Annotated in this window: 51 protein-coding genes, 2 tRNA genes and 1 pseudogene (2 of these 54 only partly in view); 37 read left to right on the forward strand and 17 right to left on the reverse strand. The window is 63.4% G+C overall.

Going from position 1 to position 57,307, the window contains the following annotated elements:
• Positions 1-1,361, reverse strand: the 5' portion of a protein-coding gene (locus EKO19_RS15185; protein WP_129777215.1) for a leucyl aminopeptidase. It extends 127 nt beyond the left edge of the window; 1,361 of the gene's 1,488 nt are visible here — the first part of the coding sequence; its start codon is at positions 1,359-1,361; its stop codon lies off the left edge, out of view.
• Positions 1,362-1,467: 106 nt separating this feature from the next.
• On the opposite strand from EKO19_RS15185, the gene lptF reads away from it, so the two are divergent.
• From lptF to EKO19_RS15200, 3 genes are read left to right on the forward strand one after another with little or no spacing between them, the layout of a single operon-like run.
• Positions 1,468-2,565: an LPS export ABC transporter permease LptF gene (gene lptF / locus EKO19_RS15190; RefSeq protein ID WP_129777216.1), complete on the forward strand. Its 1,098-nt coding sequence runs from the start codon at positions 1,468-1,470 to the stop codon at positions 2,563-2,565.
• Entirely contained in the window at positions 2,562-3,632 is a 1,071-nt protein-coding gene (gene lptG, locus EKO19_RS15195) for an LPS export ABC transporter permease LptG (protein ID WP_129777217.1), read from the forward strand. The genes lptF and lptG overlap by 4 nt, the downstream gene beginning before the upstream one ends.
• A gap of 3 nt (positions 3,633-3,635) precedes the next feature.
• Positions 3,636-4,097, forward strand: coding sequence for an RDD family protein (locus EKO19_RS15200; RefSeq protein WP_129777218.1), 462 nt, complete (start codon positions 3,636-3,638; stop codon positions 4,095-4,097).
• Positions 4,098-4,196: 99 nt separating this feature from the next.
• On the opposite strand, the gene EKO19_RS15205 is transcribed toward EKO19_RS15200, so the two are convergent.
• From EKO19_RS15205 to EKO19_RS15230, 6 genes and pseudogenes are all read right to left on the reverse strand, one after another.
• On the reverse strand, positions 4,197-5,324 hold the full coding sequence (locus EKO19_RS15205) for a DUF4340 domain-containing protein (protein WP_129777219.1): 1,128 nt from the start codon (positions 5,322-5,324) through the stop codon (positions 4,197-4,199).
• A gap of 17 nt (positions 5,325-5,341) precedes the next feature.
• Positions 5,342-7,234 (reverse strand): GldG family protein, encoded by a 1,893-nt coding sequence (locus EKO19_RS15210; RefSeq protein WP_129777220.1) that lies wholly within the window; start codon positions 7,232-7,234, stop codon positions 5,342-5,344.
• A gap of 1 nt (position 7,235) precedes the next feature.
• Complete coding sequence (locus EKO19_RS15215; protein ID WP_129777221.1) at positions 7,236-7,970, reverse strand: ABC transporter permease subunit; 735 nt, start codon at positions 7,968-7,970, stop codon at positions 7,236-7,238.
• A 71-nt stretch (positions 7,971-8,041) separates the two neighbouring features.
• Positions 8,042-8,707, reverse strand: a pseudogene (locus EKO19_RS15220) (ABC transporter ATP-binding protein); the annotation flags it as partial.
• 546 nt (positions 8,708-9,253) lie between these two features.
• Positions 9,254-10,087: a hypothetical protein gene (locus tag EKO19_RS15225; RefSeq protein ID WP_129777223.1), complete on the reverse strand. Its 834-nt coding sequence runs from the start codon at positions 10,085-10,087 to the stop codon at positions 9,254-9,256.
• Positions 10,088-10,208: 121 nt separating this feature from the next.
• Positions 10,209-10,284: transfer RNA gene (locus EKO19_RS15230), tRNA-Glu, on the reverse strand.
• A gap of 101 nt (positions 10,285-10,385) precedes the next feature.
• On the opposite strand from EKO19_RS15230, the gene pcnB reads away from it, so the two are divergent.
• From pcnB to panC, 5 genes are all read left to right on the forward strand, one after another.
• Positions 10,386-11,753, forward strand: coding sequence for a polynucleotide adenylyltransferase PcnB (gene pcnB, locus EKO19_RS15235; RefSeq protein WP_129777224.1), 1,368 nt, complete (start codon positions 10,386-10,388; stop codon positions 11,751-11,753).
• Between the two features lie 26 nt (positions 11,754-11,779).
• Positions 11,780-12,274: a 2-amino-4-hydroxy-6-hydroxymethyldihydropteridine diphosphokinase gene (gene folK, locus EKO19_RS15240; protein WP_129777225.1), complete on the forward strand. Its 495-nt coding sequence runs from the start codon at positions 11,780-11,782 to the stop codon at positions 12,272-12,274.
• A 17-nt stretch (positions 12,275-12,291) separates the two neighbouring features.
• Positions 12,292-12,957 carry a deoxynucleoside kinase gene (locus EKO19_RS15245; RefSeq protein WP_129777226.1) on the forward strand — a complete coding sequence of 222 codons (666 nt, stop codon included), beginning with the start codon at positions 12,292-12,294 and terminating at the stop codon, positions 12,955-12,957.
• Between the two features lie 95 nt (positions 12,958-13,052).
• Entirely contained in the window at positions 13,053-13,880 is an 828-nt protein-coding gene (panB, locus tag EKO19_RS15250; RefSeq protein WP_129777227.1) for a 3-methyl-2-oxobutanoate hydroxymethyltransferase, read from the forward strand.
• A 165-nt stretch (positions 13,881-14,045) separates the two neighbouring features.
• Positions 14,046-14,909, forward strand: a complete 864-nt coding sequence (gene panC, locus EKO19_RS15255; protein ID WP_129777228.1) for a pantoate--beta-alanine ligase — start codon at positions 14,046-14,048, stop codon at positions 14,907-14,909.
• Positions 14,910-14,953: 44 nt separating this feature from the next.
• On the opposite strand, the gene queG is transcribed toward panC, so the two are convergent.
• Positions 14,954-16,018 carry a tRNA epoxyqueuosine(34) reductase QueG gene (gene queG, locus EKO19_RS15260; RefSeq protein WP_129777229.1) on the reverse strand — a complete coding sequence of 355 codons (1,065 nt, stop codon included), beginning with the start codon at positions 16,016-16,018 and terminating at the stop codon, positions 14,954-14,956.
• Between the two features lie 66 nt (positions 16,019-16,084).
• Between queG and EKO19_RS15265 the strand changes: the two genes are divergently transcribed.
• From EKO19_RS15265 to EKO19_RS15325, 13 genes are all read left to right on the forward strand, one after another.
• Positions 16,085-17,575 (forward strand): NAD(P)H-hydrate dehydratase, encoded by a 1,491-nt coding sequence (locus tag EKO19_RS15265; protein WP_129777230.1) that lies wholly within the window; start codon positions 16,085-16,087, stop codon positions 17,573-17,575.
• A gap of 20 nt (positions 17,576-17,595) precedes the next feature.
• Positions 17,596-18,066: a tRNA (adenosine(37)-N6)-threonylcarbamoyltransferase complex ATPase subunit type 1 TsaE gene (gene tsaE / locus EKO19_RS15270; protein WP_129777429.1), complete on the forward strand. Its 471-nt coding sequence runs from the start codon at positions 17,596-17,598 to the stop codon at positions 18,064-18,066.
• Between the two features lie 44 nt (positions 18,067-18,110).
• Positions 18,111-19,376, forward strand: a complete 1,266-nt coding sequence (locus tag EKO19_RS15275; protein ID WP_129777231.1) for an N-acetylmuramoyl-L-alanine amidase — start codon at positions 18,111-18,113, stop codon at positions 19,374-19,376.
• Between the two features lie 106 nt (positions 19,377-19,482).
• The gene (gene mutL, locus EKO19_RS15280; RefSeq protein WP_129777232.1) at positions 19,483-21,321 is read left to right on the forward strand and encodes a DNA mismatch repair endonuclease MutL; all 1,839 of its coding nucleotides are present in this window, start codon (positions 19,483-19,485) and stop codon (positions 21,319-21,321) included.
• A complete protein-coding gene (gene miaA / locus EKO19_RS15285; RefSeq protein WP_129777233.1) occupies positions 21,318-22,268 on the forward strand; it encodes a tRNA (adenosine(37)-N6)-dimethylallyltransferase MiaA in 951 nt (316 codons plus the stop codon). The genes mutL and miaA overlap by 4 nt, the downstream gene beginning before the upstream one ends.
• 207 nt (positions 22,269-22,475) lie before the next feature.
• Positions 22,476-22,733, forward strand: a complete 258-nt coding sequence (gene hfq / locus EKO19_RS15290; protein ID WP_129777234.1) for an RNA chaperone Hfq — start codon at positions 22,476-22,478, stop codon at positions 22,731-22,733.
• A gap of 21 nt (positions 22,734-22,754) precedes the next feature.
• A complete protein-coding gene (gene hflX, locus EKO19_RS15295) occupies positions 22,755-24,035 on the forward strand; it encodes a ribosome rescue GTPase HflX (protein WP_129777235.1) in 1,281 nt (426 codons plus the stop codon).
• Positions 24,036-24,157: 122 nt separating this feature from the next.
• The gene (hflK, locus tag EKO19_RS15300; protein ID WP_129777236.1) at positions 24,158-25,318 is read left to right on the forward strand and encodes an FtsH protease activity modulator HflK; all 1,161 of its coding nucleotides are present in this window, start codon (positions 24,158-24,160) and stop codon (positions 25,316-25,318) included.
• Entirely contained in the window at positions 25,318-26,190 is an 873-nt protein-coding gene (gene hflC / locus EKO19_RS15305; protein WP_129777237.1) for a protease modulator HflC, read from the forward strand. The genes hflK and hflC overlap by 1 nt, the downstream gene beginning before the upstream one ends.
• Positions 26,191-26,197: 7 nt before the next feature.
• Entirely contained in the window at positions 26,198-26,389 is a 192-nt protein-coding gene (locus tag EKO19_RS15310; protein ID WP_129777238.1) for a DUF2065 domain-containing protein, read from the forward strand.
• A 26-nt stretch (positions 26,390-26,415) separates the two neighbouring features.
• Positions 26,416-27,714: an adenylosuccinate synthase gene (locus EKO19_RS15315; protein WP_129777239.1), complete on the forward strand. Its 1,299-nt coding sequence runs from the start codon at positions 26,416-26,418 to the stop codon at positions 27,712-27,714.
• Positions 27,715-27,862: 148 nt separating this feature from the next.
• Positions 27,863-29,005 (forward strand): BON domain-containing protein, encoded by a 1,143-nt coding sequence (locus EKO19_RS15320; RefSeq protein ID WP_157995271.1) that lies wholly within the window; start codon positions 27,863-27,865, stop codon positions 29,003-29,005.
• Between the two features lie 53 nt (positions 29,006-29,058).
• Positions 29,059-29,418 carry a four-helix bundle copper-binding protein gene (locus tag EKO19_RS15325; RefSeq protein ID WP_129777241.1) on the forward strand — a complete coding sequence of 120 codons (360 nt, stop codon included), beginning with the start codon at positions 29,059-29,061 and terminating at the stop codon, positions 29,416-29,418.
• A 48-nt stretch (positions 29,419-29,466) separates the two neighbouring features.
• Here EKO19_RS15325 and EKO19_RS15330 read toward each other — a convergent pair whose 3' ends face one another.
• The 3 genes from EKO19_RS15330 to EKO19_RS15340 form a co-directional block, all read right to left on the reverse strand.
• Positions 29,467-31,500 (reverse strand): amylo-alpha-1,6-glucosidase, encoded by a 2,034-nt coding sequence (locus EKO19_RS15330; RefSeq protein ID WP_129777242.1) that lies wholly within the window; start codon positions 31,498-31,500, stop codon positions 29,467-29,469.
• Positions 31,493-33,367, reverse strand: a complete 1,875-nt coding sequence (treZ, locus tag EKO19_RS15335) for a malto-oligosyltrehalose trehalohydrolase (RefSeq protein ID WP_129777243.1) — start codon at positions 33,365-33,367, stop codon at positions 31,493-31,495. The genes EKO19_RS15330 and treZ overlap by 8 nt, the downstream gene beginning before the upstream one ends.
• 161 nt (positions 33,368-33,528) lie before the next feature.
• Positions 33,529-33,613 (reverse strand) — tRNA-Leu (locus EKO19_RS15340).
• Positions 33,614-33,715: 102 nt separating this feature from the next.
• Between EKO19_RS15340 and rnr the strand changes: the two genes are divergently transcribed.
• Positions 33,716-35,974, forward strand: coding sequence for a ribonuclease R (gene rnr / locus EKO19_RS15345; RefSeq protein WP_129777244.1), 2,259 nt, complete (start codon positions 33,716-33,718; stop codon positions 35,972-35,974).
• Between the two features lie 110 nt (positions 35,975-36,084).
• A complete protein-coding gene (gene rlmB, locus EKO19_RS15350) occupies positions 36,085-36,825 on the forward strand; it encodes a 23S rRNA (guanosine(2251)-2'-O)-methyltransferase RlmB (RefSeq protein WP_129777245.1) in 741 nt (246 codons plus the stop codon).
• Positions 36,826-36,828: 3 nt separating this feature from the next.
• Here the strand turns inward: rlmB and EKO19_RS15355 are convergent, their stop codons facing one another.
• Positions 36,829-38,970, reverse strand: coding sequence for a bifunctional diguanylate cyclase/phosphodiesterase (locus tag EKO19_RS15355; RefSeq protein ID WP_129777430.1), 2,142 nt, complete (start codon positions 38,968-38,970; stop codon positions 36,829-36,831).
• A 278-nt stretch (positions 38,971-39,248) separates the two neighbouring features.
• Here EKO19_RS15355 and rpsF point away from each other — a divergent pair, with 278 nt between their 5' ends.
• The 6 genes from rpsF to alr all read left to right on the forward strand — a co-directional run bounded on the left by rpsF (position 39,249) and on the right by alr (position 43,883).
• Positions 39,249-39,629 (forward strand): 30S ribosomal protein S6, encoded by a 381-nt coding sequence (gene rpsF / locus EKO19_RS15360; protein WP_129777246.1) that lies wholly within the window; start codon positions 39,249-39,251, stop codon positions 39,627-39,629.
• A gap of 39 nt (positions 39,630-39,668) precedes the next feature.
• Complete coding sequence (rpsR, locus tag EKO19_RS15365) at positions 39,669-39,893, forward strand: 30S ribosomal protein S18 (protein WP_129777247.1); 225 nt, start codon at positions 39,669-39,671, stop codon at positions 39,891-39,893.
• A 115-nt stretch (positions 39,894-40,008) separates the two neighbouring features.
• The gene (locus EKO19_RS15370) at positions 40,009-40,845 is read left to right on the forward strand and encodes a hypothetical protein (RefSeq protein WP_129777248.1); all 837 of its coding nucleotides are present in this window, start codon (positions 40,009-40,011) and stop codon (positions 40,843-40,845) included.
• Between the two features lie 29 nt (positions 40,846-40,874).
• Positions 40,875-41,324 carry a 50S ribosomal protein L9 gene (rplI, locus tag EKO19_RS15375; protein WP_129777249.1) on the forward strand — a complete coding sequence of 150 codons (450 nt, stop codon included), beginning with the start codon at positions 40,875-40,877 and terminating at the stop codon, positions 41,322-41,324.
• 69 nt (positions 41,325-41,393) lie between these two features.
• On the forward strand, positions 41,394-42,770 hold the full coding sequence (gene dnaB, locus EKO19_RS15380) for a replicative DNA helicase (RefSeq protein WP_129777431.1): 1,377 nt from the start codon (positions 41,394-41,396) through the stop codon (positions 42,768-42,770).
• Positions 42,771-42,809: 39 nt separating this feature from the next.
• The gene (gene alr / locus EKO19_RS15385) at positions 42,810-43,883 is read left to right on the forward strand and encodes an alanine racemase (RefSeq protein WP_157995272.1); all 1,074 of its coding nucleotides are present in this window, start codon (positions 42,810-42,812) and stop codon (positions 43,881-43,883) included.
• 180 nt (positions 43,884-44,063) lie between these two features.
• Here the strand turns inward: alr and EKO19_RS15390 are convergent, their stop codons facing one another.
• The 3 genes from EKO19_RS15390 to EKO19_RS39505 form a co-directional block, all read right to left on the reverse strand.
• Positions 44,064-44,852, reverse strand: coding sequence for an FHA domain-containing protein (locus tag EKO19_RS15390; RefSeq protein WP_129777251.1), 789 nt, complete (start codon positions 44,850-44,852; stop codon positions 44,064-44,066).
• 41 nt (positions 44,853-44,893) lie between these two features.
• The gene (locus tag EKO19_RS15395) at positions 44,894-45,685 is read right to left on the reverse strand and encodes a Stp1/IreP family PP2C-type Ser/Thr phosphatase (RefSeq protein ID WP_129777252.1); all 792 of its coding nucleotides are present in this window, start codon (positions 45,683-45,685) and stop codon (positions 44,894-44,896) included.
• 113 nt (positions 45,686-45,798) lie between these two features.
• Positions 45,799-48,468 (reverse strand): CHASE2 domain-containing serine/threonine-protein kinase, encoded by a 2,670-nt coding sequence (locus tag EKO19_RS39505; protein WP_157995273.1) that lies wholly within the window; start codon positions 48,466-48,468, stop codon positions 45,799-45,801.
• A gap of 282 nt (positions 48,469-48,750) precedes the next feature.
• Here EKO19_RS39505 and radA point away from each other — a divergent pair, with 282 nt between their 5' ends.
• Entirely contained in the window at positions 48,751-50,112 is a 1,362-nt protein-coding gene (gene radA, locus EKO19_RS15415; protein WP_129777253.1) for a DNA repair protein RadA, read from the forward strand.
• On the opposite strand, the gene EKO19_RS15420 is transcribed toward radA, so the two are convergent.
• The gene (locus tag EKO19_RS15420; protein WP_157995274.1) at positions 50,095-50,973 is read right to left on the reverse strand and encodes a transporter associated domain-containing protein; all 879 of its coding nucleotides are present in this window, start codon (positions 50,971-50,973) and stop codon (positions 50,095-50,097) included. The genes radA and EKO19_RS15420 overlap by 18 nt on opposite strands.
• 9 nt (positions 50,974-50,982) lie before the next feature.
• Positions 50,983-51,792, reverse strand: a complete 810-nt coding sequence (locus EKO19_RS15425; RefSeq protein ID WP_129777255.1) for a cytochrome C assembly family protein — start codon at positions 51,790-51,792, stop codon at positions 50,983-50,985.
• Between the two features lie 136 nt (positions 51,793-51,928).
• Between EKO19_RS15425 and ffh the strand changes: the two genes are divergently transcribed.
• The 7 genes from ffh to sppA form a co-directional block, all read left to right on the forward strand.
• Complete coding sequence (gene ffh / locus EKO19_RS15430; RefSeq protein ID WP_129777256.1) at positions 51,929-53,287, forward strand: signal recognition particle protein; 1,359 nt, start codon at positions 51,929-51,931, stop codon at positions 53,285-53,287.
• Positions 53,288-53,515: 228 nt separating this feature from the next.
• A complete protein-coding gene (gene rpsP, locus EKO19_RS15435) occupies positions 53,516-53,773 on the forward strand; it encodes a 30S ribosomal protein S16 (RefSeq protein ID WP_129642843.1) in 258 nt (85 codons plus the stop codon).
• 35 nt (positions 53,774-53,808) lie between these two features.
• Positions 53,809-54,333, forward strand: a complete 525-nt coding sequence (gene rimM, locus EKO19_RS15440; protein ID WP_129777257.1) for a ribosome maturation factor RimM — start codon at positions 53,809-53,811, stop codon at positions 54,331-54,333.
• Between the two features lie 10 nt (positions 54,334-54,343).
• Complete coding sequence (trmD, locus tag EKO19_RS15445; protein WP_129777258.1) at positions 54,344-55,111, forward strand: tRNA (guanosine(37)-N1)-methyltransferase TrmD; 768 nt, start codon at positions 54,344-54,346, stop codon at positions 55,109-55,111.
• Between the two features lie 19 nt (positions 55,112-55,130).
• Positions 55,131-55,472, forward strand: a complete 342-nt coding sequence (gene rplS / locus EKO19_RS15450; protein WP_129777259.1) for a 50S ribosomal protein L19 — start codon at positions 55,131-55,133, stop codon at positions 55,470-55,472.
• Between the two features lie 142 nt (positions 55,473-55,614).
• Positions 55,615-56,727: a PQQ-dependent sugar dehydrogenase gene (locus EKO19_RS15455; RefSeq protein WP_129777260.1), complete on the forward strand. Its 1,113-nt coding sequence runs from the start codon at positions 55,615-55,617 to the stop codon at positions 56,725-56,727.
• A gap of 10 nt (positions 56,728-56,737) precedes the next feature.
• Positions 56,738-57,307, forward strand: the 5' portion of a protein-coding gene (gene sppA, locus EKO19_RS15460) for a signal peptide peptidase SppA (RefSeq protein WP_129777261.1). 1,266 nt of this gene lie beyond the right edge of the window; only the first 570 of its 1,836 coding nucleotides appear in the window; its start codon is at positions 56,738-56,740; its stop codon lies beyond the right edge, outside the window.

The raw sequence follows: 57,307 nt of genomic DNA on the forward strand, positions 1-57,307 counted from the left end.
TTCGCGAGGAAGCAGGCCGCCGTGATGGCGCCGCCCTCGCGGCCGGCCACGTTGGCCATGTCCGCGAAGTTGCTCTTCAGCTGCTCGCCGTATTCCTCGCCGATCGGCATGTGCCAGGCGCGGTCGTCGGCGCGCTCGCCGGCCGCCTTCAGATCGGCCGCCAGCTCATCGTCGTTACTGAACAGACCCGACAGATGATTGCCCAGCGCGATCACGCAGGCGCCGGTGAGGGTCGCCAGATCGATGACCACTTCGGGCTTGAAGCGGCGCGAATAGGTGATGGCGTCGCACAGGATCAGACGGCCTTCGGCGTCGGTGTTCAGTACTTCGATGGTCTGGCCCGACATGCTCTTCACGATGTCGCCCGGCTTGGTGGCGCGACCGCTCGGCATGTTTTCGCACGCCGGCACGACGCCGACGACGTTGATCGGCAATTCCAGCTCGGCCACGGCTTTCATGGTGCCGAATACGCTGGCGCCGCCGCTCATGTCGAACTTCATTTCATCCATCGCGGCGGGCGGCTTCAGCGAAATGCCGCCGGTGTCGAAGGTGACCGCCTTGCCGACCAGCACCACCGGCGCCTGGCTGCGCTCGGCGCCGTGGTATTCGAACACGATGAACGTAGCCGGCTCTTCCGAGCCGTGGGTGACGGACAGGAAGGAACCCATGCCGAGGCGTTTGCATTCGGCTTCATTCAACACGCGCACGCTGAGCTTCTTGTAATCGTTGGCCAGGGCTTTGGCCTGGCGCGCCAGAAAGCTCGGGGTGCAAACATTGGCCGGCTGATTCGCCAGATCGCGCATGAACGCCATGCCGCTGACGATGCCCTGGCCATGGGCGAGACCGCGCTCGGCCTGGCCCTTGTCACCGCGACTGGCGACAGCGACGCCGAACTTGGTCAGCGACGGCTTGGGACGCTTGTTGCCGGTCTTGTAATCGGGAGTGCGGTACTGCGAGGCCGCGACGACCTCGACGGCGACGCGAGCCTGCGCGTACGCATCGGCGTCGGCGATTTCGTCCAGGCCCAGATAGCTGATCGCATCGCTGGCGCCGGTCTTGGCGACCATGGCGAGCGCGCCGGCCAGCGCCTTGCGATATTGCTTGCGCTTGAAGGTGCTGCGATTGCCCAGGCCGATCACGATGACCCGTTCGACGGGCGCGCCGCTCAGGTCGGCGAGCAGAACCGCGTCGCCGGTCTTGCCACGCAGGTCGCCACGCTTCACCAGCTTGGCGATGCGGCCGCCGATGCGGGCATCGAGATCTTCCGCGGCTGCCGACAGAACGCCCTTGTCGTAGACACCGACGATGGCGCAGTCAGTGCGCTGACGGGAGGCAGAGGCAGTACTGACAAAAAATTCCATGAACCTTCCTCGCAAAGGGCGCGAAAAAGACGCTAGTCTACTCCATTCCGCGCGCCCCACCGCCGCGGAAACATCCTCACGCTGCGGGTAAAAAGCGGAACGAGCATTGCGAACCCTGGATCGATACCTCCTTAAGGAGGTTGCGGAAACCTGGCTGGCGGTCACCGGCGTACTGCTGGTCATCCTGCTGTCAAATCAGCTGGCGCGCGTGCTGTCGCAGGCGGCGGCCAACGACTTTCCGCGCGACGTGGTGTTCTCGCTGCTCGGCCTGACCTCGGCCGGCTATCTCACCGTGATCGCTCCCATCGGCTTTTTCCTCGCCATCATGCTGGGCCTGGGCCGCATGTATCACGAGAGCGAGATGGCGGCGATCCAGTCCTGCGGCGTCGGGCCCGCCGGCTTGTATCGGCCGATCGGCTATCTCGGCATATTCATTACCGCCTTGCTGATCTGGCTGTCGTTCTGGGCCATTCCCGCGGCGTCCGCGCGAGCCCAGCAGATCCGTACCGAAGCTTTGCAGAACGCGCAGTTCGGTCTGCTCGAGCCGGGCCGGTTCCGTACTTTCGGCGGCGGTAACGTGGTGTTTTACGCCGAGCGCGTCGATGACAACGGCATCCTGCACAACGTGAATGTGTTCGTGGACCGGACCCAGGATCCGGAGAGCGACGGCACGCTGGAGGTCTGGGTGGCGACGCGGGCTGAACAGCGCGGCGCCGGTCAGGCCGATCAAATGTTCGTGCTGTACGACGGCGAGCATTACAAAGGTGTACCGGGCAAGGGCGACTGGCAGATCACGCATTTCGCCGAGGGCGGGTATCCGATCCGGCTCGGTGAGATCGGCGGCCGCGCGGGCAAGGCGGGCATGAAATCCACCGGTGAATTGTTACAGTCCAGCGATCCGCGCGATCGCGCCGAGTTGCAGTGGCGTATTTCGACGCCGTTGATGGCGCTCATTCTGATGCTGATCGCCGTGCCGCTCGCCCGGCTGCGGCCTCGGCAAGGCCGGTTCGGCCGTATCGGCATCGCCATCCTGGTGTATTTCATTTATTGGCAGTTGCTGGCCGCCGCGCGCACCTGGGTCGAAGGGGGCAGCGTGCCTGAATGGGTGGGGTTGTGGTGGGTGCACGGTGTCGCGCTGGTGCTCGGATTGTGGCTGCTGTCGCGTGAGGCGCCGCTCGCCAAACCCCGGATGGTGACCGCATGACCTCCATCCTTTCCAGATATGTGATCAAAGCGGTGTTGGGTAACACCGCGCTGGTGATGCTCGTGCTGCTCGCGCTGAGCGGGTTGTATCTGTTCATCACGCAGCAGGATGAGATCGGCATCGGTCAGTATTCGGTCGAGAATGCGTTGATGTACGTCGGCCTGAACCTGCCGAAATACGCGTTCGACATGTTGCCGATCGCGGCGCTGATCGGTGCCTTGCTGGCGCTGGGCAATCTGGCGCGCACGCTGGAGTTGATCGTGGTGCGAGCGGCGGGCGTGTCCACGTTGCGTATCGCCATGTGGACGGCCGGTGCCGGTGTGATCCTGATGATCTTCACCGCGCTGCTCGGCGAGGTGATCTCGCCGCCGATGGAGCAATACGCCCGGCAGATGAAGACCTTCGCCAAGTTCAACGACTACAGCATGGCGGGCAACAAGAGTGCCTGGGCCAAGGACGGCGACATGATGATCTCGGTTCGCCAGCAGGCGGCGGACAACCGGTATGGCGGCGTTTATGTGTTCAAGTTCGATGGGCAGCGCCGGCTGCGCAGCGTGGGGCATGCGAATAACGCCAGCATCGACAAGAACAATCTGTGGCAGCTCGAGAACTACGTCGAGTCGAGCATCGGCAATGAGCGCGTGGCGACGAGCAAGGCGGCGGAGACGCAATTGCAGACGCGACTGTCACCGGAGTTTCTTGGCCTGGCGGTGCTGGATGCGGACTCGCTGCCGGGGCGAGGGTTGCTCAGCTACATTCAACATCTGAAGGCGAATGGCCTCGATGCGCGGACGTATGAGGTCGCTTTCTGGGCGCGCATCGCGCGCACGGTCGCGGTCGCGATCATCGTGGTGCTTGCGGTACCGTTCGCGTTCGGGCCGATGCGATCGACCGGCACTGGTGCGCGCACCGTGGTCGGCATCATGATCGGCGTGGTGTTCTTCCTGATGGCGAAGATGTTGGAAAGCGGCGGCGAAGTGTTCAACATGCCGCCGCTCGTGGTCGCCTGGCTGCCGACCGCGATACTGACTGTCATTACTACCATCGCTATCTCGCGCGTTCGCTAAATCATGAGTGAGTCCGTTTCGTCCGAACGCGCTGGCCTACCGAGCGCTGGCGTGCTGCGCCGGCTGGGCGCGATGTTCTATGACCTGCTGCTGGTGCTCGCCGTGATGATGGTCGCGACGGCGGCGTTCTTGCCCCTTACCGGTGGCGAGGCGATCACGAGTGACCGTTACGGCGCGTGGGAGTACGCGTATCGGGTGCTGTTGTTGGTGATCGTGATCTTGTTCTTCGGCCTGTTCTGGACGCGTCGCGGTCAGACGCTCGGCATGGCGGCGTGGCGGCTGCGTCTCGAGCGTGAAGACGGCGCTGCGCTGACCTGGGCCGATGTGATCAAACGCCTGGCGGCCGCGACGGTCTCGCTGGTGTTGGCGTTGGCCGGCTACTGGTGGATCTGGATCGATCGCGACAAGCTCGCCTGGCACGATCGCTGGACGCGGACTCGCGTCGTGGTGCTGCCGAAGAAGTAAGAGGGGGCGGCGCTTTGCAAGTGCCCCCGTTCGCCGCAACGTTCGGCGGTAACTTCGGGCTGTCAGCGGCCCCGGCGCGGAGCCGCCGACGTTTGATGGTTACTTCTTGATCAGCTCGTCGAGCGGCTTGAAGATCGCGTCGTACTTGTACGCCGGGACCTCGTACACCCAACCATTGAGCTGAGCATTCGCTTTCGCCGATTCCTCTTCGACGTTACGCGCCGCGGGCTTCGCTTCGGCCGGTTTGTCCGCTGCGGGCGGGGCGCCTTCGCCCTCTTTCTTGGCAGCATCGGCAGGCGCATCCTTCTTCTCGGTGTCCGCGGTCGCGACTTTGAATTTGTCGGCGAGCGCGGCGTCGTAGGACGTCTTCAGCGCGACGAAGTGTTTGTCGTCCTTCTTCCAGCCGGTGACTTCCGTCACCAGGCCATCGAACGTCCTGATCGTCGCCCGCGCACTGGGCGGATCGGTCACTTCGCTCGCGGCCTTCACGTCGCTCAACGTCAAACCAGCAAGGGCCGTGGCGAAGTTATCCGCCGCGGAAGGTGAGCTCAGCTCTTTACCCTTCGGCAGCCCCTCAACCGCGAAGTCCGCATCGGCGCGGGTCTTCTTCGAAACAGAGTAGGGCTTGCTCTTCTCGACGGTGACTTCGGCCGACTGCACACGGTCCGCAGAAACATCGATCACGTCTTTGCGCAGCCACTGATCGGCCGACGATGACGTGTCGATGCTCTTGTTCACCAGCCAGCTCTTCGGCTCGCCGGCGCGGCGCACGTATTGTGACTGCGCGCCTTGAGCCTGCTTGCCGACGATCACCTTGATCGGCTGCTTCGGTCCATCGAGCTCGAGTTGCACACCGCCGGCCGCCGCATTGCTGATGTCTTCGACACCGAGCGCCTTGTAGCTCTCCGGATTGGAGGTTTTCTCCTCGAGCACCTTGGCCTCGGTGAGGCTGGTGATGAGTTTGCGCAGCTTGGCTTCGTCGGCCGGATAGTTGTGACGGTCGACCACGACCCAGCCGTTGTCGCCTTTCTTCACTTCGAGCGCCGGCGTGCCGCCGGCTTTCACGATGCGCAGGTCCGTGATCGAGCCCAGCTCCTTTTTCAGATCGGGATACAGCGTCGCGGCTTCGCTCGATGCCGGCGAGGTCTGCCGGCCGCCGAGCCACAGTCCGGCGACGACGGCGAGCAACGCGACGACTGCCAGGATGGAAAGTTTTTTTGAAGTCATGAGCTAACCTCAGTCCATCAACCGGTGTGAGCGGCGGCGCGGCCGGCACGGAGCCGGCGACGACGCGTGATTTCGAGGAAGATCGCGCCGAGCGCGAGCAGCAGCGGCACCAACGCGATGTTGATGACCTTCAGCCGCGTGCCCAGCTTCTCGATTTCGATGTCGAGGCTGCGACGGGTTTCGCGCAGTTCCTTGCGAATGCGCACGCGCTCGTGCTGGAAGCGCTCGAGCTCGGCTTCCTGCTCGGGCGACAGCGACAAGCCCGCCTGATGACCGCCGCGGCCGCCTTCCAGCGCCGTCAGTTTCTGCTCGGTGTCTTTCAGCTCCTGATCCAGCTCCTTCTCCTTGGCGCGCAGCTGATCGCCGGCCTGGCGACGCAGCTCATCGACCTTGGTGAACGGACGGAAGAAGCTCTGACGGCCACGCACGCTGATCAGATCGGCGCTGCCGGCGAGGTTGTCGACGGAGTTGGAGATGAAGTCGCCGTTGTTTGCCCAGGCGACCGAGAAGCGCTGACCGAACACGTTCTGCGTGCGAACCCACAGCGGGTCCGAGAGAATGTCGGTGTCCGCGATCAAAATGATGTTGGCATCTTCCTTCGACTCGGTGAGATGCGCGCCAGCGGCGCCTTCAGCACCCGGCTTGCCGTTCGGGAACGCCGACTTCACTTTGCCGTGAATGCGGGCGGCGATGGTGTAACGCTCGCCGGTGGGCTTGAAGCCATCGAGCAAGGCATCGCTGTCGGGCAGGAACATCAACTTCGCGGCTGGCAGCAGCGCGGCGTTGGTGCTCGACTGAATCAGCGGTTCAAACTCGATGGTGGCGCCTTCTTTCTTCGACAGCGCACCGGCGGTCATCACGTTGATCGAATCGAGCGCCGAGACGGTCACGTCCTTCGGATTCATGCTGGCGCGATTCAAACCGAGAATGGCGATGTGCTGTGACGGCGGCTTGCCCTGTTGCAACGACACCGTCAGACCGAGCTCGCGATCGCCGACGATCTCATTCGTATCGAACTTCACGCCCCACGCATCGAGCAGCGGGCCGAGCGTCGAGGAGCGACCGCCCATCGGTGGCATGCCCATCTGCGCGCCGGCATTGTCATTCTCCGACTGCGGATCCATGAAGCTGATCAGCTTGCCGCCGCGCATGACGAACTGGTCGATCGCGTACTGCGTCTGCGGGCTCAGATCTTTCGGATGCACGACCATCAGCACGCCGATGTCGGCCGGAATGTCGTTGCCGTCGGCCTGCAATGTGCGCACATCGAGCGTCTCGCGCAGTTGCTGGATGCTGGCCCAGCCCGGTGCCATCTGACCGCTCATTTGATCGAAACGCGGCTCGACCGGCAGGCTCGAGATCAGGCCGACGGCGGCGCGCTTGGCGTTGCTCAACCGATAGATGAGGCTGGCGACGTCGTACTCCAGGAATTCTTCCTTGTCCGGCTGGAACAGGCCGATGATCTCGCGACCGTCGGTGGAGTTGGTGCCGGCGAGGCCGAAGTACACCGGCTCACCGCCCGGCGTCACCGACACCGGCGACAGACCGAACTCGGTGGCGCGGTCTTCGTCTTCCGAGAACGGCTGCGGATCGATGACGTTGAGATGCAGCTTGCCCTTGGAACGCTGAGCCATTTCTTCGAGCAGCTCGCGGACCCGCTGCGCATACGCGCGCAGCTGCGGCGATTGCGAGCTGCCTTCCTGCGAGAAGAAGAAATAAAGATTCACCGGCTCGGTGAGAGTGCTGACGATCTTCTGGGTGCCGGGGGCGAGCGAATACAGCTTGCTCTCGGTCAGATCGAGACGCGCGCCGCGCAACACGAACGTGATCAGAATCGTGACGCCGATGAATAACACGGCGAGTGCCACCAGCGCGGTGGCCCCATAAGTCTTGCGTGTTTTTGTAGTCATGTCAGTCGGCCTTTTTCATGTCGAGGACGATGGTGTTGGCGGCGAGCCAGACGCCGATCACGGTCCCGAAGTACAACAGGTCGCGCAGGTCGATCACGCCTTTGGAGATCGCCTGGAAGTGGGTGTAGAACGACAGCGACGCGAGCGCGTCCACCAGCGGTCGTGGCGCCCAGCCGGACACCATGTCGAGCACGATCGGGAAGCCCGAGAACAGGAAGCCGAAGCACAGCACCACCGTGAAGATGAACGCGATCACTTGATTGCGCGTCGCCGACGACAGGCACGCACCGATCGCGAGGAAACCGCCGGCCATCAGCCAGCTGCCGATGTAACCGGCGAGAATCGCGCCGTTGTCCGGATTGCCGAGATAGTTGACGGTGATCCACATTGGAAACGTCAGCGCCAGGGCGACGCCGGCGAAGGCCCAGGCCGCGAGATATTTGCCGATGACGGCCTGCCAGGTCGTGACCGGCAAGGTCATCAGCAGCTCGATGCTGCCCGACTTGCGCTCCTCGGCCCACAGCCGCATCGAGATCGCGGGAATCAGGAACAGATACAGCCAGGGATGAAATGAAAAGAACGGCGCCAGATCCGCCTGGCCGCGTTCGAAGAAATTGCCGAACTGGAACGCGAACGCCGCGGCCAGCACCAGGAAGAACACGATGAACACCAGCGCCAGCGGGGTGGCGAAGTAACTGGCGAACTCGCGGCGGAAGATGGTTTTGATGTTATGCATTGTTCACCTCACGCTGCGCTTTTCTGGCCGGTCGTGATCTCGCGGAACACGTCGTCGAGCCGGCCGCTCGGTGCGCGTTTCGCCAGTTCGACGGGCGTGGCGTCGGCGAGCAGCTTGCCGCCGGCGATGATGATGGCGCGGTTACACACCGCATCCACTTCTTCGAGGATGTGCGTGGAGATCACGATGATCTTGTCCTTCGCCATGTCGTTGATGAGCTCGCGCACGTGGTGCTTCTGATTGGGATCCAGACCGTCAGTGGGCTCGTCGAGGATCAGCACCTGCGGATCGTGCAGCAGCGCCTGCGCCAGACCGACGCGACGCTTGAAGCCCTTGGAGAGCGTTTCGATCATCTGCTCCAGCACGCTGTTCAGCTGCAGACGGCCGATCACGTCGTCCAGCCGCGCGCGCCGACGCTCGCCGGTCAGGCCCCGCACATCGGCGATGAACTCGAGAAAACCGCGCACCGTCATTTCGCCATAGCTCGGCGCGCCTTCGGGCAGGTAGCCCATGCAGGCCTTCGCGGCGAGCGGATTGCTCTCCACGTCATGCCCGCACACCGAAACGCTTCCTGACGTCGGTGTCAGAAAACCCGTGATCATTTTCATGGTGGTCGACTTGCCGGCGCCGTTCGGGCCGAGGAAGCCGAGCACTTGTCCCGGGCTGACAGTGAAGGAGATGTCGTTGACGGCAGTGAGCGCGCCGTATCGTTTGGTCAGGTTTCTGATCTCAATCATGCGAGGGCCCTGTTTGTGATGATCACAGTGGTCGTCTTCAGAGAGGTCGGATGGTCCATGCTCGACACTCGGCCTGCTAAAAAAATCGTCCCTTCAGACTGCGCTACGCGCCGCGGGTTCCTGAATGTGGTTATGGCGACGCAAAGAGGGCGGGGATTTTTTCCGGGTGGGCCGGCATTTTCAAGTCGGGTCTGGAGGAGAGGCGATGACGATCTCGTAATGAACGCATTAATGAACTTATCGCCGTGCCGCGGTCCAACTTGCCCTGCGGGACGAATCGGCAGGTTGATTGGGTGGATCTCGCGGCGGTTGGTGGAATTTTTTGCAATGCAAAGCTTGCGTTGCAAGGCGAACCGGGGTATCTTTGGCACTGCAAAATAAATGCGATAAATGATCCAGCGCAGGGCGCGGATGACCTCAGATCGCATGACGATTGCAACGAATTTGTAGGCTGCGCCAGCGACAATGGCGAGTCGGAATCGAATCCCCCTGTTGGCCGGATCACTGTCAAAAGTATCCGGCCTCTTTTTTTGTCCGGAGGATTCGTCAGGCCTGAGCGGCCTTCTCGATCTCGGCCTTGTGGGTGCGCAGCACCTTGCGGATCTCCGCGGCCGAGGGGCGTTCGGCGATTCGGGCAATCAGCTCCGCCAGCTCATGCCACGGCTTGCCCCACTTCAGCAGGCGCACCGCGTCGGCGATGATTTTTCCCTTTAAGTCCAATGGTGCCGCGGGCTTAGGTGCCTCCGGCGCGGGCGCGGGCGGGGGCGCAGGCGCGGGCTTGGCCGCGGACTTGGCGGCTTGCATGGCCGCCGGATTGATCTTCGGTGCGGGGCGGGTCGAGGGAATCGAGCGGGCGGGAACCGCAGCGGGTACCAGCAAATCCGACGCAGTCAGCCCGCCGGTGGGCTCGGCGTCGAGCAGCGGGAAGTCCTGTTTGACCTTCACCGCCTTGAGTTGCGGCATCTCGCGCGTCGGTTCTTCCGCGGGCGCACGGTTTCGCTGGGTGGGGGCGCGAATCACGGTGGGCGCTTCCACGGTCTGGCTGGTGCCAGCGGCCTGATCGGCCTTGGCGGGGTCGGCCAGGGGGATGAAGCGCTGAATGTGCTGAATGCCAACCAGGTTGGCCAGGAACGCCATCAGCTCCAGCGACTCGGAGAATTTGCTGTCGCCCATGGCCTGGCGCGTCTCGCAGTGCTGCTTCAGTTCCAGTACTTTCTGGCGCGCAACTTCGAGCACCCAGCGGGTCGGGCGGTCATGTTTCTGCCAGGGCTGAACGCGCGCATAAGCGGCGTCACTCAGCTCGACATACTGCAAATGCAGGTCGATGCTGGTGAGCCACTTGTCGATCAGCTCCGTGATGCGGCGATCCGCTGGCGTCATGACCACTCCGGTTGAGTGGGCACATTATGCACATGGAGCCTGCGGGAACGGCTCGAAAGGCCGCCGTTACTGCGCGTTTCTGTGCGCTGTGTGGCAAAAAGGCCCACGACCGCGGCGGAGGTGGCGCTCCCACGGGGATTCGAACCCCGGTTTAGGCCTTGAGAGGGCCCCGTCCTAGGCCTCTAGACGATGGGAGCGTATTGAGAGGCTGGCACTGACGTGCCGAGCAGACGCGGTATTATACGGGCCGTTTTTTGCGGCTCAAGTTTTTAAAGCTCCGACGGACGGTCCGCTACTATTGAACGATAACAACTCTCCCGCCGAGATCCTCGATGAGGCGGCCGCCCCGCATGTGGTGGCTCGTGACCAGCATCCGATCTCGCGTGCCAACATCTCCTCGAATGCGTTGAAGGTCCTGTACCGGCTGAAAGAGGCCGGCTACCAGGCGTTCCTCGTCGGCGGCGCCGTGCGCGACCTGCTGCTCGGGCTGCATCCGAAGGACTTCGACGTCGCGACCAACGCGCACCCGGATCAGGTGAAGCAGCTGTTCCGCAACTGCCGTCTGATCGGTCGTCGCTTTCATCTCGCGCACGTGCGCTTCGGCTACGAGATCATCGAGGTCGCGACCTTCCGGGCCGCGCATACGCCCATTGACGAAGACAACAGCGTCGATGAGGCCGGCCATCGCGTGCTCGATGACCGCGGTCGAATTCTGCGCGACAACCTCTACGGCACGATCGAAGAGGATGTGTGGCGGCGTGATTTCACGGCCAACGCGCTCTACTACAACATCAACGACTTCTCGGTCTGGGATTACGTCGGTGGTTACGAGGATGCGCAGGCGCGCGTTCTGCGGTTGATCGGCGATCCCGAGACCCGGTACCGCGAAGATCCCGTGCGCATGCTGCGTGCGGTTCGGTTCGCGGCCAAGCTCGACTTCGGCATTCATATAGACACGGCGACGCCGATTCCGAAACTCGCGTGGATGCTCGACGGCGTGCCGCCGGCGCGGCTGTTCGACGAAGTGAACAAGATGTTCCTCGCGGGCTACGCGATCCGCTCGTTCGAGCTGCTCTGGGATCTGGGCCTGCTCGAGCATCTGTTCCCGGATCTCGCGGTGTCGATGAACGCCGATTCGAATAGCGTGGCCGCGCGCGTTCTACGGCTGGGGTTGGAAGGCACCGATGAGCGCGTGCGCGCCGACAAGTCGGTCACGCCGACGTTCTTGTTCGCGGTGTTGATGTGGCCGGCGATTCGTCGCGCGTTCGAGAAATTGCAGGCGGAGCAGGGCGCGGAGATTCAGGCGCTGCTCGCCGCGTGCGATCAAGTCACCGCGCGTCAGCAGGCTCGCGTCGCTGTGCCCAAGCGGTTCACATTGCCTTTGCGGGAGATCGTCGGCTTGCAGCCGCGGTTCGCGCATCGTGAGGGTCGTCGGGCGTTGCGCCTGCTCGATCATCCGCGGTTCCGCGCGGCGTACGACTTTATGCTGTTGCGGGCGGCTGCCGGCGAAGTCGAGCAAGAAGTGGCGCAGTGGTGGACGGACATTCAAAACAAGTCCACCGAAGAGCGCACCACCATGGTCGAGCCGAGCGGCGAGGGCCAGCCCTCCGAGGGTGGCCAGAGGCGTCGGCGCCGACGGCGTCGTCCGCGACCGCCATCTGCTTGAGTGCCGCCGACTCCACAGCGTCTGCATTGTGGTTTCCCGCGTATGTGGCGCTCGGCAGTAATCTGGAACAGCCGCTCGTTCAGATCGAACGCGCGTTCACTGCGCTGGCTCAGCTGCCGCGGAGTCGCCTGATCGCGCGTTCGCGCCTTTACAAAACGCAGCCGCTCGGTCCGCAAGACCAGCCTGAATTCATCAATGCCGCGGCCGGGCTGCTCACCGCCCTCTCTCCGCGGGAGTTGCTGGTCGAATTGAAAAGACTGGAGCGCGAGCTGGGGCGCGCGGCGCCGATCGTGCGCTGGGGGCCGCGGGTTATCGATCTCGACCTGCTGGTCCATGCCGACGCCCGGATTTCGGAAGACGATCTCACGCTGCCGCATCGTGGTCTGCCTCAGCGCAACTTCGTCCTGTATCCTTTGCGCGATCTCGCCCCCGAGTTGCTCGTGCCCGGCCATGGCCGCGTGAGTCAGCTCGCGGCACGCGTCGGCGGCGCCGGCTTGGCGCTTCTTGCCGGCGTCCCTTGAACAACTCAGCGGTGGACATGACCGAGAAGACTCTCATTCCAGCGCCGCATCGCCTGATCGTGGTCGAAGGACCGATCGGCGTCGGCAAGACCAGTCTTGCCCGGCGGCTCGCGCGCAGTTTCGGCAGCGAGCTGATCCTGGAGCAGGCCGACGAGAATCCGTTCCTGGAACGCTTTTATAAGAATCCGCGCTCGGCGGCGCTGCAGACCCAGTTGTTCTTTCTGTTCCAGCGCACGCGGCAGCTCGAAGACATCCGCCAGCACGACTTGTTCGACACCGTGCGCGTCGCCGACTACCTGCTCGACAAGGACAAGCTGTTCGCGCAGCTGACATTGGATGAAGAGGAGTTCGCGCTGTACGACCAGGTCTATGCCCGGCTCGCCGTGGATGCGCCGGTGCCCGATCTGGTGATCTATCTGCAGGCGCCGGTCGACATTCTGCGCGAGCGGATCGAACGGCGCGGCATCCGCTACGAGCAGAACATCGAGAAGAATTACCTGGAGCGGCTCCAGGAAACCTACGCGCGGTTCTTCCACGCCTACGACGCCTCGCCATTGTTGATCGTGAATGCCGCGCAGGCGGATTTCGTCAACAACGACCATGACTACGGCCAACTGCTGGAGCAGGTCATCCGCACCCGGCGTGGGCGGCATTACTACAACCCCCTCAAGAGTGCGGTTTAAGCGTCCCGTATCATCTTGATAAGGCTGTCATCCGCCCCAGTTTGACTGTCGGGGCGGCCCTGGGCATTCTTCCCGCCCCGCCGTAGCTCACCGCCATGTACAAGCACCTCCAAGAGCGTTACGCGCCGCGCCCGCCGGTCAATGTCGGCACTCTCGTCAAGATGAAGGCGGAGGGCGAGAAAATCGCCGCGATCACCGCTTATGACGCCAGTTTCGCGACCCTGGTGGATGACGCCGGTACCGACGTGGTGCTGGTCGGCGACTCCCTCGGCATGGTCATTCAGGGCCACGACACCACGGTGCCCGTGACTTTGGCCGACATCGTGTATCACTGCCGCGCCGTGGCCAAAGGGCTGTATCGCCCGTTCCTCATCGCGGACATGCCGTTCATGACCTACGCATCCAAGGAGCAGGCGCTCGATAACGCCGTGCGTCTGATGCAGGAGGGCGGCGCCAAGATGGTGAAGCTCGAAGGCGGCGCGGGTCAGGTCGAGATCGTCGAATTCTTAGCGAGCCACGACATCGCGGTCTGCGCGCACCTCGGGTTGAAGCCGCAGTCGGTTCATAAGGTCGGTGGCTTCCGCGTGCAGGGTCGCGAGAACGAGGCGGCGGAGCGAATGCTTCGTGATGCTCAGGCGCTCGAAGCCGCGGGTGCCGATATCGTGCTGCTCGAATGCATCCCCGCGGCACTGGGCAAGCACATCACCGAACAATTGCACGTGCCGGTCATCGGCATCGGCGCCGGTCCCGATACGGACGGTCAGATCCTGGTGCTGTACGACGTGCTCGATATCACGTCGGGTCGCAAACCGAAGTTTTCCAAGAATTTCCTCGCCGGTCGCGACAGCGCGCTGGAAGCGATCAAAGCCTATACGCAGGCCGTGAAGTCGAAGGAATATCCGGGTCCCGAGCACTGTTTCTAAATGAAACTCGGGATCGGGCATCCTGCCACGACCCTCGTGCGGGTAGGCAAAAGGCGCGACTTTTGCCTCTCGCCGCCGCAAGCGGCGGGGTACATCCATGGTCCCGGGGTGGGTCTCGATACAGAAGTTGGTTTATCACCCTCGCGCGGAATGGAAAGCTGGTGAATGGCTAAGTTATTACAAGTGGTGGCGCGTCCCCACGAGTTGCGTGAGCGCGTGTCGCAGTGGCGTCGCAAGGGCGAGCGCATTGCTTTCGTGCCGACGATGGGCAATCTGCATGCGGGGCACGGCAGCCTGGTCAGTCGCGCCTCCGAGCTGGCCGATCACATCATCGTCAGCATCTTCGTCAATCCGTTGCAGTTCGGGCCGAACGAAGATTTCGCGGCGTATCCGCGCACCCCCGGCGAAGATCGTCAGCTGCTCGAGTCGTTGAACGTCGAAGTGTTGTTTGCTCCCGAAGTTCACGACATCTATCCGCGCGGTCAGGAAACGACGGCGCGCGTGCACGTGCCGGGTCTCGAAGACATTCTCTGCGGCGCGTTTCGTCCTGGCCATTTCATGGGCGTCGCGACCGTCGTCACCAAGTTGCTGAACCTGGTGCAGCCCGACGTGGCGCTGTTCGGCGAGAAAGATTTCCAGCAGCTGATGATCATCCGTCGCGCGACCATCGACCTGTGCATGCCGATCGAGATCGTCGGTGTGCCGACGGCGCGTGAAAAAGACGGTCTCGCGATGAGCTCGCGCAATCGTTATCTGCTCCCGGAGCAGCGCGCGGTCGCGCCGCAGATTTTCGCCGCGCTCGAGCGGGCACGCGTAGCGCTCGAGTCGGGCTCGACCGACTACTCCGGGCTGGAGCAGGTCGGCACCGAATCGCTGCAGAAGGCCGGCTTCCGGCCGGACTACTTCTCGATTCGCGACGCCAATACGTTGCAGATGCCGAATGGCGAATCGAACGATCTGGTGATCGTCACCGCGGCGCGTATCGGTCGGGCGCGTTTGATCGACAACGTTCGCGCCAAGCGAAAGTAACATCAGGGTTGCTGGCCGTCACGGCCGGCGCCGTGACTTGAGGATTATGCGGCGTGCTGGGCCAGCGCCCACGCGACGTGCTCGCGTACTAACTCGGAGGGATCTGCCCGACGAGACTCGAGCGCGTCGATGACTTCCGGGCTGGTCGGCGCATTCCCCAGCGCCACGGCGATGTTTCTTATCCAGCACTCGTAACCGATGCGCCGGATCGCGCTGCCCTCGGTGCGATCCAGAAACTGCTGTTCCGTCCACGCGAACAGCTCGACCAGCTTGGCGCCGTCGAGCGCATGTCGCGGCACGAAGTCCACTTCGCTGGTGAAGCGCGCAAATTTGTTCCAGGGACAGACGAGCTGGCAGTCATCGCAACCATAGATGCGATTGCCCAGAGCCTTGCGAAACTCCTCGGGAATCGAAGTGCGCAGCTCGATAGTGAGATACGAGATGCAGCGGGTCGCGTCCAGCTGGAAAGGCGCGACGATGGCCTGCGTCGGGCACACGTCGATGCAGGCGCGACACGTGCCGCAATGTTCGGTCTCGGGCGTATCCACCGGCAGCGGCAGATCGGTGAGGATCTCGCCCAGGAAGAAGTACGAGCCGGCGCGTCGATTGATGAGATTGGTGTGCTTGCCGATCCAGCCGAGGCCGGCGTTGCGAGCGAATGCTTTTTCGAGCACCGGGCCGCTGTCGACGAACACGCGATGGGACTGCGACGCGCTGTGTGCCTGAATCGTCTCCGCCAGCCTGGCGAGCCGACGTCGCAGCACCTTGTGATAGTCGCGACCCAGCGCGTAGCGCGACACATAGCCGAGCTCGGGATCCTCCAGAATCTGCTCTGGCTCCCGGGCCTGCGTAGGTAAATAATCCATGCGCACCGAGATCACCCGCAGCGTGCCGGGTACCAGTTCATGCGGTCGGGCGCGCCGGCGGCCGTGGCGCTCCATATATTCCATGGCCCCATGCCGGCCCCGCTCCAGCCACGCCATCAGGCGTGCTTCATCCTCGGGCACATCGATGCCCGTGATGCCGACTTGCTGGAACCCCAGCTCGCGACTCCATCGCCGGATCGAGCTGGCGAGCTCGGTGTAGTCATTCGGGGCGATGGCGGACATGGGGGCGATTTTGGCAGAAGACTAATTTCAGCAGTACCACAGTGCGATTTTGTTAACCTTTGACCCATGAAGCCGCTGCCATTGGCCGTGCATACCGCCGCACAAGTGCGAGCCCTCGACCGCCACGCGATCGACGATTTGCATATTCCGTCCTACACGCTGATGACCCAGGCGGGTGAAGCGGCGGCGGTGGCGCTCCGGAGTTGCTGGCCATCCAAGCAGCGGATCGCGGTGGTCTGCGGGCCGGGCAACAACGGTGGCGACGGCTACGTGCTCGCGCGCCTGGCGCAGTCCATGCGCATCGATGTCACGGCAGTGTCACTCAGCGACACGACCAGGCTCAGTGGCGACGCCAGGCGCGCTCATGATGATTTCGTGGCGGCCGGCGGTGCCGTTCAGTCCTGGAGCGAGGGCTGTCTCGACCCGGCGGAGGTCATCGTCGATGCGATCTTCGGCACCGGCCTGTCACGCGACCTCGATGCAACCATGATCGAGCGGATCAATGCCATCAACGATCGCGGCGTGCCCATCCTGTCGCTCGACATTCCCAGCGGGCTCGATGCCGACACCGGCAAGGTGTGGGGCGCGGCCATCGCCGCCGAGCGGACATTGTCATTCATCGGCCTCAAGCTCGGCTTCTATCTGGGCGAGGGGCCGAATCATACGGGCATCGTGTTGTTCGACGATCTGGATCTGCCGGCCGGTGCGAGCGAGTTCGTGCCGCCGTCGGCGCTGCGGATCGATGAAGACTTCGTCGCGCATCTGTTACCGCGACGCCGGCGCACCGCTCACAAAGGTCAGCAGGGAAGTGTGCTGGTCATCGGCGGCGGGCTTGGAATGGCCGGTGCCGCGCGCATGGCGGGCGAGGCGGCGCTGCGAGCAGGGGCGGGGCTCGTCACGGTCGCCACCTGCCCTGAAAATGTCGCATCCATCACGGCGAGTCGTCCCGAGCTGATGTGCCGTGGCGTCGAAAGCGCGAGCGATCTGACGGCGATGATCGAGCGCGCCGACGTTCTTGCGATCGGGCCGGGGCTCGGTCAGAGCGATTGGAGTCGATCGTTGCTCGACGCGGCGTTGGCAAGTGACAAGCCGACCATCATCGATGCGGACGCGCTCAATCTGCTGGCGCACGAGCCGTGTTCCAATTCGAAATGGATTCTCACGCCGCATCCCGGTGAAGCAGGGCGGCTGCTCGGCATCAGCACCGCCGAGGTCCAGAGCAATCGTCTGCAATCCGCGCGCGAGATTGCCAAAAAGTTTGGTGGCACGGTCGTGTTGAAAGGCGCCGGCACGCTCGTCGTCACAGGCGATTCGCTGCCGTACATCTGCGACCAGGGCAATCCGGGCATGGCCTCCCCCGGCATGGGCGACGTGCTCACCGGCGTCATCACCGGCATCGCCGCGCAGACCGCCGATCTGCCAGGGGCAGCTCGCGCCGGTGTGTTGGTTCATGCGATGGCGGGTGACATGGCTGCGCGTCGCGGTGAACGCGGTCTTCTGGCTACCGATCTATTTGGATATCTGCCCACGTGCGTGAACCCGGCACAGAGATTCTGAGCGTCGGCACCGCCGAGCAGATGCAGGGGTTGGGTCGAGCGGTCGGGGCGGCGGTCGACGCGACCGAGGGCACCTTCATCATCGCGCTCGAAGGCGAGCTCGGCGCCGGCAAGACCACCTTGGTTGGCGGCATCCTCCGCTCCTATGGCGTGACCGGCCCGGTCCGCAGTCCGACCTATACCTTGATCGAGCCTTACGAGACCGTGGGTCGCCCGGTCTATCACCTGGACCTGTACCGGCTGACCGATCCCGGGGAGGTCGAACCGCTGGGGATTCGCGACCTGCTGACCGGTTCGGCCCTGCTGCTCATCGAGTGGCCGTCGCGAGGGGCGGGGGCGATTCCCACCCCCGATCTGGGGGTCGAGATCGCCTATCCCGCCGTGGGAACCGAGGGTCGGCGCGTCAGACTGACCCCGCATTCCCTGAACGGCGCTAACGTCGTGCGGCATATCGTTGCAGCGATACCGGAATTGCGTCAGCTATCCTCATAATTTCGTTGAAAACTTGCGTATTGGCGCGGTAGATTACCGGCCCTATGCGAGGCTCGCGGCCCACTCCGTTTTTTTTCCTGCTGGCAGGCTGTGTCGGTCTGTTCGTGGCCGCCTTTGGCGCGCTCGCCGCCAAGCCCGTGACCGTCAAGGATGTGCGCCTGTGGGCCGGTCCGGATGGCACGCGGCTGGTGTTCGATTTGAGCGCGCCGGTCGATCACACCGTGCTGAAGCTCGAAAATCCCGATCGGGTGGTTGTCGATATCCCCTCGGCGACGCTCGAAAACGGACGCTCGATGCCGGATGGCCAGGGCTTCGTGAAGCAGCTGCGCGCGGCGGCCCAGCCCAATGGCGATCTGCGTGTGGTGGTCGATCTCACCGGACCGGCGCAGCCCAAGACTTTCACCGTCGGCCCTCAGCAGTCCTATGGTCATCGGCTGGTGCTCGATCTCGCGCCATCGAAAGGCACGGTTGCAGCAGCGCCGCCGGCGCAGCCTTCGGTCGTGAAGGCCGCGGCCGATGCGCACGGTCGCGACATCGTCGTCGCCATCGATGCCGGTCACGGTGGCGTCGATCCGGGCTCGATCGGCAAGCGCGGCACTTATGAGAAGCATGTGACGCTGGCGATCGCGAGGCGCTTGAAGGAACGCATCGATCGCGAGCCGGGCATGCGTGCGATTCTGACCCGCGACAACGACATGTTCGTCGAGCATCGCGAGCGCATTGCTCGTGCCCGTCGGCAGCAGGCGGACATGTTCGTGTCCGTGCACGCGGATTCGTATACGAACCGGGCGGTGGCCGGCTCCTCGGTGTACGTGTTGTCGGCCCGTGGCGCGAGCGACGAGTCGGCTCGCTGGCTGGCCGATCGCGAAAACGCGGCCGACCTGATCGGCGGCGTGAAGCTGGATGACAAGGACAGCGTGCTGGCGTCGGTGCTGCTCGATCTGTCGCAGGGCGCCAGCATGAGCGCCAGCGTCGATGCGGCCGAGCTGGTCATGCAGGAGCTGTACAAGATCGGCAACATCACCAATCGCGGCGTCAAGCACGCCGGCTTCCTGGTGCTGAAGTCGCCGGACATTCCCTCGATGCTGGTGGAGACCGCCTTCATCTCCAATCCAACCGAAGAGTCGCGCCTGCTCGATCCCAAGCATCAGCAGCGGCTGGCCGAGGCCATCCATCAGGGCGTGCGGGCGTACTTCTATGCCAATCCGCCGCCGGGCACCGTCGTTGCGGAATTGCGCGCGAAGCAGTCGGGCGCGACGGTGATAGCGAGCACGGCCGACGGCGAAAGTGCTGGCAGCACAGCGCACTAAGGCACGTCGCTCAGCCTGGCGGACAACGTCCGCAACCCCCGGTTATTGAAGCGGACGGCTTTCGCGCAATAATGGTGTGCTTTCCACCAGCGCAAGCCCTTCCCTGATGCCGATTCGAGTTCTTCCCGACCAGCTCATCCACCAGATCGCCGCCGGCGAGGTGATCGAACGGCCCGCCTCGGTCCTCAAGGAGTTGATCGAGAACAGTCTCGACGCCGGCGCCAAACGCGTCGACATCGAGATCGAGGAGGGTGGCGCGAAGTTGTGTCGCGTGCGTGACGATGGCAGCGGCATCGAACGTGACGAGCTGGCACTGGCGTTGTCGCGTCATGCCACCAGCAAGATCGCCAACATCGACGATCTGGAAAAGGTCGGTACGCTCGGGTTTCGGGGCGAGGCGTTGCCCAGTATCGCGTCGGTCTCGCGCACGAAAATCTCTTCGCGCACCGCGAACCACTCGGTGGGGTACAGCGTCAGTTCCGATAACGGCATCCTGAGCGAGCTGGAGCCGGCGCCGCATTCGATCGGCACCACGGTCGAAGTGCGCGACCTGTTCTTCAACGTTCCGGCGCGCAAGAAATTTCTGCGTGCCGAACGCACCGAGACGCAGCACATCGCACGCATGGTCGAGCGACTCGCGCTGTCGAAGTTCGAGACCGCGTTCTCGCTGTCGGCGTCGCGTCGTTCGCTGGGCGATTTCCCGGCGGCGCGATCGCAACTCGAGCGCGAGAAGCGGGTCGCGCAGATCGTCGGCGACGAGTTCATGGCGAACGCCATGTATGTCGAGCACGAGTCCTCGGGTTGCAAGCTCACGGGCTGGCTGTGTCAGCCGACCTACGCGCGGGCGCAGCCCGATTTACAGCATTTCTATTTGAACGGTCGCATGTTGCGCGATCGTTTGATCAGCAGCGCCATCAAGCTCGGCTACCGGGATGTGATGTTCCATGGCCGGCATCCGGCGTTCGTGCTGTTCATGGAGATCGATCCACGACAGGTCGACGTCAATGCGCATCCGGCGAAGCTGGAAGTGCGCTTCCGCGACGGTCGTCATATTCATAACTTCCTGTTCAAGACCGTCGAGCGGGTGTTGCGCGAGACGTATGCGGGCGCGGCCAGCGCCGCGCCGCCGCCGACGGACGCCGATCACCTGATGCCGGCGAGCGAGTCCACGTCGATGTGGCCGATGCGTGGGCCGAATCAGTCGTCGCTGGGGCTGCGCGTGTCCGAGCCGCCAATGCCGGCGTATTTCCGCCAGCCGTCGGCGGCCTATCCGTCGCCGCCTGCGTTCGAAAGAACCAGTGCGGTACCAGCGACGACCGGCGACATGCAGATGCCAGCGGTCGAGTCGCAGCCGCCCGAAACGCCGCCGCTCGGGTTCGCGTTGGCACAGCTGCATGGCATCTACATTCTCTCGCAAGCGCCCGATGGGTTGATCCTAGTGGACATGCATGCGGCTCACGAGCGCACGACCTATGAGCGCATGAAGGCGGCGATGGCGAACGGCGGCGTGGCCAGTCAGCCATTGCTGGTGCCGTTGTCCGTTTCAGTCGCGGCGTCGGAGGCGGATGTTCTGGAAGAGCATGCACCCTCTTTGAACAGACTCGGCCTCGATGTCGAGCGTTCCGGCCCGGCCAGTGTTCAGATCCGTGCCGTGCCCGCGTTCCTCGCGCAAAAAGATCTGGACGAATTGTTACGGCGGATCAGCGCCGACTTGTCGGCGGACGGTTCGACGCGAGGCATCGAAGAAGCGATCAACGAAGTGTTGGGCACGATTGCCTGTCACGGCGCCGTGCGTGCGCATCGTATTCTTTCCGTGCCCGAAATGAATGCGCTGCTCAGAGAGATGGAACGCACCGTGCGCAGCGACCAATGCAATCACGGCCGGCCGACCTGGACGTACGTCAGCATGGGCGATCTGGATCGAATGTTTCTTCGAGGCCGATGAGCGAGGAGCCGTCAGCGGTGCCGATTCCGCTCATCATGGGGCCGACCGGCGCGGGCAAGACGGATCTCGCGTTGCGTCTGGCCGCCCGCTACCCCATCGAGATCGTCAGCGTCGATTCGGCGCTGGTCTATCGCGGCATGGACATCGGTACGGGGAAACCCTCGCGCGAGGAATTGGAACGTTTCCCGCATCACCTGGTCGATATCCTCGATCCGTCGCAACCGTACTCCGCGGGGCAGTTCGTGCGCGATGCGTTGACTGCAATTGGAGACATTCGTAAACGCGGCAAGCTGCCGGTGCTGGTTGGCGGCACGATGTTGTACTTTCGTGCGCTTCGTCGCGGCCTCGCGCAGATGCCGCAAGCCGATCCGAACGTGCGACAGGAAATTGACGCTGAGGCCGCGCGCTCGGGCTGGCCGGCGTTACACAGGCAACTCGGGTCGATCGATCCGTTGACCGCGCAGCGAATCCAACCGAACGATGGACAACGAATACAGCGGGCGCTCGAAGTACACCGCTTGAGCGGTAAAACGATGAGCGAGCTGCACGCACAGACCCGGCCGGCCGATCCCACGATGAGATTCTCGGCGTTTGCCTGGGCACCGGGCGATCGCGAGCGGCTCTACCAGGCGATCGAGCGGCGTTTCGAACAGATGATGCGAGCGGGGTTGCTGGACGAAGTGCGAGGGCTGCAACAGCGCGGCGACCTGCATGCCGAGTTACCCGCGATACGTTCCGTCGGTTATCGGCAACTGTGGGAACATTTGCGGGGTAACGAGTCTTTAACTGCTTCGGTGCAGCGCGCGATTTTCGCAACCCGGCACCTGGCGCGACGACAATTGATCTGGTTACGAGCCGAAGACGATGTGCAATGGTGTGATGCCCTTGATTCCACCGCGGCCGGACCGATAGAGAATGCCGTCGCTACGTTTGTTCGAGGCATATAGTGTGATGGGCGCAGCGGTTCACTCATGACACTGATGCAGCTGCGTATTGAATCAAAGGCAGCTTCGACGGGAACATCGCTGTGCTAAACTGCGGCATCGCAGCGGTTACCGGATGGTGCCCGTAAGGCTGTCGCTCAGCTGCAGGGAAGCGGCATTAGTCGGCAAAGCTCAACCAAAGAATTCGAAGGCATAACAAGGAGATAAATGATGGCCAGAGGGCAATCATTACAGGATCCGTTCCTGAATACATTGCGCAAGGAGCGCGTCCCGGTCTCCATTTACCTGGTGAACGGTATCAAACTACAAGGTCAGATCGATTCGTTCGATCAATTCGTCGTCTTGCTGAAAAACAGTGTCAGCCAGATGGTCTACAAGCACGCGATTTCCACAGTCGTTCCGGCGCGGGCCATCCGCTTGCCGACGAGCGAAGAAGAAGGCGCGGAGCCGGTAGCGACCAGCGAGTGAGAATGACCGTGGAGTTCGTTGTTGTTTGAACGTCCTCGCAGCGGCGAACGCGCGCTCCTGGTCCGCATCGGGCTGGGAGGTCCTCCCGGTAAAGATGAGCTGAGTGAGTTCGAGGCGCTGGCCCGTTCGGCCGGCGCCGAAGTCCTTGCTGTGATCACCGGCACTCGCAAGGTGCCGGATCCCCGGTTATACATCGGCAGCGGTAAAGCCGAAGAGATTCACGCCCGGGTCAAGGAGCTCGGCGCGGATCTGGTGGTGTTCGACCACGCCCTGTCGCCCAGCCAGGAACGCAACCTGGAAAAGCTGTTCCAGTGTCGGGTGCTCGATCGCACTGGATTGATTCTAGACATCTTCGCCCAGCGCGCCCGCAGCTTCGAAGGCCAACTGCAAGTCGAGCTGGCGCAGCTCAAGCATCTGGCCACCCGGCTGGTGCGAGGCTGGACCCACCTGGAGCGTCAAAAGGGCGGTATCGGCCTGCGCGGTCCTGGTGAAACCCAGCTGGAAACCGACCGTCGCCTGCTGGCGGCGCGCATCCGCACGCTGAACTCCCGACTGGACAAGGTTCTGACGCAGCGGGCGACCACGCGGCGTGAGCGCAAGCGGGCCGAAATCCCCACCGTCGCCCTGGTGGGTTACACCAACGCGGGCAAGTCCACGCTATTTAACAGGCTGACCGGCGCCGGCGCTTACGCGGCCGATCAGTTGTTCGCGACGCTCGATCCCACGGTGCGTCGTCTGGAACTGCCGGATGCGCGTTTCGCATTGCTGGCCGATACGGTCGGGTTCGTTCGCGATCTGCCACACGAGCTGGTGGCCGCGTTCCGCTCGACCTTGCAGGAAGCGCGCGAGTCGACGCTCCTGCTGCATGTCATCGACGCCGCGGATCCGAATCGCAGCGAGCGCGTCGCCCAGGTCAATCAAGTGCTGAGCGAAGTCGGTGCAGGCGAGCTGCCGCAGATCGAGGTCTTCAATAAGGCCGATCTGATCGGCGAGGCCGCGCACGTGGAGCGGGGCGAGAACGGCGGGGCCCGCCGGGTCTGGCTGTCGGCTCAAACCGGCGAGGGCACTGGGCTGCTGATCGACGCCATCGGTGAATTCCTTGGACCCGAGCTGGTCCATCGTCATATTGTCCTGAAACCCGAGGAAGGGCGCGCGCGGGCGCGGTTCTTCGCGGCCGGGGCGGTACTGGCCGAGCAGGCGCTGCCGAGCGGCGCGGTGGACCTGGAAGTGTCCATGCCCCGGCGCGCCTTCGAGCACTTGTGCCGATCCGAAGGATTGCCCGAGGCCCTGACGGAAGGTTAAAAGCTTGTAACCTCCCGAAGCCATTCCTAAAATCGACCGTTTCGGGTCCGGCAAGCCTAATCGCCAGCTGATCCCCAAACCTCTCAAAACTTCTTAGCTCTCAAGACATAAAGTCATCCAACATGGCGTGGAACGAACCCGGCGGTAACTCCGGTGGCAAGCGCAACCCCTGGGGGGGCGGCAACAAGCCCGAGCAGGGACCGCCCGATCTGGACGAGGTCCTGCGCAATCTGCAGCGGCGGCTGGCCGGCCTGTTTGGCGGCAGCGGCGGCGGCAATCGCACCGTGGGCGGCTCAGGACCGGGCCGCGGCTTCGGCATCGGCACCATCGTGCTGGTGCTGGCGCTCATCTGGGCGTTCAGCGGCCTGTACACGGTCGACGCCGCCGAGCGCGGGGTGATCCTGCGGTTCGGCAAGCATGTCGCCACCACCATGCCCGGCCTGCGCTGGCATCTGCCGTGGCCGATCGAGACCAAGCAGATCGTCAACATCCAGACCATCGAGAGCTTCAGCGAGCAGACCCGCATGCTGACCTCGGACGAGAACATGGTCGATATCAACATGGAAGTGCAGTTCCGCCGCGCCAGCCCGCTGGACTACGCCTTCAACGTCAACGAGCCCGAGCAGACGCTGCGGGAAGTCAGCGAAAGCGCGATTCGCGAAATCATCGGCCGGAGCAAGCTGGATGGCGTGCTCGAGAGCGGTCGTCAGGAAATCGTGGCGCGCACCAAGGAGCTGATCCAGCGCACGCTCGATGCCTACAAGGTCGGTCTGGAAGTCACCGCCGTGAACCTGCAGGACGTGAAGGTGCCGAACGAAGTGGCGCCGGCTCAGCAGGATGCGATCAAGGCGCGCGAAGACCGCGATCGTCTGTCGCTGGCCGCGCAGGCCTATTCGAACGACTTGATCCCACGTGCCCGCGGCTCCGCCGTTCGCGCGGTCCAGGAAGCGCAGGCGTATCGCGCTCAGAAAGTCTCCAAGGCCGAGGGTGAAGCCGACCGCTTCCTGGCGTTGCTCTCCGAGTACGAGCGTGCGCCGGCAGTGACGCGCGAACGTTTGTATCTGGAAACGGTCGAGCGCGTGCTTGCCTCCAGCAAGAAGGTCGTGCTCGATACTCAGGGCGGTGCAGGCAATCTGGTGTATCTGCCCATCGATAAACTGCTCGAGCAGAACCGTCGCACGCCGCGCGTTTCCACGGGCGAGCCCAGCATGACTGTCGAGAGTTCCGATGGCAGCGACGCGACCAGCGTCTCCGGCGATCGTCGTACCCGAGGTACCCGCTAATGGCCGGCCGCGGTTTTCTGGTTCTGATCCTGGCGGCAGTGGTGGCCTTCGTGCTCGCCATGTCGACGTTCACCGTGCGTGAGACCGAGCTGGCCATGAAGTTTCGCTTCGGCGAGATCGTGCGCTCCGACTACGGGCCGGGCCTGCATTTCATGGTCCCGATGGTCAACAACATCCGCAAGTTCGATCGTCGCATCGACACCAAGGGCTACCCTTCGGAGCAGTTCCTGACCAGCGAAGGCAAGATCCTGCGCATCGACTTCTACATCAAGTGGCGCATCTCCGATGTGTCCACTTACTACCAGGCAACATCCGGTGGCGATCGCGAAATCGCCGCGGGCCGCCTGGGCAGTATCGTGAAGGACGGCATCAAGGGCGTGATCGCCCGTCGCACCATTCAACAGGTGGTGGCCGCCGAGCGCGCCGAGTTCACCGGTGAGATCCTGAAGCTGGCGGAAGACGCGACCAAGGGGCTCGGTCTGCAGCTGGTGGACGTGCGCGTGAAGAAGATCGACCTGCCCGAAGAAGTCAGCGAATCGGTGTTCAGCCGCATGCGTCAGGACTTCGATCGCCAGGCCAAGCGGCTGCGCGCCGAGGGTGAGGAAAACGCCGAGAAGCTGCGGTCCGAAGCCGACCGTCAGCGTACCGAGATCCTCGCCGAGGCCTACCGCGAGTCGGAAATCATCAAGGGCGAAGGCGACGCGAAGTCGGCGGACATCTATGCGAAGGCCTACAATCGCAATGCCGAGTTCTATTCGTTCCATCGCAGCTTGCAGGCGTACCGCGAGGCCATCGGCACCGACAACGACGTGCTGGTGATTTCGCCCGACAGCGACTTCTTCAAGTATCTGAATCGCGCCAACAAGCGCTGACGCGGCCGTGAACTGGTCGGACCTGTTCGCGGCGCTGGCGCTGTATCTGGTGCTGGAGGGCGTGATGCCGTTTCTCCGCCCGCAGTCCGTGAAGCGCCTGATGCAGGCGCTGTCCGGCCTGCACGATCAGCAGCTGCGTCTGTTCGGCCTCACGAGCATGATCGCCGGCCTGGTGCTGCTGTACCTCGTGCGCTCCTAGAATTCTTTCTTATCTCCGAGCCTGTAATGAGTAGCCATCGCAATGTTGTCGTCATCGGGGCCCAGTGGGGCGATGAGGGCAAGGGCAAGATCGTCGATCTGTTGACCAATCGCGTCGGGGGCGTGGTGCGCTTCCAGGGCGGCCACAACGCCGGCCATACGCTGGTGATCAACGGCCGCAAGACCATCCTGCGTTTGATTCCCTCCGGCATCCTCCACGACGGCGTCACCTGTTTCATCGGTAACGGCGTGGTGTTGTCGCCGAAGGCGCTGCTGGATGAAATCGCCGAGCTGCAGACCGCCGGCATCGACGTGCCGAAGCGCCTGCGCATTTCCGAAGCCTGTCCGCTGATCCTGCCGCATCACATCGCGCTCGATAAGGCGCGTGAGGAAGCGGCCGGCGCGGCCAAGATCGGTACGACCGGTCGTGGCATCGGTCCGGCGTACGAGGACAAGGTCGCGCGTCGCGCGATCCGCGTGCAGGACCTGTTCGCGCGCGAGCGTTTCGCCGCCAGGCTCGGCGAGGTGCTCGATTATCACAATTTCGTGTTGCGCAATTACTTCAAGCAGCCGGTCATCGACTTCCAGCAGACGCTGGATGAGGCACTGGCGTTGGGCGAGCAGTTGCGGCCCATGGTCGCGGATGTTTCCGGCGAAGTGAATGCGATGATCCGCAGCGGCAAGCGATTGTTGTTCGAAGGCGCCCAGGCGGCGTTGCTCGACATCGACCACGGCACGTATCCGTTTGTGACTTCGAGCAACTGCATCGCCGGCCAGGCGTGCGCCGGTGTAGGCGTCGGCCCGCAGCAGCTGCACTACGTGCTCGGCGTCGCGAAAGCCTACGCCACGCGCGTCGGCAGCGGTCCGTTCCCGACCGAGATCGAAGATGAAGTCGGCGAACACCTGCGAGTGAAGGGTAACGAGTACGGCTCCGTCACGGGTCGTCCGCGTCGTTGCGGCTGGTTCGATGCCGCGAGCCTGCGTCGCGCGGTGGAGATCAACGGCATCTCCGGTCTGTGCATCACCAAGCTCGACGTGCTCGACGGACTCGACACCGTTCGCGTCGCGACCGGTTACAAGGTGAAGGGCGAGCGTCGCGATCTGTTGCCGGTCGGTGCCGAAGCGCTGTCGATCTGCGCGCCGATCTACGAAGAACACCCGGGTTGGAAGGAAAGCACCGCCGGTGTGAAGACGTTCGAGGAGCTGCCGAAGAACGCGCAGTCTTACCTGCGTCGTCTCGAAGTGCTGGCCGGCGCGCCCATCGCCATCATCTCGACCGGCCCGGACCGGCTCGAGACCATCGTGTTGAAGCATCCCTTCGACTGATTTCGCTCTGGCTCTGTAAGCAAAAACTCGCGCGCGTAACCGATTTACGCGCGCGTTTTCTCGTGCGCGCCCGATTTGGAACTCACGCTGTTTCGATGAATTGTTTCCGCACGTCGGCGATCAATTCCTTGAGTGCGAGGAGATGCAAATGGCTTACAGCAATTACCGAAACGATTGGGGCCGCGATCGCGATCGTGACGAGCGCGGGCGCTCACACCGCGATTGGGACGATGACGATTCGCGTCGCGCACGGGAGTCGATGGAGCGCGACTACTACGGCAGCGAGCAACGCGGCGGTTACGGCGGCTGGCGCGGCGAGCGTGAAGGCCAGGGCCAGCGTTACAACCGGGGCTATGGTCAGGGCGACTATGACCAGAACTACGGTCAGGGTTCCAGCGAATATGGCTCGGGCGGCGGACGTTATAGCCAGAACGGACGCTTGAGCGAGAGCGGCTACGGCCGCGGTCGTGAATATCTGAGCGGCGGCGGCCGCCACTACGGCAACGAGCAGGGTGGCTGGCAAGGTCGCGAGGAAGAGCAATGGCGCAATCGTGACGCGCATGGTCAGTACGACCGAGACGCGAACTACGGTGGCTTCAGCAGCAGCGGCACCGGCAACTATCGCGGTTACGGCGGCAGCGGCGGGAGCTATCAAGGCGGTCGAGGTCGCTGGGGCGAAGCCGGTACGCAGTACGGTCAGGGCGGCGAAAGCCAGGGCGATTACAACTATCGCGGTTATGAGCACGGTCGTTCCGGGCAGAGTGGCTATGGTCAGAGCCAAGGTTACGGTCAGCGCCAGGGCCAATCGCAGCGTGGCTACGGCGGCAGTGCCAGCGGCTCCGGCGGTCAATATGGCAGCCGTGGCGAAGGAATGGATTTGTATGGCTCGCAAGGCTCCCAAGGACAGCAGCAATGGGGCCAGGAAGAGTACGGTGCCCATCGGGGGCGGGGCCCGCGGGGCTACAAACGTTCCGATGACCGCATCAAGGAAGAGGTGTGCGATTGTCTCACCGACGACGACCGGCTCGATGCCACCAATATCGAAGTCGTCGTCAAGGATGGCGAAGTCACATTGAGCGGCTACACCACGTCGCGCGAGGACAAGCGTTGGGCCGAGTCGCTGGCGGAGCGCGTTTCCGGCGTGAAGGAGGTGCAGAACAGTCTTCGCGTGCAGGATCAGCAGCGCAGTCAGAGCGGCACTCAATCCTCGACGCAGAGTTCCACTGCCGGCACCACGGGCACGAGTCGGCCCGGTGACAACAAAGGCCGGGAATCCAACATCCAGCATTGATCGGTCTTCGTCGGGGCGCCACGGCGCCCCGACATGCTGTGGAGAAATCGTTCATGAGCCCGGTAGCTGAAATTCCCGGCGAGCATCCGGTCGCCGACATGAAACGATGTATCGAGGACTGTCTGCGCTGCTCCCGGGTTTGTTTCAGCATGGCCATGAACCATTGCCTGGAGCAGGGCGGCCCGCACGTCGAGCCCACCCATTTCCGATTGATGACAATCTGTTCCGACCTTTGTCGGTTGACGGCCGATGCCATGATCGCCAACTTCATTCTTCATGAAGAACTGTGCCGCGCCTGCGCGCGCGTCTGCGAAGAGTGCGCCGCCAGCTGCCGCGACCTGGATGGCATGGAAGAGTGTGTCGACGCGTGCGAACACTGCTCGAAGAGCTGTGCCGCCATGCTGCGACGTTGAAGCCTCGCCGGGCGCAGTCTCAGCGAAACCCCGCAGCCGGCGTCGCAGTCAGCGGCTGCTTGATCTGCCGGGCCTGGTCTTCAGCCAAGCCCGCAGCACCTCGGCCACGCTCCAGGCCTGCGCCATGCAGCCGCCCGGAGAGAACGGCGGCTCGGCGTCGAAAATCTCACTGATGCTGCCGATGCCCGCGTCGTACAGATGGCCGGGGAATGCTTCCAACAAGGCTCTGGCGCCCGCCGGGTCCGGATACACGAGCAGATACGCGTCGATGTAGTGACCGAGCAGCCAGGGCCATACCGTGCCCTGGTGATAGGCCGCGTCACGCTCGCGCAGATTGCCGCGATAGTGTGACTTGTAATCGGAATGATCCGGACTCAGCGTGCGCAGTCCATGAGATGTCACCAGCCTGGCCTGAATCATGTCGATGACTTGTTTCCACCGGCTCTGATGCAACACCGGGTACTGTAACGACAACGCAAACACCTGATTGGGGCGAATCGCGTCATCATCGCCCTCCGGTCCGTCGATCACGTCGTACAGACAGCCGCGCCGTTCGTTCCAATAGCGCCTGTTGAACGAATCACGCACTTGCGTGGCGAGTTTCTGATACTGCTCGTGAGGCTCGTGCAGCTGGCTGGCCCAGTGCGCCATCAGTTGCAGGGCGTTGTGCCACAGCGCCTGAATCTCCACCGGCTTGCCCCGACGCGGGGTCACGACCCAGCCATCGACTTTCGCGTCCATCCACGTCAATTGATAGCCGTCGGCCGCGGCGGCGATCAGGCCGTCGTTGGGGTCGACGTGAATGTTGAAAAGCGTGCCCTGGATGTGATGCTGGATGATCGACTGAAGCACCGGAAACAGATTTCGGATCAGTGCGCGATCCGTCGTTATATCGACGTAGCGCGAGATTGCGTGGAAGTACCACAGCGTTGCGTCTACTGTGTGATACAGCGCTTGCCGTTCGCCTTCGGGAAACAAGTTCGGTAGCAGACCGTCCTTCACGTAGTGAGAGAACGTGCTCAGGATGGCGCCGGCCTCGCGGTAGCGGCCGGTCGACAGGGTGAGGCCTTCCAGGCTGATCATCGTGTCGCGGCCCCAGTCGCCGAACCAGTGATAGCCCGCGTAGATGCTGCGCAGCTCGCCGCCGGCGGCTTGGGCCAGCACGCTTTCCTCGAGACGGCTGCCGGGCAGCACGATGAATTGATCCGCCGCCATGGCCAGTTGTTCGGCCACGGGATCGTCTTTCAGCACCTGCGTGAGACTCAACAGATGATCGAGGCGTTGACGTTCGGCGTCGAAGACCGCCGGTGCATCGAACTCGAGCCTTTCCCACGCGTGCGTCGAGGCGACGAACACCGCGGGATGGTTCGGCCGGACGCTCGCCAGCAAATAGCCGGGACTGAAGGCGCTCTCGAATTCCGGATCGCCCCGATCGCGCTCGATGCGATACACGAAGTTGGACTCGTCGCGCTCCTCGGTGACGAAGGCGGTGGGACCGGGGCGCAAGCCAAAGCGCAGCACGATGTCGGAATCGGTGTGTCGGACTTCGTGCCGGCCCCGGCGCACTTCGAGCATGAACGAGCCCGGCTCGGCGCGGGGCGATTCGTCGTGACGGCGAAAAGAAACAAACGGCCGGACCTGCAGCTCGAGCGCTTCACCTTGCAACAGCCGATATTGCACGCACACGGTGTTCTGGTTGTGGACCATGGTGATCGATTTCTCGAACACCACGCCGGCGTACTCGAAGGTCCAGACGGCGATGCGATGATCCAGTCGGAACTCTTTCAGGAACAAGTGCGACTCGCCTTCGAAGCGTTCCGAGTCGTACTCCGCGCCACCCAGATGCATCTGACGATCGTTGATCGTGACGCATTCATCGCAGCGGGAAATGAGGATGTGCCGGCCTTTCGGTGACGCCAGGTTGGGAACGAACAGTCCGTGATATTTACGCGCCGGAATGCCGGCCAACGTACCGGACGCGTAGCCGCCCAGGCCATTGGTAACCAGCCATTCCCGGCTGCGCAGGAAGGTGGGGTCGCTGTCGCTGTTCCAGCTCAATACGATCTGCCGATCCCTAATCATCCGGGCACCTCGCTATCAACAGCACGGCGCATTGCGCCTGAATACGCCAGGCGCCCCGTCCGTGGTCGGCGACCGGCTCGAATCCACCCAATCCTCCATAGGCGGGTGATTCGCTGTTCCATGACGCTCGCCACTCGCGGCCGCTGGGAGGTGCGAGCAGCGGCTCGGCAATCGATCCGCCATTCAGCTCCTGATCCAGATTTACAATCAGCAAACGATCGCCGTGCTCGGCATCGAACCAGCGCAACGCCAGGCTGTGCTCGCTCAGCGTCGCGCCATCGATGGCGGCGACCTGCTGCCGTGAAATCACCGGATCGCTCGACCGCAAACGCAGCAGCTCGCGATGCAGGTTCAATATAGAGACGTTGCGGCCGCATTCCGACCAGTCGAGCTTGGAGTCTAGAAAGGTCCGCTCGGCGCGAGGATCCGGAATCGACGCCTGCAAGTGCGGATCCGCGTAGGCACCGAACTGGCTCAGAAATTCGCGCCGGCCGGCATGCACCTGGCGCGAAAGTTTTTCAGCGTGGTCGGCGAAGAACGTGAATGTGGTCGATGCGCCGAACTCCTGTCCCATGAACAACATTGGCGTCTGTGGGGCGAGCAGCATCAATGTCACCAACGCTCGATAACGCGCCGGGGCGGCGTTCGAATGAATGCGCACGCCGCTCGCGGTGTTTCCCACCTGATCGTGATTCTGCAGAAAGATCACGCAGGCGGCGGCTTCACGATCGTGCAATGGCGAGCCGCGACTCTTCTTTTGCCAGCCGTACCACTGGCCCTGATATAGAAATCCCCGACGTACACACGATAGAAATTCCTGCGCGCGGCCGTGGTAGTCGTGGAAGTAGCCGTCGCGGCTGCCGGTCAGCGCGACGCGGGCACTGTGATGAAAGTCGTCATTCCACATCGCATCCATGCCGAGGCCGCCGGCATCGACTGGCAGCAAGTGTTCGCTACACTGAGGCTCGTTCTCTGCGATGAAGAGAATGCGTCGCGGCTGTGCCACGGTGCGAGCGCGCTGGGTGAGCTCCGCGAGCAGGTGCGTTTTACTGGCGTCGAAAATGGATTGCGTGGCGTCGAGGCGCAAGCCATCGAGATGAAACTCTGCAATCCAGTAACACGCGTTGCCGATCAGGAACTCGCGCGCGCCGGTGTTGTGCTCGCCGTCGAGATTGAACGGCTCGCCCCAGTCGGTTCGATGGCGCTTGCTGAAATAGTACGGGCTGTAGTGGCCGAGATAGTTGCCGTCCGGGCCGAGATGGTTGTAGACGACATCCAGGATCACCGCGAGCCCGCGTACGTGCGCGCGATCGACGAATCGTTTCAATGCTTCGTGATCGCCATACATATGATAGGGCGCGTAGAGCTGCACACCGTCGTAGCCCCAGTTCCAACGACCGGGGCATTCGGCGACCGGCATGATTTCCACTGCAGTCACGCCAAGATCGCCTAAGTACTCGAGCTTGGTGGCCGCCGCGTCGAAAGTGCCTTCGGGCGTGAATGTGCCGACATGCAATTCGTAAATGATTTGCCGCTCGATGCCGGCGCCGCGCCAGTTCGCGTCGCGCCACTGAAAAGCGTTTGGGTCGACCAGCAACGACGGGCCGTGCACGCCGTGCGGCTGAAAGCGGGAGCAGGGGTCGGGCCACGGCCCGGTGTCATCGACGCGATATTTATAGAGACGGGCGGACGTGCGCGTGGCGCCGGCAAAATACCCACCGTGCTCGCGAGTCAGCGTGAACGACTTGCAATCGCCGCCCTCGAACACCACATCCACAGCGCGTGCGTCGGGTGCCCATACGCGAAACTGTGCGGTTCCGTCGGTCCATACCGCGCCGAGCAGTTCAGAATGCGAAGCGGGCGACATGCGGGCCATTCGAACGCGACGAGGTGATGACCACTGTGCGAGGAGCACAGGAGGTCAAGCACCGGGCCGCGAACATGGTTCCGTCGCGCTTGAGGCAGCGCCGCCGTCAATGCGGTACTATGGCCGCCTTCGTGTTTATTCTTCTTTTTATCAGTGAGAGATGGTGCCCAGGAGAGGACTCGAACCTCCACGGATCGCTCCACTGGTACCTGAAACCAGCGCGTCTACCAGTTCCGCCACCTGGGCAAGGAAGGGAACGCGGGGCTTGCCCCGCAAGAGGCGCGCAATGTACCGATGACGTTTAGGGCTGTCAATGACAAGCCCACGTTTTTTCCCCTGTGAATCCCTATGAAGTTAAGAAAAAAAACTGGTAAACCCAAAAAGACCTCCAAGCGCCCGGCCGTCCGTGCCGGCGCACCCTCCCGGCCCCGGGTCGCCCGCGACCTGCCCGGCATTCCCCAAGTCCTGCAGGCCGCCGGTCGGCCGCTGGAGTTCGACGAACTGGCCCAGCGCGCCCAGCGCAATGGTGCCTCGGCCCGCAAACGACTGACCAAGGAGCTCGAGGAGCTGCTGCAGTCGGGCACCATCATCCGCAACCGGCGCGATGAGTACTGCCTGCGCGAGCGGCTGTCGCTGATCGTCGGCACGGTCAGCGCCCATAAGGATGGGCACGGCTTCCTGATGCCGGACGATCGGTCGGCTCCGATCTACCTCGCACCACGACAAATGGCCGAGACCATGCACGGCGACCGCGCCGCTGTACGTGTCAGCGGCACCGATCATCGCGGCCGGCCCGAAGGCTCGATCGTCGAGGTGCTCGAGCGAAATACCCGTGAGATCGTCGGCCGCCTGTACGACGAATCCGGTATCTGCTTCGTCGTGCCGGACAATCCGCGCATCGGCCACAAGGTGCTCGTGCCTCGACAGCACCTGGGGCAGGCGCGGCCCGGCCAGGTCGTGCTGGTGAAGCTGATCGAGCAGCCCTCGAAGACGGCGCAGCCGCTCGGGCACATCACCCGGGTGCTGGGCGAGCACGCGGCGCCGGGCATGGAAACCGACATCGCGATTCACTCGCACGGCTTGCCGTTCGAATTTCCGTCTGAAGTGGTTGCCGAGGCCGAAACGTACGGCAACTCGGTGTCGGCGGCGGCGAAGCGCGGTCGTGAAGATCTGCGTGACTTGCCGCTCGTGACCATCGACGGCGAAGACGCTCGCGACTTTGACGACGCGGTGTATTGCGAGCCGCTGCGCGGTGGCAGCTGGCGTTTGCTGGTGGCCATCGCGGATGTCGCGAGCTACGTCGCGCCGAATTCAGCGCTGGATCGTGAAGCGACCTTGCGTGGCACGTCGGTCTACTTTCCGAATCGCGTGCTGCCGATGCTGCCGGAGGCGTTGTCCAACGGGCTGTGTTCGCTCAACCCCGACGTCGACCGGCTCTGCATGGTCTGCGAGATGCGTGTGAGCCCCGAGGGTAAAGTCACACGCGCGACGTTCTTCGAAGGGCTCATGCGTTCGGCGGCTCGCCTCACGTACACCAAGGTGGCGGCCTATCTCGCGACTCCCACCGCAGCTCACAGCCCCGAAGTGACGGCGGTGGGCTCGCAGCTGCAGAGCCTGTACGGCGTGTTCAAAGCGCTGCATCGACAGCGCCTGCAACGGGGCGCGCTGGACTTCGATGCGCCGGAATTGAAAGTGAAGTTCGACACGCAAGGCCGGATTGCTTCGTTCGTCGAGGCGCCGCGTAACGATGCGCATCGCCTGATCGAGGAGTGCATGATCGCCGCGAACGTGCAGGCGGCGCGCTTCCTGAAGAAACATCGCATCCCGACGCTGTTTCGAGTGCACGGTCAGCCCGAAGCGGACCGGCTGGAACAGCTGCGTCAGTTCCTGCAGGGCTTCAACATTCAGCTGCCGACCGATCGGGACATCGAGCCGACCGACTTGAGCGAGGTGTTGCAACGGGCCGTCGGCCATCAGGAGGCGCATCTGATTCAGACGGTCGTGATCCGCTCCATGCCGCAGGCGGTGTATCAGCCGGAGAACATCGGTCACTTCGGCCTCGCGCTGTCCGAGTACGCGCACTTCACGTCGCCGATCCGGCGCTATCCCGATTTGATGGTTCATCGTGGCATCCGGCACGTCCTGCGAGGCGGCAACGCCGAGACGTTCCCGTGGACGGCAGGCATGGTGGCGACGTTGGGACAATCGTGCTCGTTCACCGAGCGCCGGGCCGATGAAGCGACTCGCGACGCGATGTCCTGGCTCAAGTGCGAGTACATGAGCGACAAGATCGGCGAAGAGTTCGACACGCTGGTCACCGGCGTGGTCGACTTCGGCCTGTTCGTGCAGATCAAAGGCGTGCAGATCGACGGCCTGGTGCACGTCAGCGCGTTGGGTGCCGATTACTTCTCGCGCGACAAATCCGGCTATCGCATGGTCGGCACGCGCAGCGGTCGTATCTTCCGGTTGGGCGATCAGTTACGCGTGCGTCTGATCAATGTGGTCATCGATGAACGTAAAATCGACTTCGAGCTGGCCGAGGCGGGCGGCGGTCAACGCATGGTGCGCGGACCGTGGCAGCGTCGACGCAACCACAGGAATCGCTGATTGGTTAGTATTCCTGTACGTCGCCGGCTTCGATGGGCGAAGCATTTCGACCAACTGCAGACTTGCTAACCTCAGGGAACTCGATAACTCCGAGCTTCCGTAGGCAGATAATGACCGAATCCACGACCATTTTCGGACTGCATGCGGTCCGTACCCTGTTACAGCAACGGCCCGAGCGTGCCGCGCTCCTGATCCTGCAGAAGGGCCGGGAAGACGCGCGCATCGCCGAGGTGATGAAGCTGGCGCAGTCCAAGGGCATCAAGATCGAGCTGCGCGATAGCAAGGAGCTGGATCGTCTGGCCGGCGATGAGCGCCATCAGGGCGTGTGCCTGCACATTCGCAGTGTCGGCGTGCAGGGTGAGGGCGCGCTCGATGACTTGCTCGAATCGACCACGGCGCCGCCGTTCCTCCTGGTGCTGGATGGCGTGCAGGATCCCCACAATCTCGGCGCCTGCTTGCGTACGGCCGATGCGGCCGGCGTGACGGCCGTGATCGTGCCGAAGGATCGCGCGGCGGGCTTGTCCGCCGTTGTTCGCAAGGTGGCGTCGGGTGCCGCTGAAACGGTGCCGTTGATTCAGGTGACGAATCTCGCGCGGACGCTGCGATGGTTGAAAGAGCGGGATATCTGGATCGTCGGCACCGACGATCAAGCCGAGCACTCGCTGTATGCGAGCAAACTCACCGGGCCGCTCGCGGTGGTGTTGGGCGCGGAAGGCACCGGTTTGCGCCGGCTCACGCGTGAGAACTGCGACGCGCTGGTCAGCATTCCGATGCGGGGCGTCGTGGAAAGCTTGAATGTCTCCGTCGCGACCGGCGTGTTGTTGTACGAAGCCCTGCGGCAGCGTCAGTAGCGATCAGCTCGCCGTCTTGCGCACCTTGGCCGGTACGTACAGACGGCTCATGGTCGCCAGCGGATCGAACTTCTCCGGATTCCTGGCGCGCATCATTTCCGCGAACGCTTCCGGCTGGATCGCCGGGCTGCAGAAGAAGCCTTGATATTGGTCGCAGCCCAGCGAGCGCAGGAACTCCAGCTGCTGCTCGGTCTCCACGCCTTCGGCGATGACTTTCAGTTTCAGGCTGTGCGCCAGCGAGATGATGGCGTGCACGATGGCCGCGTCTTCGGAATTCGCGACCACATCCTTGATGAACGAGCGATCGATCTTGAGCTTGTCGAGCGGAAAGCGCCGCAGATAGTTCAGGCTCGAATAGCCGGTGCCGAAGTCGTCGATGGAAATGTGCACGCCGATGCGGCTGAGCTGTTCGAGAATGGCCGCCGATTCGCCGGCGTTGTGCATGACCGCGCTTTCGGTCAGCTCGATTTCCAGATACGTCGGCTCCAGATTGGCGCCTTCCAGCGCCGACTTCACGATGCTCACCAGATTCTTCTGCCGGAACTGCTGCGCCGACATGTTGATGGCGACGCGCACCGGTGCCATGCCGTTGACCTGCCACTGCCGGGCCTGCCGGCAGGCCTCGCGCAATACCCATTCGCCGATCTGCAATATGAGTCCGGTCTCTTCAGCCAGCGGAATGAATTCGCCCGGCGCCACCAGCCCGCGCTCGGGATGGCGCCAGCGGATCAATGCTTCGGTGCTGCTGATACGGCCGGTGGTGACATCCACTTTCGGCTGGTAATGCAGCTCGAGCTCGCCGTTGCCGAGCGCGCGGCGCAGGCCGTTCTCCAGCTCCAGGCGCTGCTGCGCGAACGCATTCATCGACGGCGTGAAGAACGAGTAGGTGTTGCCGCCCACTTTCTTCGAGTGATACATCGCCGCGTCGGCGGCAACCACCAGCTCCTCGGGTCGTGCGCCGTCGCTCGGATACATGCTGATGCCGATGCTGGGCGCGGTGTGAATGTCCACCGACAGAATGTGGAAGGGCTTGACGAAGCAGGCGAGCAGCCGCTGCGCCAGGATCTCGACATCCGCCTGGCCGTTGATTTCATCGGCGATCAGCACGAACTCGTCGCCGCCGGTGCGCGCCAGCGTGTCGCTCTTGCGCAGCGTGTCGCGCAGACGATTGGCAACTTCCTTCAACAGCTCGTCGCCGCCGTGATGACCGAGCGAGTCGTTGATCGTCTTGAAACGATCCAGATCGAGGACCAGCACGGCAATGCGGCCTTCGCGTCGTTCGGCGTACGTGATCGCCTGCGACAGCCGATCATCCAGCAGCAAACGATTGGGCAGCTCGGTCAGCGAATCGTGCGTGGCCAGGTGGCGCAGACGCGCGTTGGCGTCTTCCAGCGCAATGGCATGCTGGCGCGAGCGCGATTCCAGATGAGCGTCGTACATCAGCAGGATCATCGTGATCAGCAGCACGCCGAGCGCGAAGCCGCCGATGAGCAGGGCCAGGAAACCGCTGCTGGTGCTGGTGGCACCGATGCAATACGAGCCGGGCGCGAACTGCGACGCGAACATGCCGGTGTAGTGCATGCCCGAGATGGCCGCGCCCATCACCAGCGATGCGACCATTCGCTGCAGGAGGATACGCCACGAGGCGCCGCCTCGCAGGCGGAAGAACAGCCAGAGCGCGGCGAACGACGCCACGATCGCGATGACGATCGAGAGGATCAGCAGTTTCGGCTCATAAGTGATGAACGGCACGATGCGGATCGCGCCCATGCCCGAGTAATGCATGGCTGCGATGCCCAGGCCCATGAGGACCGCCGCGCCCACCAGGCGAGGCAGGGTGCTCTGTTTCTGGCTCGCGATGCTGAGGGCGAAGCCGGCGACCAGCATCGCGACGATCAGCGAGATCAGCGTCTTGCCGATGTCATAGGAAAGCGGGATCGGCAGCGTGAACGCGAGCATGCCGATGAAGTGCATCGACCAGATGCCGACGCCCATGGCGAATGCACCGCCGGCGAGCCACATGCGCACGTACCGGCGCCGTGCGGTGGCGACACGCGAGGCGAGGTTCAGCGCGGTGTACGACACGCAGACCGCTACCACGAACGATAGCGTCACCAGCCATGGATTGTAGGAACCGTTCACTATGTAAAACCCTGCCCGGGCGCGGGATTGCCTCCGCCGTTGGCTGTAGCGGCCGCTGCCGAATTGTCTTGATGCGCTCCAGCACCGAATCAGTGCCGCACAGGCGTCCGGTTCGGGGAAAACCCCAGGGGCGGGCTGCTTGTATTTGCTTCGGGCGGGGCGCTCGGCTAGTATCCGCGGCCCTGTTGCGCCCCGGGGCTTTTCCCGTGGTGGACAGTTTCTTTCAACTCCTTGCCGCACCTGGATTCTCGACCTCGGCGGCATCTCCACAAGGAGCAGCAATGCGACATTACGAGATCGTTTTTCTGGTGCACCCCGACCAGAGTGAGCAGGTTCCGGCCATGCTGGAACGCTACAAGGGCATGATCGCGGCCGGTAACGGCACCGTGCATCGCCTGGAGGACTGGGGCCGTCGGCAACTCACGTTCCCGATCGCCAAGGTTCACAAAGCCCACTACGTGCTGATGAACATCGAGGTCGACGGCAAGACGCTGGCCGAGCTCACCGGTGGTTTCCGCTTCAGCGACGCGGTGCTGCGCCACCTGGTCATCAAGATGGACAAGGCCGTCACCGAACCCTCGCCGATGGCGAAGGGCGACGAGGAGCGTGATGAGCGCTTCGCGCGTGACGATGAGGAAGAAGGCGCCTCCGCGTCGACTTGATTCCTGGACTGATCCGTCTCATCACTCTAGAGGTTCACCATGTCCCGCTTTTTCCGCCGTCGCAAGTTTTGCCGCTTCACCGCCGAAGGCATCGAGCAGATCGATTACAAGGATCTCGGCATCCTGAAAGCCTACGTCACCGAGACCGGCAAGATCGTTCCGAGCCGCATCACTGGCACCAAGTCGCACTATCAGCGTCAGCTGGCGGTCGCGGTCAAGCGCGCCCGTTATCTGGCTCTGCTGCCGTACACGGACCAGCACTAAGAGTTTTCCGCCCCGTGCTCCGCCCTGTGAAACCAAGGGGCGGGGCAGATACATGCACCGTGCAATTGCTGTCTGGCTGACAGGGCATCCTTGGCGCGCCGCCTTTGCGAGCGCCATGAGCGGAGCGCTTTCGCCGCAGCTGCCGCTGCCCTTCCTGGTGATTGCCGCTGCCATCGCGGTGCTGGTGGCGTTGCGTTTCGATCTACGCTACGCCGTCGGCATGGCGTTCACCGCCGGCCTGTCGGCGAGCTGGGTGGTGCTGTCGCTGGCGCGGCCGGGCGGCTGGCTGGTGTTCGGGGTCGGCGTATTGTTTTTCGGCCCGATGCTGCTGGGCTGGCTGCTGCGGCAGACCGGCTCGCTGAATCTGGCCTTCCAGGTCGCCTTGCTGAGCATGGCGGTGCTGTTGATAGGGTTGTTCGTGGTGTTGCCCGACCCGGTCGGCATCTGGCGCGAGCAGCTCGAGCTGGCCTGGACTTCGATGGCGAAGGCGGGCTTGCGGATCGAAGGCGATCGCGAGGTGATCATCGCAGCCTGGGCGCGCACCATGTGGGGCGGGCTGGCGGCACTGTCGCTGGGCACGGTCTTCGGTGCGGTATTGCTCGGCCGGTGGTGGCAGTCTCTGCTGGACACGCCGGGTTCGTTTGGTGTCGAGTACCGGCAGTTGCGCCTCGGGCGCGCGATGGGAATCGCGACCACGCTGTTGTTCATCGTGGCGCTGCTGACCGACTCGGCGCTGGTGGCTTCGTTGGCCTGGGTGGCGTTCGCCGCACTGGCCTTTCAGGGGCTCGCGGCCGCCCATCGCAGCAAGGCGGTCGGCCGGCTGGATCGCGGCTGGCTGGTGGCGATCTATGTATTGCTGATCGTGCTGCCGGTGACCTCGTTCGTCGTGCTGATGCTCGCGATCTGGGGCTTTGCGGATAATTGGCTGCGTCCTCGGACGCGTAGTGCTTAATTGAGCCTTCTTTTATTGAGGACGGGCTGATGGAAATCATTCTGATGCAGAAGGTTGCCAACCTCGGCAACATCGGTGACAAGGTCAAGGTCAAGGCCGGCTACGGCCGCAACTACCTGCTGCCGCAGGGCAAGGCCACGCTGGCCACGCCGGAAAACGTCGCCAAGTTCGAAGCCCGTCGCGCCGAGTTCGAGAAGGTCGCGAAGGAAGAGCTGGCCAGCGCCCAGGCGCGCGCCGCCAAGCTCGAAGGCTTCAAGCTGTCGCTCACGGCCAAGGCCGGCGGCGAAGGCAAGCTGTTCGGCTCGGTCGGCAACAGCGACATCATCGAGGCGCTGAAGAAGGCCGGTCACACGCTGGAGCGTTCCGAAGTGCGCCTGCCGAATGGCCCGATCCGTCAGGCCGGCGAGCACGTCGTGCAGCTCCACCTGCACACCGACGTCAACGTCGATCTGCCGGTCGTGATCATCGGCGAAGAATAATCTTCGCCGTTACCGATGGCCGAAGCCGACAAGAAGGTTTCGTTCGCGGGCTCGCGTCGCGCCCGCGATATGGATAGAGACACATCGGTAGACGACATCCGCGTTCCGCCTCACAACATCGAGGCGGAGCAGGCCGTGCTCGGCGGCCTGATGCTGGACAACCGCGTCTGGGACAACATCGCGGACCGCATCGTCGCCGAGGATTTCTATCGTCGCGATCATCAGATCATTTTCGAAGCCATCGCCGAGCGCGGCGCGCTCGGTGAGCCTTCCGACGCCGTCACGCTCTCCGAATGGCTGGAACGCAAAGGCACGCTGTCCGAAGTCGGCGGCCTGCCCTATCTCGCGCAACTGGTCCGTGACACGCCCAGCGCAGCCAATGTGCGTGCCTACGCCGACGCGGTTCGCGAACGTTCCACGCTGCGCCAGCTGATTTCCGTTGGCGGCGAAATCGCCAACGGTGCTTACGATCCGCAAGGCCGCGCGTCCGCCGAGATCCTCGACGAAGCCGAGCGCCGCGTGTTCGAAATCGCCGAGAGCCGCAACAAGACCGGCTCGGGCTTCGTGCCGCTGCGAAATGAAGTCGGCAAGATCATCGACATGATCGATACGCTGTCGCAGAACCCCGGTGCGATCACCGGTCTGTCGACAGGGTTCAAGAAGCTCGATGAGATGACCGCCGGCCTGCAGAAGGGCGACCTCATCATCGTCGCCGCGCGTCCCTCGATGGGCAAGACCACGTTCAGCCTCAACATGGCGGAAAACGCCGCGTTCGGCCCGAAGCAGGCCAGGGTGGGCGTGTTCAGTATGGAAATGGGTCGCGAGCAGCTGGCGTTTCGTATGGTGTCCTCGCTGGGCCGCGTCGATCAAACCAAGCTGCGTACCGGTCAGCTCGACGACGACGACTGGTCGCGCGTGCAGATGGCCATCTCGATGATGAAGTCATCGCACATCTTCATCGACGATACGCCGGCGCTGTCTCCTACCGAAGTGCGCGCCCGCGCGCGCCGCTTGAAGCGCGAGCACGGTCTCGATCTGATCGTGGTCGACTATCTGCAGCTGATGCAGGTGCCGGGCAACAAGGAAAACCGCACCGCCGAGATTTCCGAGATCTCGCGCTCGCTGAAGGCGCTGGCGAAGGAACTGTCGGTGCCGGTGATCGCACTGTCGCAGCTGAATCGCGCGGTGGAACAGCGCACGGACAAACGACCGGTGAGCTCGGACTTGCGTGAATCGGGCGCTATCGAACAGGACGCGGACATCATCATGATGATCTACCGCGAAGAAGTTTATAACCCCGAGACGCCGCGCAAGGGCATCGCCGACATCATCATCACCAAGCAGCGTAACGGTCCGACGGGTGACATCGAGCTGACCTTCCTCGGCAAGTTCACCAAGTTCGAGAACTACGCGCCCGAGGCGGCCTTCGGGGACGGACCTTTCTGATATGAACTCGGAACCGGGCCTCCTGACGGTGCGGTGATCGTGAGCTTCCCTGTCGCCACAATCGATGCCGCGGCGCTGCGCAGTAATCTGGCAGTGGTGCGGCGGATGGCGCCGCGCTCCCGGATCATCGCTGTCGTCAAAGCGAATGGTTATGGCCATGGAATGATCCGCGTCGCTCGTGCGCTCGCGGATGCCGATGGTTTGGGTGTGGCCCGTCTCTCTGACGCCGTAGTTCTTCGTGAAGCTGGCGTCGCTCAACGTATCCTGCTCCTCGAAGGCGTGTTCGGCGTCGAGCAGTTCGCGCTCGCCGGCAAAGAGCATTGTGAGATCGCCGTTCACTCGTTCGAGCAGATCGATGCGCTGGACCAGTTCGCCGGCTCGCATCGCTTCACGGTGTGGTTGAAACTCAACAGCGGCATGAACCGGCTGGGCTTCCGCGTCGAGGATTTCAGCGCCGCTCATGCCCGATTGCAGCGCTGCTCCGCCGTCAGTCAGATCCGGGTGATGACGCATCTGTCCGCTTCGGAAGAACGCGGTCATGTCACCGCGACTCAACTGAAGATCTTCGACGATCTCGTTTCACCGCTCGGTCACGAGCGTAGCGTTGCGAATTCCGCGGCGGTCATTGGCTGGCCCGAGGCACATCAGGATTGGGTGCGGCCCGGGTTGATGCTGTATGGCATGTCTCCCATGCCGAACCAGACCGCGTCTGAATTTGGCTTGCGTCCCGCGATGACGCTGTCGACTCAACTGATTGCCATTCAAAACATCGGCGTCGGCGAGCCGGTGGGCTACAACGGCATCTGGCGCGCCCAGCGCCCGTCTCGCATCGGCATCGCCGCTATTGGTTACGGCGACGGCTTCCCTCGCGCCACTCGCAACGGCGCGCCTGTGCTCGTCGCTGGCAAGGAAGCGCCCATCGCCGGGCGCGTGTCGATGGATATGATTTCGATCGATATCACGGACCTGCCGCACGCAAAGACGGGCGACGAGGTTGTCGTGTGGGGCGAAGGATTGCCTGCGGAGAAACTTGCGCCGTATGCGGACACGACTTGTTATGAGTTGGTGTGTCGCGTGACTTCGCGCGTGCCGCTGCTTTGGAAAGGGGCTTGAGCCTTTCCTTCGGAAAGGGTCCGCCCCAGAAAAAAATCAAAAGAAAAAAAATAGTTTTTTTCCCCGGAAGAGAAGATGACTCAGCATCTCTTCGCGTCCTCTCCGAAGGAGAGGGCAGCGACATCCGAGGCTTCGATGAACCGCGCGAGGTTATAACCCGGCGCGGTTATCCGTTAGATCTCAGCCCTCGAAGAACCCCATCTTCACACCCGCCAGCAGAATCACATCGTTGTCCGCCAGCTTGCGAGCCTGCTCGCCGATCGCTGAGCCGTTCACCGAGGGATAGTCGCCAGGTTTGCCGCTGTCGACGTGCACGATGAAGTAACCGTCGGCGCGGCGAGTGATCGCGGCGACCTGCACGCCAGGGCGGCCCAGTGTCGTCAAAGCCTTGTTCAACTCGAGCTCGCGACCCGCGAACGCGCCGCTCAATACCTGCAGCTTGGCTTTCGGCAGGGCGATGCCGGCGTGCTCGCCGGTGGCGGCGGTGCTGCCAGCGGGCGGCATGGGGCGCGTGACGGCGGGGGCTGAAGTGGAAACGGGTGTCGGCGTCGCTTTTGGAGCAGGTGCCGGCGGAGGAGGCGGAGACGAGGCAGCCGCCTTCTTTGCGGCGATGGCGGCCACGGCCGAGCCCGGCGTGATCACCATCGTCTTTTCGAATTCATCGGGCTCGCTGTCCGAGCTCTGGGTGTCGACGAAGCGCAGCTGATGATGACCGACGGTCACGACATCGCCGTGCTGAAGCGCATGTTTCTTGATCAGCTTGCCATTGACGTAGGTGCCATTGGTGCTGTTCAGATCTTCCAGGAACGAGTCGTTGAGGATATTGATCACCAGCGAGTGATGACCGCTCACCGCCGGGTTGTCGATACGAATGTCGTTATCGGGGAGGCGGCCAACGGTATACCGCTCCTTGTTCATGTTGTACTCGGCCATCACCTGACCGTCCAGGCTAAGGATCAACCGTGCCATTTGCTCGTCCCCGGGGTGGTGCCAGTCAGCGACCAGTGTGACTAGCCGAACCAGCGCAAGATTCTGTCAACTACCCCTGTTCGCGCTGCGAACGAGTCCACAACTTGCGCAAGGATGATTGACACATTGTCCCGACCGCCATTGTCGTTCGACAATTGAATCAATTGCTTAGCTACCGTTTCAAGGCTAGCACTAAAGGTGCTCATAGTTAAGTGAATGTCGTCGTCTTCGACCATGTCGGACAGGCCGTCCGAGCACAGACAGAAGAAGTCGCCCTTATCCACAGGTTGTTCATGGACCTCGACATCGACCGTCGGCTCCACGCCGAGCGCCCGGGTCACATAGTTCTTGTTGGTGGCCCGCTGAGCCTCGGCTTGGGAATAGAAACCGCGGTCGACCAGCTCCTGCAGCAGCGAGTGGTCCATGGTCATCTGCTCGAGCCGGTTCGCCCGCAGCCGGTACAGGCGCGAGTCGCCGACATGGGCGATGGCCACGCGGTTGTCGAAGAACAGGCAGGCCACGATGGTGGTGCCCATGCCTTCGCACTGGGGCTGGGTCTTGGCGGTCTGGTAGATGATCTTGTTGGCGCGGGCGATCGCATCACGCAACACGATGCTCGGCCGGGCCATGCCGGTCTCGGGATCGCTCGACGACATGTCCTGGTGTTCGACCGCTTCCTTCACCAGGCTCATCACCGTCTTCACGGCGATGCCGCTGGCGACTTCGCCGGCGTTGTAACCGCCCATGCCGTCGGCGAGCACGAACAGACCGATATCGGCGTCGACGCCGATGGTGTCTTCGTTGTGCTCACGGACGCGACCGACGTCGCTCAATCCTACGGAGCGGATCTTGCCTCGCACCTAGTAGACCCTCCCTGTCGGCAGCGTGCTTCCGGTCTCCCGGGGGATTTCCCCGGCCGTGTTCCTTGGGTCACACAGCCTTCGGGTCACGGCAGCAACCACTCGTGTTCGGCCTGTGCGGCGCTCTTCTCCGGCGGACCGGCGACGGCGCGCAGCGCCATGGCCATTTCCGCGCAGGTCACATAGCGATCGTCGGCCGACTTGGACAGCGAACGGTCGATGATGGCTTCGAGCTCCGGCGGCAGATCGGGACGGATCATGCGGATGGGATTGTGCGGCTCGGTGGCGATCTTCTGCATCAGGCGTGGCATCGAGTCGGCACGGAACGGCAGTTGACCGCATAGCAACTGATACAGGCTCACGCCCAGAGCGAATTGATCGGAGCGACCGTCGAGCGTGCGCCCTTCCAGTTGTTCCGGTGACATGAATGAAGGTGTGCCCAGGACGATTCCGGTTTTGGTTCGGCTTGTATCGGTCAGGCGTGCAATACCGAAGTCGGTGATCTTCAGCTCATCCGTTTCGGGATTGAACATTATATTAGCTGGTTTGATGTCGCGATGAACGACGTTCTGCCGGTGGGCATAGTGCAGAGCCTCGGCCACGCGGGCGACGAGCAGCATCACGGTTTTCGGCGGCAACAGCTGCTTCACGTCGGTGTGGGTGCTGAGATGATGGCCGCGCAGGTACTCCATCGCGATGTACGCGAGGCCATTGTCCTCGCCCGCATCGTAGACCGTGACGATGGCCGGGTGGTTCAACCGGCCCGCCATCTCCGCCTCGCGGAAGAAGCGCGCGCGTGCCTCGGCCAGATCGTCTTCCTCGAACTCCTCGGCCAGCGGAATCGCCTTGATCGCGACCACGCGATTGATCTTCGGATCGCGGCCCAGGTACACGATGCCCATGGCGCCCTTGCCGAGCTCGCGCTCGATTTCATAACGGCCGAGGGTGCGCTTCGAGGACCGCCCGGAGGGCGAGTCGAGCAGATCGGGCACGGTTGCTTCGTGGTCTTTCAGATCGATGGCGGGCTGTCGCGGCCGGATGGGGCGCGGCGGTTCGCGTTTGATGGGCTGCACGGGCGTGGCCGTGTCATGCGTCATCGATTCGCGGGACTCGTGCATCGACGGCCGGCGCGTTATCGGGTCGCGATTCAACGGCTCTTCACGCACGCGCGCGCGGCGCGCTTTGAGCTCTCGGTAGTTGGGATCACGCGTGGCGATGTAGCTGTATACCGCCGACGCCTTGGACAGTTGTGCGCGCCGCTCGAAGTCCATGCCCAGGTTGTAGAGCAGCTCCATGGTCGGTGCATCCAGCGCGCAGCGTTGATATGTCTCGAACGCGAGATCGAGCTGGCCCTGCTTGTGGAACGTCTGTCCGAGCGAGCGCAGGTTCGCGCCGGGATCGCGCGCGCCATCGCCCGCCCTGATGTTGGCGCGACGGATCAGCTCGCCCACCAGATACAAACCATAACTCGCGGCCAGTGCCACGCAAGGAAGTATGAAGTGCAGCCAGACCTGCGACGACCGCAACAGCATGATCTCGGTGCCGGTGAGCAGCACCATGAACAGCAGCGTGGTCATGCCGCCAATCGCGACGCCGGCGGCGGGCAGCATGAAGGCCGAGTACAGCAACACCAGTGCGACCACGCTCCATTCGATCACAGGTGCGTAGGCGGGTCGTGAATACATGTTCGCGGTCAGCGCGCTCGATACCGCACTGGCGATGGCAACCACGGGCGGCGTGGCTTTGCTCACGGGCGTCGTGACCGTGTCGTCCACGCTATCGCTGTTCATCAGTCCGATGAGCACGACCTTGTCGCGCAACTCGTCCTTCGGTACGCCGCCCGACAACACTTGCCAGTAGGGATATTGCTGAAATGCGTGCACACCGCTCGGTGGGAAGTAACGTGGCCGACTGTGCAAAGTGGAATCCAGCGCGATCTGGCGAGTTCCCAGGGTCAGCACATTGCTGGAATGGAAGATCATTTCATTGGGTGAAATGTCCAGGGCACGACCGGCAATGACGGCGGACAGCGACGGTACCAGTCCGGCGCCGAGATGAACCGCGGCGGCGTCGGTGCGCACGACGCTATCCGAGTCCGGCTGTATATATGTGTGACCGATGGCACTGGCTTCGGCGAGAAATACCGGCGCCGGCAACATCGTGATCTCGGCGCCGGCGGTGCGTTGTAACACCGATGCATCGATGGCAGGCGAGAAGCGCGCGGGAATCTGGTCGCCGTCAGTGGCGCTGTCGTTGAGACGGACATGCACCGGCAGAATGACGTTGCCGTGAGCGGCCATGGCGCGGGCGAGATGCGCATCGGGATCGCGGCCGGCGGCCGATTCGCCCAGCAGCTTGCGCAGCTGTCGGGCCTGTTCGGAATTGCCCAGGTTGCTGGACTCGAGCAGCGCGAGCGCAGCACGCACTTTTTCACGCTCGCTGGTGCGACGGGCAGTGTCGAACGGCACCGTGAATGCGACGACACGCGCGCCTTGCGCTTTCAGCTTGTCGATCAAGCTGGCATGCACATCGCGCGGCCAGGGCCACTCGCCGAGCTGAGCCAGGCTTGCATCGTCGATGGCGACGATGGCGACCTCGCGCGACGGCGTCACCTCGACCGACGTCATCATGCGGTCGTAGACAGCCGTTTCCAGCGGCTGCTCGGCGGGGGAGTAAACCCAATTGCCCACGGCAACCACCAGGGCTGCCGCCAGCCCACCGGGAAGCCAGGAGAATCGCGCCAGTTTTGCCGCCACGAATGAATACCTAAGACTTCAAAACCGAAACCGAACCGGTCGACTACCCTGGCCGAAACGAGCCTGATGGTCGCAAGACCATGTCGATCGAGGATTGTTGGCCAAGATTGTCAGTGACTTGGTTGGTACGGGCCCTAAATTGCGGCGCGAGTATAGCGAAGGACGATAGGTTAAATTGACGGTGGCGTCACACCCGCGATGCCCCCGTAGCCCCGCAAACGGCCTGAGGCAAACTCTGGAGCGCGGTGCTGCCGATCAGTTCACATCCGCCCATCGGAAATCATGGCCAAAACGAAGGAAATCTTTGTCTGCGAGCAGTGTGGTAACGAGAGCCTGCAGTGGCAGGGGCTGTGCCCGTCCTGCGGTGCCGCCGACACGCTCAAGCGCATGAGTATTAGCCGTAGCCCGCGCACCGGCGCTGAGCGGCGGCCGTTGGCGCTGGGTAGCGAGCGGCCGCGGCGACTGGTCGAGGTGTCCGAGGCGAGCGAGCCGCGGATCGCCACGGGATTGCAGGAACTGGATCGCGTCCTCGGCGGCGGCCTAGTGTTGGGTTCCGTGACCCTGCTCGGCGGCGACCCGGGCATAGGCAAGTCAACTGTGTTGCTACAAGCGGGCGATGCACTCAGCCGCGCGACATCGACGCTCTATGTCACAGGCGAAGAGTCGTTGCAGCAGGTGAGCCTGCGCGCGCGCCGGCTCGAAGTCGTCAGCGATACCTTGCAATTGCTTGCAGAAACAAACGTCGAGACCATCCTTCAGCATGCCCAGCAGTCCGGTGCGCGCGTGCTGGTCATCGACTCGATTCAAACCATGTTCGTCAACGATGTGGATTCCTCGCCGGGCTCGGCGACGCAGGTACGCGAGTCGGCCGCGGCGCTGGTGCGCTTTGCAAAGTCATCTGGCGTGTCGGTGATGATCATCGGCCACGTCACCAAGGAAGGCGTGATCGCCGGCCCGCGCATCCTCGAGCACATGGTCGATACCGTGCTTTATTTCGAGAGCGATGCCGGCAGCCGCTTCCGTCTGGTGCGCGCGGTGAAGAACCGCTTTGGCGCCGCGAATGAGGTCGGCGTATTCGCGATGACCGAGCAAGGGTTGCGTGAGGTGAAGAATCCGTCGGCGATCTTCTTGTCACAGCATCCGCAGCCCGTGGCGGGCAGCGCGGTGATGGTGGCGCGTGAAGGCAGCCGGCCGATGTTGATCGAAGTGCAGTCGCTGACCGATGAAGCGCAGGGCATGAATCCGCGTCGGGTCGCCGTGGGGCTGGAGGCGAACCGACTCGCGCTGCTGCTCGCGGTCTTGCATCGACACGGCGGCGTCTCGACGGCGGGCCGCGACGTGTTTCTAAACGTCGTCGGCGGCGTGCGCATTTCAGAGACCGCCGCGGATCTGCCGGCGGTGTTGGCCTCTGTGTCGAGCGTGCGCGACAAGCCGCTCGCGCCGCGACTGGTGTGCTTCGGCGAGCTGGGCCTGGCAGGTGAGGTGAGGCCGGTGCCTTACGGCGAAGAGCGTCTGCGCGAGGCCGCGAAACATGGCTTCGAGCGCGCCATCGTGCCGGAAGCGAACAAGCCGCGCCGTGAGATCGAGGGCCTGGAAGTCATCGGCGTCGAACGCCTCGATCAGGCGTTACGCAGCGCCTTTTGATTGTTCGAGCGGCGCGCCGATCGTGCGGATGCGCGCGGTCTTCACGCTGTTCTCCGCCGTCTGGAGAATCTCCACGGACAGATTGCCGAGCTTCAGCCCGGTGCCCGGCTGCGGAATCGTTTCCAGATATTCCAGGATCAGGCCGTTCAAGGTGCGCGGGCCATCGGTGGGCAAGTCCCAGCCGAGCGTGCGATTCAGCACACGGATGCTGATGGCGCCATTGATCACGAAGCTGCCGTCGGCGTCGCGATGGATGTCCTGATGTAACGCACCCGGTGCGCTCGTGAAGTCCCCGACGACTTCCTCGAGAATGTCCTCGAGTGTCACCAGGCCGCGGATGTCGCCGTACTCATCGACGACCAGGGCGATGCGCCGGCGATCGCGCTGGAAGTTCAACAGCTGCACGCTGAGCGTCGTGCCCTCGGGCACGAAGTAACCCTCGCGCTCGCGGGCCAGTTGTAACAACCGCTCGCGCGTCAGCTCGCTGTGCGCCAGGGCATGCGCGACCTTTTTCATGTGCATGATGCCGATGATGTTGTCGAGATTGTTCTCGCACACCGGCAGGCGGGTATGAGGAGTGGAGCGCAGCGTGTCGATGATGGTGTCCCAGTCATCGGCGATATCGATGTACGCGATCTCGCTGCGCGGGATCATGATGTCGTCGACCTTCATGGAGTCGAGGTCGAGCAATTTATCGGTGAGGCGGCGGCGGGGATTGTCTGGCGGCCACGGCATCTGCTGCTTGCGACGAGGCTTGGCGGGAGCGCGCATGAAAGTGCGGCCCACGAAGAACCCGATGGCCGCGGCCGCGAGGACCGCGAGGACCAACGTGCTCACCCAACCGATCGCATGCAGACTCAAATCCGTTCCTCAACCCCAGTGCCGGCCCAGAATGGTTTCCAGCACGATTTTGGAACCGAAGTAGGCCAGCCCGAGCAGGGCGAAGCCGCTCAACGTCCAGTTCCGCGCGACCCGTCCGCGCCAGCCGAAGCGCCAGCGACCGAACAGCAACACAGCGAAAACGATCCACGCGAGACAGGACAGCACTGTCTTGTGAATGAGGTGCTGCGCGAACAGGTCACGCACGAAGATGAAGCCACTGAACAGCGCGAGCGTCAGCACCGCGAAGCCAGCCCCGAGCGCCTGGAAGGTCGCCGATTCGAGCGCTTCCATCGAGGGCAGGATCGTGAGCATGCCGAGCGGTTGACGCCTGCGCAGTCGCCGGTCGAGCAGCGCCAGCGCGATGGCGAGTGCCACGGCGATGGTCAGAAGCGCATAAGCCAACGTCGAGAGCACGATGTGCACGGCGATTTCCCAGCTCTGCTGTTCGAGCGCGTAGCCGGCGTTGCCTTCCACGGTGGTCGCCGCGACCACACCCGCGATGGCCATGAGAATGGAGCTGATGCCGGCGAAGCGCGGCCGCGACCACGTGAGGATCAGCGCGATGAGGCCCGTGGGCCAGCCGATGAGCGAGGCTGTCTCGGCGACGGTGAAGGCCAGCTCGGGTTTGGCGAACACGCTCTGCCAGAGCAAGGATGCGTGGAGCGTGACGGCGATGGCCCCCAGTCCCAGGCCCGCGATCCGACGGCCACGCGCGGCGTTCTCGTCGGCGCGGTAAACGCTCGAAGCGAGCCATGCGGCGCAAGCCAGATAGCAAGCGAGGACGACGATGGACAGCACTGAGGTCGGGGACTCAGAAGGGATGACGGCTAGATGATAGCGGATCGCAGTTGGCCGGGTGGGGCAGTCGGCTGCCCCTCGGACGCCTCTTGGTCTTACACTAACGCCCAATCCCCAACTTCAGCCTGCCAATTTCATGTTCGACAAACTGACTGAACGCCTGCAAGGCGTCATGGAGAGCCTGCGCGGTCGCGGGCGCCTCACCGAGGAGAACATTGCCGACACGCTGCGCCAGGTGCGCATGGCGTTGCTGGAGGCGGACGTCGCCCTGCCGGTGGTGAAGGGCTTCGTCGACACCATCCGCGCCAAGGTGGTCGGGCAGGAGTTCGACAAGAGCCTGACGCCGGGCCAGATGCTGGTGAAGCTCATCCATGATGAGCTGATCGCGCTGATGGGCGCGGGCGTCCGGCCACTGAACCTGCGCGCGCAGCCGCCCGTGGTCATCCTGCTCGCGGGCCTGCAGGGCGCGGGTAAAACCACGTCAGCCGGCAAGCTCGCCAAGTGGCTGAAGGAGAACGAGCGCAAGAAGGTGCTGCTCGCCAGTACTGACGTTTACCGTCCCGCGGCCATCCTGCAGCTGGAACGGCTGGCGGCGCAGTTGGACGTCGCGTTCTTCCCGTCCGATCCCAAGAAGCCCGCCGTGACGCTGGCGAAAGAAGCGGTGGCCGAGGCGAAGCAGTCGCTGTACGACGTGCTGATCGTCGACACCGCCGGTCGCCTGCACGTCGATGACGAGATGATGGTCGAGATCAAGGAGATCGCCGGCGCGGTTTCCCCCACGGAAACCCTGTTCGTGGTCGACAGCATGGCGGGCCAGGACGCGGTGAACGCGGCCAAGGCCTTCGGCGCGGCGCTGACGCTGACCGGTGTCGTGCTCACGAAAACCGACGGCGACGCGCGCGGTGGCGCGGCCTTGTCGGTCCGGCAGATCACCGGTGCGCCGATTCTTTTCATGGGTACCGGTGAAAAGACCGACGCCCTGGAGCCGTTCCACGCCGAGCGCGTGGCTTCGCGCATCCTCGGCATGGGCGACGTGCTGTCGCTGGTCGAAAAGGTCACCCAGAACGTCGACCGCGAGCAGGCCGAAAAGCTGGCCCGCAAGCTGAAGAAGGGCAAGGATTTCGACCTGGAGGACCTGCACGATCAGCTGCAGCAGGTCGAAAAAATGGGCGGTTTGAGCGCGCTCATGGACAAGCTGCCGGCGCAGCTGGCCGGCAAGGCCGCGCAGATGCCCCAGGGCAATGAGAAGGAGATCAAGCGCCAGCTGGCCATGATCCGCTCCATGACCCGGGGCGAGCGGCGCTACCCCAAAACCATCGATGCCTCCCGCAAACGCCGCATCGCGGCCGGCTCGGGCGTGCATGTGTCGGAGATCAATAAGCTCCTGAAAAATCACATGCAAATGCAGAAGATGATGAAAACCTTCTCGAAGGGCGGCGGGTTGCGCCGGCTGATGAGCGCGTTCGGCGGGGGCGGATTCCCGAGGCCTCACTAGCCGGGCCAGTGCTCGCCCGCGGCGAGCACTGGCCAGGAAATGACGAGCCCAGCCGAGGCGCCTATTGGTAGGTCACCTCGGACGGCGCCAGTCATCGAGGTCTGCCAGGCCGGCGCCAGAGCTGGGACCCTTCCAACAAGGACCTGTTTTCAGTATAGTTCGCGCCCTTTTCCGGGAGCCCCGTGCCCGGACGCCCGGCTTTACGTATTGATTTCGAGGCTTTAGCACATGGTCACGATCCGGCTCACCCGTCGTGGGGCGAAGAAGACGCCCTTCTATCACATCGTCGTCACCGACAGCCGCATGCGTCAGGGCGGCACGACCCTGGAACAGGTCGGCTTTTTCAACCCGATTCCGACCGGCAAGCAGCGCCGCCTGGAGCTGAAGCTGGACCGCGTCGACTATTGGGTCGGCAAGGGCGCCAAGCCGTCCGAGCGGGTCGCCGAGCTGGTCAAGACGCATCGCAAGCAGGCCGTCGCGGCCTGATCTGACCGCTGCGGGCGCCGCCCCGGGTTGCGACTATGGGCGACGCGAAGACTGAAGACCGCTGGGTCGTGCTGGGCAAGATCGGCGGCGCATTCGGCGTGCAGGGCTGGGTCCGGATTACTTCGTACACCGACCCGCCCGACAACATTCTGGAATACGACCACTGGCACCTGCGCCGGGCCGGGCAGTGGGAAGTGGTCGAAGTCGAAGACGGGCGGATGACCGCCAAAGGTGTGCAGGCCAAGCTGGCCGGCATCGATTCTCCGGAAGAGGCCCGCTTGCAGACCGGCATCGAGATTGCGGTCCTGCGCAGCGAGCTGCCGCCGACGGCGCCCGGAGAGTTTTACTGGAGCGATCTGGAAGGACTGGAAGCGCTGACCCCGAGCGGTGAACTGCTCGGTCGCGTGGACCACTTCCGCAATACGCCGGGTGGCGATATCGCGGTGGTGAAGGGTGTCAAGGAGCACTGGATTCCGTTCGTGAAGGACCGGATCGTCAAGGTCGACCTGGATGCCGGGCGCATCGTGTTCGACTGGGGCGTGGACTGGCTGGACGATTGAGTTCGGGACGATGCGCATCGAAGTGGTGACGCTGTTTCCGGAGTTCGTGGCCGAAGCAGTTCGAGTGGGTGTACTGGGTCGCGCCATCGAGCGCGGCACCGTGGCGGTGAACGCCACCACCCCGCGCGAATTCGCGACCGACGCGCACAAGTCCGTCGACGACCGTCCTTACGGGGGCGGGCCGGGGATGGTGATGACGATCGAGCCGGCGCGGACCTCGATACGAGCCGCGAAGGCGCGCTTGCCCGAAGGCAGTCGCAGTGTCTATCTGGCCGCCGATGGAGCGCCGTTGACGCATGCGAAGGCGCAGGAGCTGGCGAAGCTGCCGGGCCTGATGCTGCTGGCGGGGCGCTACGAAGGCGTCGATGAGCGACTGATTCAGTCGGAGATCGACGAGTGCGTGTCCATCGGCGACTACGTGTTGTCGGGTGGTGAGCTGCCGGCGCTGGTGCTGATCGACGCGGTGGTCAGGTTGCTGCCGGGCGTGCTGGGCGATGAGGCCTCGGCGCTCGAGGATTCGTTCGTCGCCGGGCTGCTCGACTGGCCGCACTACACGCGGCCGGAAGTGTTCGAAGGGCAGGCAGTGCCCGCGGTGCTGGTCGGTGGCAATCATGCCGCGATCCGCCGCTGGCGCGAGATGCAGGCGCTCGGGCGCACCTGGCTGCGGCGGCCGGACTTGATCGAGAAACTGGCGCTGACGGCCGAACAGCAGCGCTTATTGAAAGAATTTTTGGCGGAACGCCCAACGTCGCAGACGGGGTCTCCGCCGCCGGTTTGATTTTTGGATGGGTACGACCATGAACATCATCGAAAAGCTCGAGAGCGAAGCCAGCGGCAAAGAAATTCCGGACTTCTCGCCCGGCGACACCGTCGTCGTGGAAGTGAAGGTGAAGGAAGGCGACCGCGAGCGCGTGCAGGCCTATGAAGGCGTCGTGATCGCCCGTCGCAACCGCGGCTTCAACTCGTCTTTCACCGTGCGCAAGATTTCGCACGGCGAAGGCGTGGAGCGCGTGTTCCAGACCTACAGCCCGTCCATCGGCGCCATCACCGTGAAGCGTCGCGGTAACGTGCGTCGCGCCAAGCTGTACTACCTGCGCGATCTGACCGGCAAGGCCGCGCGCATCGAAGAGAAGGTCTGACCGGCCTGGATTGCAGCGCTGGCGTGGGTGCAAAACTACACGCCAGCCGTTCGCTCCCATCCAAGTTGGCCGCGCGCCTCACGCGCGGCTAACTGCTCGGTCTCCCGGCTGGTTAAACTGTGTCTCCCCTGCAGGAGACACGATGTCCACCTCTCTGCCCCGCCTGCTGTTCAGCTTGCTCGCGACCTGTTGCGCGACAGCTGCGGTCGCCAGTCCCGCGACCGACAAGGTCCTGCAGAACGTTCGTCTGCCCGGCGGCTTTCAGCTCGAGGTCTACGCCGACAACGTGCCGGCCGCGCGCTCCATGGCGCTGGGCGCGCAGGGCACCCTGTTCGTCGGCACCCGTGGCACGACGGTCTATTCCATCAGCGGCTCGCCTGGGACGGGTCTCAAACCCACCGTTCGCGTGCTCGCGGACAAGCTGAACATGCCGAATGGCGTGGCCTTCCGTGATGGTTCGCTGTACGTCGCCGAGGTCAATCGCATCCTGCGCTACGACGGCATCGAGTCGTCGCTGACCAGCGTGCCCGCGCCCAAAGTGGTGCGCGACGATCTGCCGAAAGATCGTCATCACGGCTGGAAGTACATCGCGTTCGGACCCGACGGCAAGCTGTACGTGCCCATCGGCGCGCCCTGCAATGTTTGTAACGAGCCGAAGTACGCCGTCATCACTCGCATGAACGCCGACGGCTCGGGTCACGAAGTGTTTGCCCGCGGCATTCGTAACAGCGTCGGTTTCACCTGGCATCCGGTCAGCAAGGAGCTCTGGTTCACCGACAACGGCCGCGATTATCTGGGTGACGATTCACCGCCGTGCGAGTTGAACGTCGCGCCGCGCGCCGGCCTGGATTTCGGCTTTCCTTATTGTCATGGCAAGGACACCAAGGATCCCGAGTTCGGCAAGCTCGGCGACTGCGCGCACATGACGCCGCCGGTACAGACATTGGGCGCGCACGTCGCGCCGCTGGGCGTGAAGTTCTACACCGGCAGCGCGTTTCCCGAGAAATATCGCAATCAGGTTTTCATCGCCGAACACGGCTCCTGGAACCGCAGCAAGAAGAGCGGTTATCGTCTCACCCTGGTGCGCCTCGACGGCGACAGGGCGATCAGCTACGAGCCGTTCGCGACCGGATTCAATCAGGGCGACACCGTGTTCGGCCGCCCCGTCGACTTGCTGGTGCTCGAGGACGGCTCGATGCTGATCTCCGACGACAGCGCCGGCGCCATCTACCGACTGACTTACTCCGCGACTTAACGGCTGCTCCATGAAAGCGATCGCTTCCATTTTAGGTTACATCTGGCGCGGCCTCGATGGCGTGCGCAAGGTGCTGCACCTCATCGTGTTGCTGGTGTTGTTTCTGACGATCGGGGCGGCGCTGTCGCCGAGCATTCCCATCATTCCTCACAAGGCGGCGCTGGTGATCGCGCCGCAGGGCGCGCTGGTCGAACAGCTGGCCGGCGATCCGTTCGAACGCGCGGTCGCGGAGGCTTACGGGCAGGGCCGTCCTGAAACATTGCTGCGCGATCTGGTCGATGTCATCGATACGGCCACCAAGGACAAGCGCATCGAGTTGATGGTGCTCGACCTGAGCGGCATGAGCGGCGGCGGCATCGCGAAGATGCAGGAACTGGCCACGTCGATTCAGCGTTTCCGGGCGGCGGGCAAGAAGGTGTACGCGTACGGCGAAAGTTACGATCAGGCGCAGTACTACCTGGCCGCGCAGGCCGATGAGATCTATCTCGATCCGCATGGCCTGGTGCTGATCGAGGGCTTTGGTTATTACCGGACGTTCCTGAAAGGCGTGGTCGACAAGCTGGCGGTGGACGTGAACATC

The organism is Peristeroidobacter soli (assembly GCF_004138485.1).
GTDB classification, from domain to species: domain Bacteria; phylum Pseudomonadota; class Gammaproteobacteria; order Steroidobacterales; family Steroidobacteraceae; genus Steroidobacter; species Steroidobacter soli.

Coding starts and splice junctions, on each gene's coding strand:
- lptG (WP_129777217.1), top strand. CDS start 2,562: ATGACCTCCATCCTTTCCAGATATGTGATCAAAGCGGTGTTGGGTAAC.
- EKO19_RS15200 (WP_129777218.1), top strand. CDS start 3,636: ATGAGTGAGTCCGTTTCGTCCGAACGCGCTGGCCTACCGAGCGCTGGC.
- EKO19_RS15205 (WP_129777219.1), bottom strand. CDS start 5,324: ATGACTTCAAAAAAACTTTCCATCCTGGCAGTCGTCGCGTTGCTCGCC.
- EKO19_RS15210 (WP_129777220.1), bottom strand. CDS start 7,234: ATGACTACAAAAACACGCAAGACTTATGGGGCCACCGCGCTGGTGGCA.
- EKO19_RS15215 (WP_129777221.1), bottom strand. CDS start 7,970: ATGCATAACATCAAAACCATCTTCCGCCGCGAGTTCGCCAGTTACTTC.
- EKO19_RS15225 (WP_129777223.1), bottom strand. CDS start 10,087: ATGACGCCAGCGGATCGCCGCATCACGGAGCTGATCGACAAGTGGCTC.
- EKO19_RS15245 (WP_129777226.1), top strand. CDS start 12,292: ATGACCGAGAAGACTCTCATTCCAGCGCCGCATCGCCTGATCGTGGTC.
- panB (WP_129777227.1), top strand. CDS start 13,053: ATGTACAAGCACCTCCAAGAGCGTTACGCGCCGCGCCCGCCGGTCAAT.
- panC (WP_129777228.1), top strand. CDS start 14,046: ATGGCTAAGTTATTACAAGTGGTGGCGCGTCCCCACGAGTTGCGTGAG.
- queG (WP_129777229.1), bottom strand. CDS start 16,018: ATGTCCGCCATCGCCCCGAATGACTACACCGAGCTCGCCAGCTCGATC.
- EKO19_RS15265 (WP_129777230.1), top strand. CDS start 16,085: ATGAAGCCGCTGCCATTGGCCGTGCATACCGCCGCACAAGTGCGAGCC.
- tsaE (WP_129777429.1), top strand. CDS start 17,596: ATGCAGGGGTTGGGTCGAGCGGTCGGGGCGGCGGTCGACGCGACCGAG.
- EKO19_RS15275 (WP_129777231.1), top strand. CDS start 18,111: ATGCGAGGCTCGCGGCCCACTCCGTTTTTTTTCCTGCTGGCAGGCTGT.
- mutL (WP_129777232.1), top strand. CDS start 19,483: ATGCCGATTCGAGTTCTTCCCGACCAGCTCATCCACCAGATCGCCGCC.
- miaA (WP_129777233.1), top strand. CDS start 21,318: ATGAGCGAGGAGCCGTCAGCGGTGCCGATTCCGCTCATCATGGGGCCG.
- hfq (WP_129777234.1), top strand. CDS start 22,476: ATGGCCAGAGGGCAATCATTACAGGATCCGTTCCTGAATACATTGCGC.
- hflK (WP_129777236.1), top strand. CDS start 24,158: ATGGCGTGGAACGAACCCGGCGGTAACTCCGGTGGCAAGCGCAACCCC.
- hflC (WP_129777237.1), top strand. CDS start 25,318: ATGGCCGGCCGCGGTTTTCTGGTTCTGATCCTGGCGGCAGTGGTGGCC.
- EKO19_RS15315 (WP_129777239.1), top strand. CDS start 26,416: ATGAGTAGCCATCGCAATGTTGTCGTCATCGGGGCCCAGTGGGGCGAT.
- EKO19_RS15320 (WP_157995271.1), top strand. CDS start 27,863: ATGGCTTACAGCAATTACCGAAACGATTGGGGCCGCGATCGCGATCGT.
- EKO19_RS15325 (WP_129777241.1), top strand. CDS start 29,059: ATGAGCCCGGTAGCTGAAATTCCCGGCGAGCATCCGGTCGCCGACATG.
- EKO19_RS15330 (WP_129777242.1), bottom strand. CDS start 31,500: ATGATTAGGGATCGGCAGATCGTATTGAGCTGGAACAGCGACAGCGAC.
- treZ (WP_129777243.1), bottom strand. CDS start 33,367: ATGTCGCCCGCTTCGCATTCTGAACTGCTCGGCGCGGTATGGACCGAC.
- rnr (WP_129777244.1), top strand. CDS start 33,716: ATGAAGTTAAGAAAAAAAACTGGTAAACCCAAAAAGACCTCCAAGCGC.
- rlmB (WP_129777245.1), top strand. CDS start 36,085: ATGACCGAATCCACGACCATTTTCGGACTGCATGCGGTCCGTACCCTG.
- rpsF (WP_129777246.1), top strand. CDS start 39,249: ATGCGACATTACGAGATCGTTTTTCTGGTGCACCCCGACCAGAGTGAG.
- rpsR (WP_129777247.1), top strand. CDS start 39,669: ATGTCCCGCTTTTTCCGCCGTCGCAAGTTTTGCCGCTTCACCGCCGAA.
- EKO19_RS15370 (WP_129777248.1), top strand. CDS start 40,009: ATGAGCGGAGCGCTTTCGCCGCAGCTGCCGCTGCCCTTCCTGGTGATT.
- rplI (WP_129777249.1), top strand. CDS start 40,875: ATGGAAATCATTCTGATGCAGAAGGTTGCCAACCTCGGCAACATCGGT.
- dnaB (WP_129777431.1), top strand. CDS start 41,394: ATGGATAGAGACACATCGGTAGACGACATCCGCGTTCCGCCTCACAAC.
- EKO19_RS15390 (WP_129777251.1), bottom strand. CDS start 44,852: ATGGCACGGTTGATCCTTAGCCTGGACGGTCAGGTGATGGCCGAGTAC.
- radA (WP_129777253.1), top strand. CDS start 48,751: ATGGCCAAAACGAAGGAAATCTTTGTCTGCGAGCAGTGTGGTAACGAG.
- ffh (WP_129777256.1), top strand. CDS start 51,929: ATGTTCGACAAACTGACTGAACGCCTGCAAGGCGTCATGGAGAGCCTG.
- rpsP (WP_129642843.1), top strand. CDS start 53,516: ATGGTCACGATCCGGCTCACCCGTCGTGGGGCGAAGAAGACGCCCTTC.
- rimM (WP_129777257.1), top strand. CDS start 53,809: ATGGGCGACGCGAAGACTGAAGACCGCTGGGTCGTGCTGGGCAAGATC.
- trmD (WP_129777258.1), top strand. CDS start 54,344: ATGCGCATCGAAGTGGTGACGCTGTTTCCGGAGTTCGTGGCCGAAGCA.
- rplS (WP_129777259.1), top strand. CDS start 55,131: ATGAACATCATCGAAAAGCTCGAGAGCGAAGCCAGCGGCAAAGAAATT.
- EKO19_RS15455 (WP_129777260.1), top strand. CDS start 55,615: ATGTCCACCTCTCTGCCCCGCCTGCTGTTCAGCTTGCTCGCGACCTGT.